A 54,439-nucleotide genomic window follows, 5' to 3' on the forward strand; every position below is an offset into this window, starting at 1 on the left:
GGAAGAAGCTGAACTCGGCGGCGGTGCGCCGCTCGACGCCGAGTGCCAGCGCCCCGAGGATCGTTGCGCCCGAGCGGCTGACGCCAGGGATCATCGCGAGGCACTGGAGCAGGCCGATCCCGACGACGGTGCGCAGCGGGATGTCAGCGACACCGCTTATGTCGCTGCGCGGTGCGAACCGCTCGACCGCTAGAATGGCGAAGCCGCCAACGACCAGCGCGATCGCGACCACCTCGGCATTGCCGAGCAGCGCCTCGATATAATGGTGCAGCGCCAGCCCGATCACCGCGGCAGGGATGAAGGCGACCACCAGATTGCGCAGAAACAGCCAGGATTTCGGCTCGCGGCGAATGAGGCCCATGCCCACCGCCCAGAAGGTCCGCCAGTACAGGACCACGATCGCAAGGATCGCGCCGAGCTGGATGACGACGTTGAACACCTCCCAGCGCCCCGCATCATAGCCGAGCAGCCGCGTCGCGAGGATGAGATGGCCTGTCGACGAGACCGGCAGGAATTCGGTGATCCCCTCGACGATGCCGAGAAGGATGACGGTAAGAAGTTCGGACACGCAAAAGCTCCCGCAGCGCGGTGAATCAGGACTGGTCGATCAGTGTCGATGGCGGCTGGACCCGCATCGGGATCAGACCACGTGGGTCGCCGAATGCGTGTCCACCTGGGTGTCGGCCCGAGTTGCGGCACGGCGACCGAACCGCCCAGCCTTGCGGAAACGGACGAGCCAGCCCGGCGCGACCGTCGACATCGGCGTCGCCTCGATCCCCATCGCCTTCAGCCCGTCGACCCCGGTGACGATATTGTCGCTCTGCAGCATCCGCCACTGATCCTGGGTGATCGGCGCGCCTGGAAGGAACCCGGCCTTGGCGATCAGTGCCCCGGCAAAATCGGGCAATTCGACGATCGACGGTTCGCGGCCGATCGCGGCGGCGATCCAGCGGATCAGGTTGCCCATGGTGATGACGTCCGGCCCGCCAATCTCCAGCGTCTTGCCGCCGAACGTCTCGGGAGCCGAGGCCGCGGCGACGATCGCGTCCGCGACGTTGCCGACGAACACGGGCTGGAACTTGGCTCCAGCGCGCAGCACGGGCACGACCGGCGCCTTGGCGATCATTCCGGCGAAGCGGTTCACGAACTGATCCTCCTGCCCGAAGATGATCGACGGCCGCAGGATCGTCGCGTTGGGGAAGGCCGCGCGGACCGCCGCCTCGCCCTCGCCCTTCGACTTGCCATAGGCCGAGTCCGATGCGGCGTCCGCACCGATCGCCGAGACATGGACCAGCGCGCCGACCCCCGCCTTGGCGGCTGCCTCCGCCACGGTCCGCGCGCCGAGCGCCTGGACGCCGTGGAAATCACCCGCCAGCACCCCGACCAGGTTCACGACGATGTCCGCACCCTGCACCGCCTGCGCGATCGTCGCGGGCTTGGTCACGTCGGCGCCGACAAATTGCGTCTGCCCGAGCCCGCCAAGTGGCTTGAGAAAAAACGCCTGCCGCGGATCGCGCTGTGCGATCCGGACCCGCGCACCCGACGCCAGCAGCGCCTGCGCGACATAGCGGCCGACGAAACCTCCGCCCCCGATCAGCGTCACCAGTCTGTCGTTCATCGCCCGTCCGTCCAATTCTTTATGCCTGCCCGCCCTTTGCCCCAGCAAGAGGGTTGTTGACAAGCATCGCAACCCTCCACTAGAGGCGCCCTCCTACCCCGTGCCCGGATGGCGGAATTGGTAGACGCACCAGCTTCAGGTGCTGGCGATCGCAAGGTCGTGGAGGTTCGAGTCCTCTTCCGGGCACCATTCTCACCAGGTGGGTGAGACGACGGTCAGCGCCTAAGGCGATCCGTCGGGCGGCCGATCGGCAATGCCCCAAGCAATCAGATCTTAGCTCACACACTACCGACCACCTCGGCAACCGAAGCCCGGTCCGCCCCCGTCAGATCAGCGCTCCAGCGCTAGGCCTGCTGCCCGGGTTCGATGCACTGCGGCACACGCGTCCGGCTTCAGCCGGCCGACCTCAGCCACACGCCGCCCCAGACTTCGGAAGGACCGTCAAAGACAGTGACGGGTTCGGGTCGACCGTCCTTCCTCCGCAGTAGCATTCAGGTCCATGGTATCGGTCCCATATTCATTCCACGGATCAATCAGGCCTGATCTGCATCATAGTTAATGAAGATATCAGACATTATCCCCTATAGTAAGTGTCTGCCCAGACCACTTCCCGATCTTCCTCGAGACTGCATCCAAGCCGGGAAAATTGCGTCTTGATACCGTGCGGCACGGCTTTTGGAAGAAAATGCATAGCAAATGGCATAATAGGTTCAAATCGGATGTTGATTATAGGGTGCTATAGGCGTAGGCGTCGATCAAAGACTGGAGCATATCATGTCCGAAGACATTATTGAGCTGAACGCTGTTGAATTGGCGACCGAACTGACGATCGCGTGGCTGACAAACCCCAATACGCGCACGTCCGCCGAAGAGGTTCCGTCGTTCCTCGGCAAGATGCACGACACCGTGTCTGCATTGCTGGGCACGTCGACGGAGGAGCCCGTGGTCGAGCCCGTCGCCGAATACACCCCGGCAGTCTCGGTCCGGAAATCGCTGGCATCGAAAGATCACATCATCTCGATGATCGACGGCAAGCCGTACAAGACACTGCGCCGTCACCTGGCGACGCACGGCATGACGCCGATCGAATATCGCGAACGCTACGGGCTGAAGCCGGACTATCCAATGGTCGCCGAGACCTATTCGGAAAGCCGCCGTGCCATGGCCAAGAAGATCGGTCTCGGTCGCAAGCCCGGCGCCCGCAAGACCGAAGCCCCGGCTGCCGCGCCGCAGCGCAAGCGCAAGGTCGAGGCTGTCGCCGAATAAGCGACGCGGGTCGACCGATCTGAGCGACTACAGGGGTCGGTGGTTCGCCACCGGCCCCTTTTCGCATTAGGCAGGGCGCACGCGCCGTTGCCGCCCCTCACCACCCCGGCGGACACCGGCCGGGTCGTCGCGCCGGGCTAGCTGCCGAAACGACCCCGACGGTAGAGCAAGGTGATCGCGACGCGCCGGTTGCGCGGATCGCTCGGGTTCTTGACGATCAGCGGCTCGCGGTCCGCGACACCCTCGATCCGTTCGAAGCGCGCCTCGGGCGTGCCGCCGGCGAGCAGCCGCCGTCGTGTCGCCTCGGCGCGCCCCGACGAGAGCATCCAGTTGTTCATCGCGCGCGGATCGCCATAGGGCACGCTGTCGGTGTGCCCGCGGATCATGATCGGGTTCGCCGACCCTGCAATGGATCCCGCGATCATCCCGATCAGATCGCCTGCCCTGGCGTCGAGCGCCGTCGTGCCCAGCGCGAACATCGAATAATCGGCATCGTCGATCAGGTCGATGCGCATCCCGTCCTGCGTCGGCACGAAGCGGATGTGGCTCGCCAGACGCGACAGGTTCTTCGACTGTTCGATCTGGCGGAGCACCTTGCGGCGCATCGCGTCGAAATTGCGGCGATCCTCCGCATTCAGCGCGTCGAGCCCCTTCTTGTTGCCCTTGGGCCCGGTGCCGGTGTCCGCGCCGCCCGCGCCCGCATTCGGAATGGCGATCTGCGGCAGGCTGGTCTGCCCCGCTTGCGGACCGATCTTGTTCTTCGACAGGATCGACTCGCCACCCAGCAGCGCCCCGCCGCCGATCCCCAGCGTGTGCGTGTCGATCAGCGTCGGCGCGAAATAGTCGGCAATGCCCTTGCGCTGTTTCTCGGTCGTCGCGCCGAGGATCCACAGCAGCAGGAAGAACGCCATCATCGCGGTCACGAAATCGGCATAGGCGACCTTCCAGGCACCGCCATGATGGCCGCCATGGCCCTCGATATAGACCTTCTTGACGATGATCTTGGGCGGCTGGTTCGCCCCGTGCGGCGCGCGTGCCATCCTACTTCCCGCGCAGCCCGTCAAAGACTTCGGCGAAGCCCGGCTGGTTGCGATGCGCGATCCCCGAGCGCGCCGCCTCGATCACCAGCGGCTGCGGATGGCCGTGGAGCGAGGCGATGATGATCTGCTTCACCACGCCGTAGATCGAGGCATCGGCGTCGAGCACCTGCTTCAGCCGGTTCGCCAGCGGCGCGACCATGCCATAGGCCAGCAGCACGCCCATGAACGTGCCGACCAGCGCCGACCCGATCATCGAGCCGAGCACCGACGGCGGCTTGTCGATCGATCCCATCGTCTTCACCACGCCGAGCACCGCCGCGACGATGCCGAGCGCAGGCAGCGCGTCGGCGAGGCTGGTCAGCGTGCCGTGCGCGCTTTCCTCCTCGTGATGATGCGTCTTGATCGACTGGTCCATCACCTCCTCGACCGCATGCACGTCGAGCGTACCGCTCGACACCACGACGAGGCGCAGCGTGTCGGCGATCAGGTTGATCAGCGCATGGTCCTTCAGCAGCTTGGGGTATTCGGCGAAGACCGCGGAGGAATTGGGGTCCTCGACATGCGGCTCGAGCGCGATCGGCCCGTCGACGCGCAGCATCTTCATCAGCTTGCTGACGAGGAAAATGACGTCGAGATAATCCTGCTTCTTATATTTCGGGCCCTTGAAGACCTTCATCAGCCCGCCGCCGAGGCCTTTGAGCTCCTTGCCCGAATTGCCGATGATCAGCGCGCCGGCGGCCGCACCGCCGATGATGAGCATCTCGTGCGGGATCGCCTCGAGCACGGGGCCGAGCGCCCCGCCGGTAAACGCGAAGCCGCCGAATACCATGACGAGCAGGACGACGATGCCGATAATCGGAAACATGGTGTTGGAAATTCCCCCAAAGCCCGGAATGCCGGCCCTGTCACCGGAGGATTAACCGGATTTCGTAGCCATCCGGTTACCGGACCCGCTCGATCCGTTCTATAAATGCGCTCAGCGAAGATAATCGAACAGCGACAGCGCGCTGAGCTTCGAGAAGCTCGCCTGAGTCGCCGACAGGATCGTCATCGTCTTCTGCAACTCGGTGATCGCCGTCGTGATGTCGGTGCCCTCGATCGACTGGCGGGTATCCTCGCGGTCGACCGCGACGTCCTTCAGCCGGGCGGTTTCTAGATCGACCCGCGACGCGCGCGCGCCGAGCGACGCCTGGATCGACGACACCTGTTCCGACGCCGCCGACAGATCGTCGAGTGCGGTATCGAGCGCGGCGGGATCATAGCTTTCGGCCTGGAGCGCGGTCGCGATCGCGCCTAATACCGCCAGCGTGTCCTTGCCGTCGGCGCGCAGCACGCGCGACGCCGATTCGTTCGCCTGGACGCTCGCGCCGTCGCCGACCGGGATCGGCGAGACACTGGTCGTCGCCAGCGCATAGCTGCCATCGGCCTGCTTCACCGCCGCGGGCCCGCCGTCCGCGCCGCCGAAGATCGGCTGGCCGCGCAGGTCCTTGACGTTCGCGAGACTCGCGATTGTATCGACGATGCCCGCGATTTCGACGCCGATCGCCTTGCGCGCATCGCCGCTCTGCGTGCCGTTGCGCGCCTGCACCGTGAGTTCGGACACGCGCTGCAACTGCGCGGTGATCGCACTGAGCGTGGTGTCCGACTGTTTCAGCACCGATGCGGCGGTCGTCAGGTTCGCGGCATAGGCCTTGTCGTCGACGGCATCGCGCGCGAGCCCCGCCAGCCGCTGATAGGCGGCGCTGTCGGACGAGGGCGCGGTGAATTTGATGCCGGACGAGATCTGCGTCTGCAAAGCGTCCGCCTGCTTCGACAGCGCATTCATCGCCTTCGCCGAGCGGTCGTAGAACAGGCTGGTCGCGATCTGCATAAGGCCTACCGGATCTCGAGGATGGTCTGGAGGATGTCGCGCGCGGTCTGGATGACGCGGCTCGACGCCTGATAGGCCTGCTGGAAGCGGAGCAGGTCGACCGCCTCGCTGTCGAGGTCGACACCGCTGCCCGAATCGCGTGCGGTCACCGCGCCGTCGCGGATCGCGCCCTGCGCATCGCCGACCAGCTTGCGCTGCTCGAACGACGCCGCGTTGCTCGTGATCATGTTGGTCAGCCGCTGTTCGCTGCCCGTCGTCGGGTCGCGCGTCGCGAGCAGCGCGGCCAGGTTCGACGCATCGCGCGCGCCGCCGGTCGCGCCCGCCGCGGCGATGCCGCGCGGGTCGGTCAGTGCAACGGCGATGCTTGTCGGCGTGTCGCCGGTCTTGAACAGCGGCACACCCGGATTGCCGTCGAGATCGCGCCCCTGCGCCTGGATGGCGTTGACCTGCGTGGTGAAGTCGGTCGCGATGCCGTTCAGCGTGTCGCGCGCCGCGACGATCTTCTGCGCGCCCTCGGCATAGCCGGCCAGCGCGCCGCCCGACGGCGTCACCGCCGATGTCGTGCCCGTCCGCTGCACGACGAACCCGACCGCGCCCTCGTCATTCTTCAGATAGCTGACATTGCCTGCATCGGGGCCCGCCACGAATACCGGGCCGCTCGCGCCGCCCAGCCGCACCGTCGCACGGCCGAGATCGTCGAACTCCGTACTGATATCGGTGATCGTGCTCATCTGCTCGAGCAACTGGTCGCGCTGGTCGCCGAGCTGCGCGGCGTTGGTCGACCCCTTCTGGCTACGCGCGATGCCGTCATTGACCTTGGCCAGCGCGGTGCCGAACGAATTGAGCGTCTGCGTCGCCTGGCGCGTCGCGGTGTCGAGATCGGCCGCTGCGGTGTCGAGCGCCTTGCCCGTCGCGGTGAATGCCGCGGCCGCGCTGGTCGCGGATTCGAGCATCACCGACCGCGCCGGGACCGAGGTCGGGTCCGCCGACAGGGTCTGCGCGGCGGAAAAGAAGCTGGTGAGACGATCGCCGAGCTTGTTGTCGGTCAGCGACGTCTCGATCCGCCCGAGCCAGGCCGCCGCGGTCTCCGTCCTGGCAAGATCCGACCCGGCGTTGCGGACCGCGAGCGAACGGAACGTGTCGGCCGAGCGCGAGATGCCGGTGACGGTGACGCCGTTGCTGCCGGTCGCGACGCTCGCATTGATGCCACTGCCGATCGAGGTCACCTGGCCGAGATTCGTCGTCCGCCGGGTATAACCCGCGGTGCCGGTGTTCGCGATGTTCTCGGACACGGTGTTCAGCGCGGTCTGGTACGCCCGCACGCCCGACGCGCCGATCGACAGGAGGTCGCTCATGGCGACGGCTCTGCCGCGTCCGGGTTAAGATCGGATTGCGATTTGGCGAGGAAATCGGTCATCGCCTTGCCGATGCCGAGCGGCGTGTGCTCGGCCATGGTCTGCGCGACGCGGGCGTCCTGCATCTCGGTAAAGGTGTCGAGCGCCTTGGATTCGAACAGCGAATCACTCAATTTCGCCTGGCGCATGCTCTTCAGCATCATGCCGGTGAAGACCGCCTCGAACTTCTTGCCCGCCTTGTCGAGATTGTCGTTCGACTTCAGCCGGCTCGTATCGGTCGAGATGCCGCCCGCATCGATCGGGCCGGGGGCTGCGATCGGGCTCACAGGACGATCAACTCGGCCTTGAGCGCGCCGGCTTCCTTCAGCGCCTCGAGGATTGCGACCAGATCGGCGGGCGACGCGCCGATCGCGTTCACCGCCTTGACGATGTCGGCGAGCCTGGGGCCGGGGTTCAGCAGGAACATCGGGCGACGTTCCTCCTCGACCGCGACCGCGCTGTTCGGCGTGACGACGGTCTGGCCCTGGCTGAACGGCGCGGGCTGGCTCACCTGTGGCTTCTCGTCGATCCGCACCGTCAGCTTCCCATGCGTCACTGCGGCAGGCCCCACGCGCACCGCGGAGTTTATAACGACCGTACCGGTGCGCGCATTTACGATTACTTTTGCCGAGGGCTCGGCGGAGACCACGTCGAGATTCTCGATCGTCGACATCAGGGTCGCACGAACGTCCGCACCGACCGGCGCGCGGACCGCGACCGAAACCGCGTCGATCGCCTGCGCGCTGCCGAAGCCGAGCTTCGAATTGATCGCGCCCGCGACGTTCTGCGCGGTCGTGAAATCGGCACGCGCAAGGTTGAAGGTCAGCATCGGCGCGCTGTCGAACCCGGTCGCAACCGCCCGTTCGACCGTTGCGCCCTCGGGGATGCGCCCGGTCGAGGGGATGTTGACGACGATCTTCGACCCATCCGCACCTTCCGCGCCGAGCCCGCCGACCGCGAGATTGCCCTGCGCCATCGCATAGATCTGGTTATCCGCGCCGAGCAGCGGCGTCATGATCAGGCTGCCGCCGCGCAAGCTCTTGGCCTTGCCCATCGACGCGACGGTGATGTCGAGCCGCTGGCCGGGCTTGGCGAAGGGCGGCAGTTCGGCGGTGATCATCACCACCGCGGCGTTCTTCATCCCCGGATTGGCGTTGGGCGGCAGCTGCAGCCCGAAGCGCGACGCGACGGCTTTCAGCGACTGGACGGTATATTCCAGATTGTCGTCGCCCGTGCCGGGCAGCCCGACGACGATGCCGTAGCCGGTCAGCTGGTTCGACCGAATCCCCTGGAACCCGCCCAGGTCCTTGATCCGGTCTGCAGACGCCGGTGCTGCGATCAGGAGCGAGGCGAGGAGGGTGAGCAGGAAGCGCATGGTCACGGCCTCAGAAAGGGCTGACGACGGAGAAGAAGCGGCTGAGCCACCCCTGGCGGCCGGCGCGGGCGACGTCGCCCTTGCCGGTGTAAGAGATCTGCGCATCGGCGACCCGCGTCGACAGCACGCGGTTGTCGCGGTCGACATCGGCGGTGCGCACCAGCCCCTTGATCTTGAGGAACTCGTCGCCGCGGTTGAGCGTCACGCGCTTCTGCCCCTGCACGAGCATCGTGCCGTTGGGATAGACTTCGGCGACCGTCACGCTGACCTCGCCCGACAGCGAGTTCGCCTGGTCGGCGGCGCCCGCGCCGTTGAAGTTGCGCCCGCCGCTGATCGTCGCATCGGCGCGGTTGAACAGGTTGAGCGCGCCCGTCGTCGGCGGGGTGATGCTGGCCGAGCCGCTGCTGTCGAGCTTCGAGCCCGAGGATTTCGACGCGGCGGTGCGCTCGACCAGCACGATCGTCAGCGGATCGCCGACTTTCCGCGCACGCCAGCCCTCGTACAGCGCGGCATAGCCGTCCTGCGCCTGGAAGATCGATCCGGTCGCGGGCGACGCCAACGGCACGGGCAGCGGCCGTGCGACGGTGAAGTCCTCGGGCGGCGCCTTCTTGCCGAACAGCCTGGCCTGCGCCGACAGCGGCGCGAGCGTGCCGGCGGCAATCGCGAGGAGCGCGATCGGCGCGCGCGTGGGGATCGGAAGTGCCATGATGCGCCCTGCGATCAGATGTTCTGGTTGACGTATTTCAGCATGTCGTCGGTCGCCGAGATCATCTTTGAATTGACCTCATACGCACGCTGCGTCTCGATCATGTCGACCAGCTCCTCGACGACGTTGACGTTCGACGCTTCGAGCATCCCCTGCCGCACGCGACCGCGGCCATCCTGCCCGGCAACGCCCAGATTGGCGGCGCCCGACGCGGCGGTCTCGACCAGGTAATTGTCGCCCGTCGCCTGGAGCCCGGCACCATTGGCGAAGCTCGCGACCTGGATCTGGCCGATCTGCTGCGCTTCCGACTGGCCGGGGATCGTCGCCGAGACGGTACCGTCCTGGCCGATCGTGATGTTGGTCGTCCCCTCGGGCACGGTGATGCCGGGCATCACCTGATAACCCTCGCTGGTCACCATCAGCCCCTCGGGGCTGCGCGAGAAATTGCCCGCGCGCGTATAGCCGAGCGTGCCGCCGGGCATCTGCACCTGGAAATAGCCGTCGCCGTCGAGCGCGAGGTCGAGGCTGTTGCCCGTCGTCTGCATCGACCCCTGCGTATCGATCCGCGCGGTGCCCTGGATCCGGACGCCGGTGCCGAGGTTGAGCCCGGTCGCGTATTTGGTCTCCGCCGTCGACTGCGCGCCCGGCGCGGTCACGACCTGGTACGCCAGCGTCTCGAACGCGGCGCGATCCTTCTTGAACCCCGTCGTGTTGACGTTGGCGAGGTTGTTCGAAATGACCCGCATGCGCGTATCCTGGGCGTCGAGCCCGGTACGCGCGATATGCATGGCGGAACTGCTCATGGCCTAATCCTTCCTTAGCTCGGCAGGCGCATCAGTGATGCACCGCTTTCATCCATGTCCTTGGCGGACTTCAGCATGTTGGCCTGGACCTCGTAGCTGCGCTGATTCTCGATCATGTCGACCAGCGCCTGCGTCATGTTGACGTTCGATCCCTCGATCGCCCCGCCCTGCACCTTCGCATCGAGATCCTCGGGCAGCACGCCGCCACCGCGCACGCGCAGCAGATTGTCGAGCCCCTTGACCGTGTCCGACCCCTTGGTGTCGGCCAGCTTCAGCTTGTCGATCACCTGCGGCGCATTCGCATCGCCACCCTGCGGCACGATCGAAATCGTCCCGTCGCCCGCGATCGAGAGCGTGTCATAGGGCGGGATCGTGATCGGACCGCCCGATCCCATCACCGGAAAACCGTCGCCGGTCTGGAGCACGCCCGACGGAGCGATCTCCAGGTCGCCGCGCCGCGTATAGGCTTCGGAGCCGTCCGACGCCTGCACCGCGAGCCATGCGGTCGCGCCGGTGACCGCGACGTCGAGCGGCCGCCCCGTGGTCTGGATCGCCCCCGGCGCGCGGTCGGCGTCGGTCACTTCCTCCGACGTCGGCGCGCGCGCCTCGAACTGCTGGCCGCCACCCTTCAGGTCGATCCGGTCGAACACCACGCGGTCGGCACGGAATCCGGTGGTCGACGCGTTCGCCATGTTGTTGGCGATCGCCGACTGCGCCGCCATGTGCGCGCGCAGTCCCGTCGCCGCGGTGTAGACCAGCTTGTCCATTCAGGGTTCTCCGTCCGCGCCCTGGATCAGCTGCGGATGTTGAAGATGGTCTGCGAGATCTGGCTCGCGGTATCCAAGGCCTTCGAGTTCGCCTGGAAGTTGCGCTGTGCCGCGATCAGCGAGACGAGCTCTTCGGTGATGTCGACGTTCGAGCGCTCGATCGTTCCCGACATCAGCTTGCCGAAGCCGTTGACGTCGGCGATGCCGAGCTTGGCCTCGCCCGAAATGCCGGTCGCCGACCAGTAGCTGCTGCCGAGCTGGCGCAGACCCTCGGGGTTCGAGAAGTTGGCGAGCATCACCTGACCGAGCGCCTGGGTGTCGCCGTTCGAGAAGCTCGCCTTGACGATGCCGGACTCGTCGATCGTCACGCCCTGGATCTGGCCGACCGCCTTGCCGTCCTGCGCGCGCGCGGCGACGTTGAACGCCGATGCCAATTGCGTGGTGTCGAGCCCGAAGGTGAAGCCGAACTGCTGCGTCGTGCTGCTGCCTGCAGTGGTGAACGGGTCGAACGCGACCGCAGTCGTCGGCGCGGTCAGCTTGCCGGTGGTGTCGAAGTCCAGCTCGACGCTTGCCGCACCGTTGGTGGTCATCGGCTTGTCACCGACATAGCTGAACACTTCCCAGCTGCTCGTATTGCCGTTGGCGGCATCGGGCGTCGTCGTGCGCTTGAAATAATTGGTCAGCGTCTGCGCATTGCCGCTCGCATCATAGATCGTCGTCTGCGCCGACTGGTTGTAGCTGGTCGGGTCGAACCGGTCGAACGTCGTCGTCGATGGGATCGCGGCATTGGCGCTGAGGTTCAGCGACATCGACACGTTCGCGGTCGGGACGGCCTTGCCGCTGGTCGCGGGAAGCTGAAGACTGACCGCGGAATCGAGCCCCGATGCGACGACCTTGCCCGAGCCGTCGACCGGATAGACCTGCAAATGGCTGCCGTTCGAATCGACCACATAGCGATCGGCATCGACCAGAAAGCCGCCATTGCGCGTATAGTTGACGTTGAGCGACGTCGTGCTCGGCTTCACCACGAAGAAGCCGTCGCCCGACACGGCGAGATCGAGCGCGTTGGCCGACTGGATGAGGTTGCCCTGGCTGAACTGCTGCCGATTGCCCTGCACCACGGTGCCCGAGCCGATCTGCTGCGCGGGGTTCAGCGACACGCTAGACGCGATCACGTCGGCGAATTCGGTGCGGCTCTTCTTGAACCCGTTGGTCGAGACGTTCGCGAGGTTGTGCGAGATCGTCGACATTTCGGTCTGCGAGGCCTGGAGGCCGGAAAGCGAGGTATAGAAGGACATCGGGTTACTCCTGGAATTCTGGCAATCAGCGGGCGATCAGCCGATCTGGCGAACCGCGGTGACGGGGACCTCACCAAGGCCCGGTAGCGTGAGGATGGCGGCACCGGTCGTCGTCGAAACCGACTGGACCGGCGCCCAGACAAGGTTCTGTGATGCAACGGTCGTGCCATTATTCTGGGCGTTGACGATGACCTTGAACGGTCCCGTCCCGGCATCCTCGCCGGTCGCGGTCTTGCCGTCCCAGTCGTAGTTCACGGTGCCCTTGTCGGCGCTGCCGAGCGACATGGTCTTCAGCACGCCGCCATTGGCATCGGTGATCGTGACGTTGACGTTGCTCGCCGCGGCGCCAAGCTCGATCCCGCCGGCCAGCCCGCCGCTGGTCCGCCCATAGGCCGTGTCACCCGCGGTCAGCACGGTCTTGCCGACATAGGCCATCGCATCGCTGGCGCTGGTCACGTTCAGCTTGTCGGCGATCGACTTCATCGTCGTGCTCATCTCGGAAATACCGGCGAGGCTCGAGAACTGCGCCATCTGTGCGACCATCTGGGTGTTGTCGACCGGGTTGAACGGGTCCTGGTTCTGCATCTGCGCGGTCATCAGCTTCAGGAAATCCGACTGGTTGAGCGTCGTCGAATTGGATGCCGTGGTCGTCGTCGCGGCGGTCGTCGCGCGCGTGATGCCGAGGTTCGAAAGCGTCGAGTCGAAGGAACTTGCCATGATCAGCGGCCTAGCTTGAGGGTATCGATGATCAGCGACTTCGCAGTCTGCATCACCTCGACATTGTTCTGGTAGCTGCGCGCGGTCTCCATCATGTCGACCAGCTCGCGGGTTTCATCGACCGCCGCCTCGAAGATGTTGCCATCCTTGTCGGCCATCGGATTGTTCGGATCGTAGCGCTTGGCGGGTGCCTCGCCGGCGGTGACGACCTTCTCGACATCGACCGTCGACATCCCGCTGGCGGCGTCGAAGCTGGTGCGGAACACCGGCTTCATCGTCTTGTACGCAGCCTCCGCGGAGCCGGCGACGCCGCCCGCATTGGCGAGGTTCGACGCGGTGGTGTTCATCCGCAACAGCTGCGCGGACATCGCGCGGCCAGCGACCTGGAAAATCGTCATCGGCGCATTGGCCATCGCTTAGTCCCCCTTCAGCGCGCGGGTGACCTGGCTGATCCGCCCGTTCAGGAAGGACAGCGTGGTCTGGTACTGCACCGCATTCTCGGCGAACGCGGTCTGCTCCTGGTTCAGCTCGACGGTGTTGCCGTCCATCGAGGTCTGCGTCGGCACGCGATACTTGGTCGCCGCGTCGATCCCGCCCGCGCCATCCGTCTCGAGCGACGCGAGCGCCGACTTGAAGTCGATGTCGCGCGCCTTGAAGCCGGGGGTCGAGGCATTGGCGATGTTCGACGCGAGCACCCCCATGCGCTGCGATCGCACCTCGAGGGCCGCACCATGAACGCCAAACAGCGAGTCACCTGACACTGGACCGAACTCCCGCGCTGGATTGCGCAAGCCTTCCAAAGCAATGCCCGTGCCAGTTGACGCTCACTGACCGGATGACGCCGCTTTGCCGCCCGTCGGCAAGCGCGCGGCAACCCGGCCGGCAACGCCTTGCCGCCCCGGCAGACGTGGCGGCAATCGCACCGGCAGGCGTGGTGCCGACCCGTCGCGCAGCGTGCAAACCGCCGGCCCGCGCGAGTCCCGCTCACCGGGGGATCGCGAACTGGCCCGGCCCTTGCAAAGACTTACGGGACATGATTACGCTCGCCCATCTGCTCGACCCCGCCGCGCTCGCCATCGTCGGCGGCGGCACGGTCCTCGGCGTCGCCTTGCGGACACCGCTGCGCGATCTGGTCCGCGCGATCGCGGCGCTGAAGACGCTCGGCCGCGCCCGGCTCGACGGCGATGCACTGCTCCAGCAGATCGTCGCGCTCGGCCGTATCGCCCAGCGCCACGGTGCGATGGCGCTCGACCGTACGGTCATCGCCGATCCCGACATCGCCGCCGGTATCGCGGCGATCGTCGACGGCGCGACCGCCAGCGACGTGGCACTGCTGATCCGGCATCGCCGCCATGCGCGGATCGAACGCCACGTCGCCGCCGCCGAGGTCTGGGCAGGCGCCGCCGAACTCGCGCCCGCGATGGGCATGGTCGGCACGCTGATCGGGCTCGCCCAAATGTTCGCGACGATGAGCGATCCGACCGCGATCGGCGGCGCGATGGCTATCGCGCTGCTCGCGACGCTCTATGGCGCGCTGCTCGCCAACCTCGTCTTCATGCCGGTCGCCAACCGCCTGCGCGCACAGGGCCGCAACGAGGCGTTCGAACGTGCCCGGATCGAGGCGCCACTCGTCGCGCTCGCCGCGCGCGAGGCCCCGCGCGCACCGTTGATGAGCGTCGCATGACGGTCGGTGATTATCCCGAGCCGCAGCCCGGGCGTCCGCTCTGGCTGATTACGCTCGCCGATCTCGCCTTGCTGCTCGTCGGCTTCTTCGTACTCCTGCAGGCTACGCAGACCGCCAGCGACCGTCCCCTCGCGCCCCGGGCGCTGGCAGCCGGATTGCGCGAGGGCTTCGGTTCACCCGCGACGGCACCGGCCGACACCGCACGGTCGAGATCGCTCGCCGCTTCCGCGCCACGTGCAGTGGCCAAGCCCACGGCCTTGCCCGTTGCCGCTGCCGGGATGCTCGACTTCGCGGTCGGTTCGGCTGTGCTGCCTACGTCACCCGATACGCTGGCGGCCTGGGCGCGTGACGCGGTGCAGGACCCGCGCGTCCAGATCACCGTCACCGGATCGGTCGACGGCTCGCGCGGCGATGTCGACCCTGTCACGCGCAGCGCGGCGATCCTCGCCTCGGACCGTGCGCGCGCGGTCGCGGCCGCGATCGCCCATGTCGCCCGCGGCCGCGTGACGCTCGCGACGTCGCCGACCACCGGCCGCCGCGCCGCCATCGTCACCCAAGCCTTTGTCGGCGAACCGCCAAGGACCCCCTCATGATGCTCGCCCTGTTGATGATCGCTGCCGGTGCGCCGTCCGCCGGCTTCCAGGATATCGCCGCGCTCGATCGCGCGGTCTCGGCATTCACCGGCCGGCCGATCGGCGCCGAGGGTGGCGCGCGGACGACGGTCGATTCGCGGTTGCGGCTCGCGACGTGCCCGACCGTCGCGATGTCGTGGCGGACCGAAGCGCATGACGCGGTGGTCGTCGCCTGTGCCGGCCCCGCCTGGCGCATTTTCGTCCCCGTCATACGCCCGGCCTCGGCCCCCGGCGCGACGCCCGCCACGACCCGTGCGGCCTATGCCCCGGTCGTGAAGGCCGCCCCCGTCATCCGCCGCGGCGATCCGATCGTGATCGAGGCTGGCACCGACGGCTTTTCGATCAGTCGCGAGGGCGTCGCGCTGGCCGATGCCGCCCCCGGCGCACGCTTCATGGTCAAGGTCGACGACACCCGCACCCCGGTCCAGGCGATCGCGGTCGCCAGCGGCCGCGCGACCCTGCCCGGCTGGACGAATTAATTTTGTTAAAGCTTTTCGCACGCCGGCCGTTTCTCCCTCTGTCAGCAAGAACCAGAGGGTGCAGACATGGTGGAATCGATCGGCTCGAAGCCGTTGACGGGAGGCGAGCGCAGCGTCGCGCGCATCGCCGCGACGACGCCCGCCCAGCCGGTCGCCCAGCCCCTGGCGCAGACGCCCGACCGTGCGGTCGAGGCCGAACCCTCGGCAACCTCGTCGATCGCGCTCGCGCGGACGATGGCCGCCGCAGCCCCGATCAACGAAGCGCGCGTGGCCGCGGTCAAGAAGGCGGTCGCCAACGGCACCTTCCCGATCCTGCCCGCGACGATCGCCGACCGGCTCCTCGCCTTCAAACTGGAATGGGCACCGAATGACCCGGCGTGACGCCCTAGTGCGCGTGATCGACGCGCTGCATGCCGAGATCGCGGCGCTGAAATCCAACGACGTGGCCGGGCTGGAACGCGCGACGACGCAAAAGCTCGACGGCATCAATGCGGTCGCAACGCTCGGTACCGGCCCTGCCGGTCCCGAATTGCGCGAGCTGGCGGACGAGGCGAACCGCCTCAACGAAACCTGCCGCATCTATACCAACCTGATGGCGGCAAATGTCCGCCGCCGCCTGCAAACCTTGACCGGCGAGGGCGGCATTGCCGGCTATCGCCCGCGCATGGGTGCGGCCTACGCCTGATCCGCGCGGCCGGGCAAGATCTGGCACGCCCCTTGCTGTGTAGTGTCCTGAAACAGGGACATTACTCGCGGGATGACCGTCAATCCTATCACTACCGGCCGGATCCAGTCCGCGATCGCGCTTGCGAGCAGCAAGACGGGCGTGGATTTCGACTATCTGCTCGGCCAGGCGAAGCTCGAAAGCGGGCTTAACGCTAATGCCAAGGCGGGCACGTCAAGCGCGTCGGGTCTGTACCAGTTCATCGAACAGAGCTGGCTCGCGGTCGTCAAGAAGCACGGCGCTGAGCACGGGCTCGGCTGGGCAGCCGACAGCATCGGCCAGTCGTCGGGCGGGCATCTGGGCGTCGCGGATGCGGGCACGCGTCAGGCGATCCTCGCGCTGCGCAACGATCCCGCCGCCGCCTCGATGATGGCGGCCGAACATGCGTCGGACAACAAGGACGCGCTCGAGGGCAAGCTTGGCCGCACCGCGACCGGCACCGATCTGTATATGGCGCATTTCCTGGGGCTCGGCGGCGCGTCGAAGTTCCTGACGACGATGCAGGCCAATCCCGACGCGAGCGGTGCCGCGCTGTTCCCCTCCGCCGCGCGCGCCAATCGCGGCGTCTTCTACGAGTCCAACGGTACGCCGCGCTCGCTGTCGGCAATCTACGAGCGATTCTCGACAAAGCTCGGCGCCGCCGCCGCGGGCGCGACCGGCTCGGCCACGACCGGCTCGGTCCAGTTCGCCGCGCAGGCGCTCGACATGGACGGCAGCACGGTCGTCACCGGCAACAATGAAAGCGCCGAGGACGCGCTCGCCTGGGCGACGTCGACGATGGGCCGGTTCGGCACCCGGAACGCCGGTTTCAATGGGGGCCAGACCTCGGCAAGCCTGTTGCGGCCGACGCCCGACACCGCGCGGCTCGCCTATCTGATGCTCGCGAAGATGGGTGGCTGAACCCATGAACCGCCTGCTCTCCAACGCCCGTGCATCGGTCCTGCCGCTCGCGATCCTGATGCTCGTGCTCGTCATGGTCGTGCCGATCCCGGCATTCATGCTCGACATCTTCTTCGTCGCGAACATCGCGATCAGCCTTGCCGTGCTGATGGTCGCCCTGAACGCGCAGAAGCCGCTCGATTTCTCCGCCTTCCCGACCGTGCTGCTGTTCGCCACGCTGTTCCGCCTCGGCCTCAACGTCGCCTCGACGCGGATCGTGCTCGTTCACGGCCATGAGGGCGAGAGCGCGGCGGGTCACGTCATCGAGGCGTTCGGCACGTTCCTGATCGGCGGCGACTACGTCGTCGGCATCTTCGTCTTCGCGATCCTGATGATCATCAACATGATCGTCGTCACCAAGGGTGCGGGCCGCGTCTCCGAAGTCAGCGCGCGCTTCACGCTCGACGCGCTGCCCGGCAAGCAGATGGCGATCGACGCCGACCTGAACGCCGGGCTCATCACCCCCGACGAGGCGAAGGCGCGCCGCATCGAGGTGTCCACCGAGGCCGATTTCTACGGCTCGATGGATGGCTCGTCGAAGTTCGTGAAGGGCGATGCGGTCGCCGCGATGCTGATCCTCGCCGCAAACATCATTGGCGGGCTGATCCTGGGGCCCGTCAGCCACGGCATGTCGATCGCCGACGCCGCGCACAACTACATCCTGCTCGCGATCGGCGACGCGCTCGTCGCACAGCTTCCCTCGCTGATGCTGTCGATCGCCGCAGCGTCGATCGTCACGCGCGTCACCTCGGACAAGGATCTCGCCGGCCAGATCGGCGGCCAGTTCGGATCCCCGCGCACCTGGACGCCGGTCGCGGTCATCCTCGCGCTGCTCGGCGTCCTGCCCGGTATGCCGCACATGGTCATCCTGCCCGCCGCCGCGATCGCCGGGTTCGCGGCCTGGAAGCTGCGCCAGATCGAGCGTCGCCCCGCCCCCGTCGTCATCGCCCCCGTCGAGGCGATCGACCAGTCGAAGATCGGCTGGGACGAGGTCACCGACGGCATGCAGGTCAATCTCGACATCGGCTACGGCCTGGTCCCGCTGGTCGACGACCGCCGCGGATCGCCGTTGATGGGCCGCATTACCGGCGTCCGTCGCCAGCTGTCGAAGGAACTGGGCTTCGTCGTGCCGCAGGTCCGCGTCCGCGACGACATCAACCTTGCCCCCTATGTCTACCGCATCATCGTCAACGGCGTCGTCGTCGGGGAGGACACCGTGTCGCCCGACGACATGCTCGCGCTCGACACCGGCCAGGCGTTCGGCTCGCTGATCGGCAAGACCACCAAGGATCCGACTTTCGGGCTCGACGCGACCTGGATCTCGACCGCGGACGCGGATGCGGCGACCGGCGCGGGCTATCTCGTCGTCGATCCCGGCACCGTGGTCGCGACTCATCTCAATCACCTGCTCGGCCAGACTGCGTCCGAGCTGCTCGGCCCCGACGAGGTCCAGGCGCTGCTCGACGGGCTGAAGGAGCGCGCGGCGCAACTCGTCACCGCGCTCGCGCCGATCCCGATCACCACGTTGACCCAGGTCCTCAAGGGCCTGCTCGCCGAGAACATCCCGCTGAAGGAATTCCGCAGCATCGCCGCCGCGATCGCGGTCGCCGCCCAGCGCAGCCAGGATGCCGAGGAGATCATCGAACTGATCCGCCCGCGTCTCGGCGCGCTGATCATCCAGAAGCTGTGCGGGATGCGGGAGCCGCTCCGCGTGATGACGCTCGAGGGGCATCTCGAAGGGCTGCTCGGCCAGGCGATGCGCGCCGACCAGTCGCGCCGCCACGTCATCGAACCCGATCTCGGCCGCCGCATCGTCGAAGCGCTGCAAAATGCCGCGCAGCCGCTGATCGCCGAGGCCAAGCCGTTCGCGCTGGTCGTCCAGCCCGCGATCCGCCTCGCAATCCGCAAGCTGGTCCGCACCTGCCTGCCCGACACCCCGGTCATGTCGTTCTTCGAAGTACCCGAGGACAAGGCGGTCGAGGTCGTCGCGGTCATCGGCGCACCACAGCAGGCGCTGGCCGCATGAGCGCCGAACCGATGATGGCGGCGTTCGACAAGGCCCGCCCCGCGCGCGCCGGCGAAATCCCGACGGGGCCCCTCACCTATCGTCCCCAGCAACGCCCCAGCGGCGACCCCGACCAGCTCGTCAAACAGCATCTCGCGATGGTCCGCCGGATCGCTTGGCACGTCCACGGCAGCATGAGCAGCATCGTCGAGGTCGAGGATCTGGTGCAGGTCGGGCTCGTCGCGCTGGTCGAGGCCGCGGCCGGGTTCGAGGAGCGTGGTACGCCGTTCAAGGCCTATGTCGCGACCCGCCTGCGCGGCGCGATGATCGACGAACTGCGGCGCCAGGCGACGACGACGCGCGGTGCGATGCGCCGCCGCCGGCAATATGCCGACGCCATTTCCACGCTCACCGCCCAGACGGGCAAGGCCCCCGGAGACGCCATGATCGCCCAGCATATCGGCGTCAGCATCGACAAGCTGCGCAGCGACTATGTGACCGCGGACGCGATCCGGTTCGATTCGATCGACGAGGTCTATGCCGACGACATGCCGTGGTTCGCCGACGACACCCCCGACGCGTTCGAACAGCTCGCCGACAGCGACCTGCGGGACGCGCTGATCGCCGCGATCACCGCGCTGCCGGAACGCGAGGCGCAGGTGATCCAGCTTTATTATGTCGAGGAGATGAACCTCGAGGAGATCGGCGCGGTCTTCGACATCGGCGCCGCCCGCGTCTGCCAGATCAAGGCATCCGCGCACGCGAAACTGAAACGCGCGCTCGCCCGCAAGGTCTGACGTACCCCTCATCCTCCCCCGCCAAGGGGGAGGTGGCAGGCGCAGCCTGACGGAGGGGGCGGAAAGGGAAAACCGCTGTTGCGTGTCCTCCCCGCTCCGTCGCCTTTGGCGCCACCTTCCTCTGGCGGGGGAGGATAGAGCGTATGAACATTGCCGATGATGTGTTGCCCGCGAATCATCCCGCCGCCGCGCGGATGCGCGCCGCCTCTCCGATCGCCATTGCGAAAATAGCGCAAGGCAACCCTCGCTCAGCCGACCCGCTGCCATCCCAATGCACAAAACCCCGGCGGCCTTGAGGCCACCGGGGTTCGCTGCGCCCCGTTTACCGGGAGGCGATCCGACTGGCGCCGGCACCCGATCGGGGGCCGGTGCCGGCGCCGGGATCGGATTACTGAAGCAGCTTCAGCACGCCCTGCTGGCTCTGGTTCGCCTGGGCGAGCATCGCGGTCGACGCCTGGCTCAGGATCTGCGCCTTGGCGAGCGCCTGCGTCTCGGCCGAAAAATCGGCATCCTCGATGCGGCTCTTGGCGTCCGACAGGTTCGTCGAGTTTGACGTCAGGTTGTTGACGACCGACTCGAGGCGGCTCTGGCCTGCACCAAGCGATGCACGGGTTGTCGACACCGCGCCGAGTGCCGTGTCGATGAGGCCGATGGCTGCAGTGGCACCAGCGGCAGTGGAAATGTCTGCGTCTGTTGCAGTGCTGAGGTCAAGTCCAGTGATCGTCAGGGCAACTTGATCGGTGCTTCCCGCTCCGGTCTGGATATTGATTACCGTGTCCCCGGTACCAAACAATGCGACCTTATTAAACTTCGTATTGTCAGTGATGCTGGTGATCTGCGCCGAAAGCTCGGCAACTTCAGCCTGAAGATTTGCGCGATCGGTGTTGTCATAGGTCCCCGACGCCGACTGAACCGACAGCTCACGCATGCGCTGCAGCATGTTCGTGACCTCGCCGAGGGCGCCGTCAGCAGTCTGCGCAAGTGCAATGCCATCGTTCGAGTTGCGGACAGCCTGATTCATCCCCTTGATCTGCGCCGTCATCGACGATGCGATGGCGAGGCCTGCAGCATCGTCCTTGGCCGAGTTGATTCGCTTGCCGGTGGACAGACGCTCCATGGCCGTCGACAGCGCAGCGTTTGCGGTGGTCGATGCGCTAGCTGCGCGCAGCGACGAGATGTTGGTCCCGATAACAGTCATGATTAAGCTCCTTCATGCCGGCTACCCCGCCGCCCCCGTGGCGAAGGACCGAGCCGTCAGGATGGGTAACGGCCGCGCTTCTCCGGGCTTTAGGAAAAAAAATCCGCCCCTCGCGCACCGGCGTGGCGCGCTCCCGTACACGCGCGCGCGAACGCGCCCGGAAATAGTTTGCCGCGACGCGGCACGATTTAACCGCGCCTTTACCCTCAAGGCCGCATTCCCGAATCGTCACAGGGGGACTTCATGCGCTCGATCTTTCCATCCGCTGCCGTCACGGCGCGCAAATATGCGCTCGTCTCGTCCCTGCGTGCACAGGGCTTCGGGATCGGATCGCTCGACACCGCACAGCCGGGCGCGAACGACCTGTTCCTCGTCGCCGAGGGCGAGCCCGTCGCCTACCCCGCGCGCACCGTCGTGATCGGCTCCGAAGGCCGCAGCGTCACCCCGTCGCGCAGCGGCGCGCCCGCGCGGATCGGCTTTGCCGCCGAGGATACTGCGGTCGGCAACGGCTTTGCCCGCGCGCTGATCGGCGGGCCCGACATGCCGACCGCCGCCGACCCCGAATCGCTCGCGCTGCTCGCACTCGCCGAGCGCGTCGCCGCCGCCGACATCACCGTGCTGATCAACGGTCCGACCGGCACCGGCAAGGAAGTGCTGGCCCGCGCGATCCACAATGGTTCGCCGCGCAAGACCGGCCCGTTCATCGCAATCAACTGCGCAGCACTCCCCGAATCGATGCTTGAGGCGATGCTGTTCGGCCACCAGAAGGGCGCGTTCACCGGCGCGTCATCGGGCGGTGAGGGCTTTTTCCGCGCCGCCAACGGCGGCACGATCCTGCTCGACGAGATTGCCGAGATGCCGCTGACGCTTCAAGCCAAGCTGCTCCGCGTGCTCCAGGAGCGCGAGGTCGTCCCGCTCGGCGCGACCGTGCCGCAGCCGATCGACGTCCGCGTCATCGCCTGCGCCAATCGCGACCTGCAGGGCGAGGTCGCCGCCGGCCGGTTCCGCGCCGATCTCTATTACCGGCTCGCGGTGTTCCCGCTGACCACCAAGTCGCTCGCCGAGCGGCCGCAGGATATCCCTGCGCTCGCCGCGACGATGATCCTGCGTCATGCCGGCAACCGCAACGTCATTCCCTGGCCGTCGCGCGCGGCGATCGAGGCGCTGATGCTGCACGACTGGCCGGGCAATGTCCGCGAGCTCGAGAACGTGATCCAGCGCGCGCTGCTGTTCTGCGGCGGCGACACGATCGAGGCGAGTCACATCCTGTTCGATCGCCCGGTGACGATGACCTTCGCCCCGCGCCCCGCGCCGGTCGTCGCGCCCATCGCCGAACCGCTCGTGCCCGTTGCCGCGACGCCCGCCGAACCGCAGACCGATACGTTGGGCACCATTGTCCAGATGAGCGAGTTCGCGGCGATCCGCGAGACGCTGAAGGCATGCGGCGGCAGCCGGATCGAGACCGCGCGCCGGCTGGGCATTTCGGAGCGCACGCTGCGCTATCGCCTCGCCAAGGCACGCGAACAGGGTGAGGACTTCGCCCGGGTGATGTCGGCATGAGCGGCGTCAGCGGAATCGGCGGCGGCGCGATGAGCGTCGACCGCGTCATGGCGCTGCGCTCGCAGATCCTCGAGCGCAACCAGGCACTCGCGCGTGCCAGCCAGACCGCCCCGACCATCGCGCCGACCGAGACGAAACCCGTCAGCTTCGGCGACACGATGGAAACCGCGCTGAAGAGCGTGAACGAGGGCCAGACCCAGGCCGCCAAGCTCAGCGAAAGCTATGAGCGCGGCGAGACCGTCGACATCGCCAAAGTGATGCTAGCGCGCCAGCAGGCGTCGGTCGGGTTCGAGGCGACGCTGCAGGTCCGCAACAAACTCCTGTCCGCCTACAAGGACATCATGAGCATGCCGGTGTAATGATATGAGCACTGCCCTCATCCCCGCTTCGTCGGCCAATGGCCTCCCCGAGAAATTCGCTAACCCGCTCAAACAGATAAAGTCCGCCTTCGCGCAGCCCGCGGTACGCCGCTCGCTGCCGATGGTGCTGATGATCGGCCTGATCGCCGCCGCCGCGCTCGCGTGGATGACGCTGTCCTCGCCGACGCAGAAGACGCTGTTCACCAACCTGCCCGATGCCGACAAGGCCGCGGTCACTTCCGCGCTGACGACCGCGAACATCAAGAGCCGGATCGACGATTCGACGGGTTCGCTGACGGTCGCCGAGGAGGATTACTCGCGCGCGCGGATGCTGCTCGCCGGCCAGGGCCTGCCCAAGGCGGCACCCGGTGGTTACGCGATCCTCGACCAGCTGCCGATGGGCGTCAGCCGCGCGGTGGAAGGCGAACGCCTGCGTCAGGCGCGCGAATCCGAGCTCGCCCGGTCGATCGAGGAGATCGACGCGGTCGCCGAGGCGCGCGTGCATCTCGCGACGCCCGAAGCCTCGGTGTTCGTCCGCGACAATGCCGCGCCCTCGGCCTCGGTGATCCTGAAACTGCAGGGCGGCCGGTCGTTGAGCGACGCACAGGTCGCCTCGATCATCAACCTCGTCGCATCGTCGGTACCCGGCATGAAGCCCGATTCGGTGACGATCGTCGACCAGATGGGCGCGCTGCTGACCAAGCCGGGCGGCGTCGACGGCGTCGGCGCGGCGGGCGACAAGCGGATCGAGATCCAGCGTCGCGTCGAGGACAAGTACCGCACCCAGCTGATCCAGCTGCTGACCCCGCTGGTGGGGGCCGGCAACTTCACCGCCGAGGTCCAGGCCGACGTCAATCTCGACGAGACCCAGGCGACGCGCGAAAGCTATGACAAGCAGGGCGTGCTGCGCGCCGAAACGGGCAACTGGACCGGCAACCAGAAGGACGGCGCCGCGACCCCGGGGGGCATCCCCGGCGCGCTCAGCAACACGCCGCCCGCCGCCAGCACGCTCCAGGCACCGCAGCCCGCGACCGGCAATCCCGGCATGCCGCAGCCCGTCGCCGGCGGCCCCGCCCCCGACGCGATGAAGCAGTCCGACCAGTATCAGCGCGCCTATGACCTGGGCCGCGAAGTGTCGGTGACCCGCGCCACCCCGGGCAGCGTCAAGCGTCTGTCGGTCGCGGTGCTGCTCCGCGATCCCGACAAGACGCGCCGCACCGCGATGGAGATCAACCAGATCACCGACCTGGTGAAGAGCGCGGTCGGCTTCGATCAGACGCGCAACGACAATGTGACGGTGATCAGCCGCAAGTTCGCCGGCGCCGATGCCGCCGCCGATACCGGCCCCGCCTGGTACGACAATGCGTGGCTGCCGGTACTCGCGCGCAACGGCACCGCGATCGTCATCGCGCTGCTCGTCCTGCTCCTCGGCGTTCGCCCGATCGCCAAGGCGCTGATGACGAAGCGCGAGGACGCGACGCCGCGGCCCGCCTTCGGCCAGACGATCGAAGGCGCCGAGAGCGAGGATGCCGAGGCCCTGACCGGTCCGGTCGTCATCCCCCCGGTCAGCCTCGACCAGCTCGAAAGCTCACGCGGCTATGACGAGCGGGTCGGCGCGGTCCGCGGCTTCACCCGCGACAATCCGACCCGCGCCGCGCTCGCCGTGCGCGACATGATCAAGGCGGACGCACGCTGATGGAGGGCTTGCGCACCTATACCGGCGTGGAACGTGCCGCCGTGCTGATGATGCTGGTGGGCGAGGACGAAGCCGCCGCGATCCTTCAGAAGCTCGACCCGGAGGAGGTCCGTCAGCTCGGCGCGGCGATGTTCAAGGTCGCCGATGTCTCCGAGCAGGAGGTCGAGACGGTGCTCGACGATTTCGTCGACCGCGCACGCGAGCGCACGACGATCGGCTTCGACCCCCGTCCCAAGATCGAGGCGGTGATGAACCGCGCGCTCGGCCGCGAAAAGGCCGAGAGCGTGCTCGCACGGATCACCCCGGCCGAGGCGGCGTGCGAGCTCGAACTGCTCGACTGGCTCGATGCGAGCGAGATCGCCGCGATGATCGAGAAGGAGCATCCGCAGATCGCCGCGGTGCTAATCGCCAATCTCGACGCGTCAGTCGGCGGCCAGGTGCTCGAACTGATGCCCGATGCGGTCCAGCCCGATATCCTCCACCGCATCGCCCGGCTCGGGCCGATCACGCCCGAGGCGGTCGACACGCTGCGCACGCTGCTCGCCAACCGCACCGGCACCGGGTCGAGCGGCCAGGGCGTGACGCTGGGCGGCACGCGCGAGGCGGCCAAGATCCTGTCGGGCGCGCGCAAGGCGACCGAACAGCGCGTCATGCCCAAATTGTTCAAGATCGACCGCGACGTCGCCAAGGCGATCGAGGAGGCGATGTTCGTGTTCGACAACCTGCTCGAGCTCGACGACAAGAATCTAGGCACGCTGATCCGCAACGTCGATGGCGAGATCCTCACCAAGGCGCTCAAGGGCGTCGACGAGGCGGTGCGCAACCGCTTCCTCGGCTGCATGTCGGCGCGCGCCGCCGACGGCATTCGCGACGAGATGGAGTCGCGCGGACCGATGCGGCTCGCCGAGGTGCTCGAGGCGCAGAAGGCGATGATCGCGACCGCACGCGGGCTCGCCAAGGACGGCACGATCATGATGGGCGGAGGCGAGGACGACTATGTCTAAGTTTGTCGGGGCATCCGGTTTCGTCGCGGGCTTCGCCGCGCGCCACGACACCGCGGCGCAGCTGCTCGCGCACGCCTTCGCGCCGCCAATGGGCTTTGCCGCTGCCGATATCCGCGATCGTGTCTCCGCCGCGCCGCGCCGGGCGACCGGGTTCGCGCCGCAGGGCGCCGCACCCACACCGACGCCCACCCCGAGCGCGCCGGCCACTGGGCCAAAGCATTTCAGTCCCGCCGACAAGGACAGCAATCCGACCGAGGGCTGGGATCCGCTCGATCCCGCCAGCGAGACCGAGAGCTTTCTCGATCCGCTCGCCGCCGCGCATGCCGCCGGCTATGCCGAGGGCCTCGCCGCCGCAGCCGCGGTGGCACAGGGGAATGCCGCGCGCGACCAGGCGCTGCTCGCCTCGCTCGCCGCCGCGCTCGCCACCGACCGGCTCGACCGCGACCGGGTCGCGACGCAGCTTCGTCAGACCGTCCTGCTGCTGGTCGGCAAGCTGGTCGGCGAGATCGGCATCTCGCCAGAGCTGCTCGCCGGACGGATCGAATCCGCGACCGAACTGCTCGCTGATTCCGCCGAGGCCGCGTTGCTGCGCCTGCATCCCGACGACGTCGCACTGATCGAGGGCACGCTGCCCAAGTCGATCTTTGCCGCTGGTGACCCCAATGTCGCCCGCGGCAGCTTCGTGCTCGAAAGCGCGTCGACTATCGTCGAGGACGGCCCCGCCATGTGGCTCGACCAGCTCGCCAGCGCGATCGACCGCGTCGCGGTGCCCGCGAAAGCCGCCTGAGTGCTGAATCGCTTCACCGCCGATTATCTCGAAACGCTCGCCAACGCCGATTTCGTCGCGGCCCCCAGGGTGTCGGGTCGACTCGCCTCGTTCGACGGGCTGCTGATGGAAGCGGTCGGGCTGACCCTGCCCGTCGGCACCGTGTGCAAGGTCGGCGAGGGCAGCGCGAGCGTCGAGGCGGAGGTGATCGGCTTTCGTAACGGGCGTACGCTGATGATGAATCTCGGTGGTCCCGCCGCGCTCCTGCCGCGCGCGCCGGTCAAACCGATCGGCCCTCCGGGCGAGGCCGAGGTCGGCGCAGCGCTGCTCGGTCGCGTCGTCGACGGCGCGGGCAAGCCGATCGACGGCCTCGGTCCGATCCGCGGGGCCGGCCGCTGGCCGCTCGCGGGCAAGCTCCAGTCGCCGCTCGACCGTGGCCGCGTGCTTCAGCCGATGGACGTGGGCGTGCGCGCGATCAACGGCCTGCTGACGATCGGCCAGGGTCAGCGCGTCGGCATCATGGCGGGGTCGGGCGTCGGCAAGTCGGTGCTGCTCGGCATGATCGTCCGCGCCGCGCAGGCCGACGTGATCGTCATCGGGCTGATCGGCGAGCGCAGCCGCGAGGTCGCCGACTTTCTTGAGACCAAGGTCGCCGGCGCCGCCCGCGCACGCTCGGTCGTCGTCGCGGTGCCCGCCAATCACTCGCCCGTGCTCCGCATCCGCGGCGCGCTGCGCGCCACCGCGATCGCCGAAGGGTTTCGCGACGAGGGCAAGAAGGTCCTGCTGATCATGGATTCGCTGACCCGCGTCGCGCATGCCGGCCGCGAGATCGGCCTCGCGCTCGGCGAACCCGCCTCCGCACGGGGCTATCCGCCGTCCGCCATCGCGATGCTGCCGAACCTGATCGAGCGCGCGGGCGTCGACGTCCATACCGGCGGGTCGATCACCGCGATCTATACCGTGCTGGCGGACGGCGATGACGGCAACGACCCGGTCGTCGATTCGGCGCGCTCGATCCTCGACGGGCATATCGTGCTGAGCCGCCAGCTGGCCGAGCGCGGCGTCTATCCGGCGATCGACATCGGCCCCTCGGTCAGCCGCGTGATGACCGACATCGCCGACGCGCCGCATGTCAGGGCCGCGCGCGTACTGCGCCGCAATCTGGCGACCTATGAGGAGAATCGCGACCTCGTGCTGATGGGCGCCTATCGTGCGGGTGCCGACTCGGCGATCGACAATGCGATCGCCTGCCACGGCGCGATCATGGAGTATATCCGCCAGGATTCGGACGAGAAGGTGTCGCTGGGCGATGCCGTTGCCGAGCTGGTTGGTGTCTTCGGTGGCTGACGCCCGCGCCAAGACGCTGGCACGGATCCACCGCGTCCGGACCTTGCAGCTCGGCCTGACCCGTGCCGACGAAGCCCGCGCGCACGACAAAGCCGCGAGCGAACAGGCGCTGTCCACCCGGATTACAGGCCTGGCCACCGCCGTCGCTCCCGTGGAACAGACCGCGGTCGCGGTCTCGCTGGGGGCGTCGGCGCATTACCGCGAACGCCTGCAACACTCCGCCGACGCCGCGGTCGAGCGCGTCCGGTCGGCGGAATATCAGGTCGCGCGTGCCACCGACGCGACCCGCGCCGCACAGCGCGACCAGAGTGCGGTCGAAAAGCTCATCGCGCGCGCACAGGCCGATGCAGTCATCCGGGAGCTGCGCGCGCTCGAGGAGGCACCGGCCGTCAGGAAGATCCGGCACGATCCTTGCTGAGTACGGGCTGACACCGCCCTATTCGAGAGATTGCATGATTCTGCCCGCGCTTGCCTCCCCTCCTGGCCTCGCCCTTACGGCCGCGCCACGCGTAGCGGGCGGTGAGTCCGCGGGTGATTTCGGCGACACGCTGGCTGCGCTGCTCGACACCGGGCTGGTGGCCGACGTCGCACCGGCCGATAGCATCACCCGGCAACCGGCGGTCAGCGGCGGCAAGCCCTTGCCGGATGCCGCCGCCGAGACCGAAACACTGCCGTTCTGGTCGCCGGGCGTCGCCTTTGTTCAAGTGCCGGTCGCGGCGCCCCCGCCGCTAGTCGCGGCAACAGTGGAAATTACCGCCGAGGTACCGGCGTCCGTAGCGGCGGCCGCGCTCCCGCCGGCCGCATTGGGCACGTCCGCGCTCACGCCGGTGAAATCGCCGCTTGCGTCGTCGCTGGTCGGCGGCGGTGGCGACGTGCCGATCGAAGGCCCGGACCCGGTCGAAAACCGGCTTCCGCCGCCGCCGGAGCGCGTCATCCGGATCAGCCTGCGCGGCACCGAACGCCCGACCACGACGAAACGTCCGCGCGATTTCGACGCCACCGACGATACACCGACAGAGCACGCGACCATCCCGGAGGCAACCCCGATCGCCGTGCCGGTCGTGATCGATGCCCCCCAACCACTAACGCCCGCCGCACCGCAGGCAACGCTGCCCGAAGATGGGATCGGCACGGCAACGTTGGCGGGAGACGCGTTCGCCAGGTCGAACATGCCCGGCGGGCGACAGGCTCCCCTTTTCTCGACTGTGTCAGAGCCGCTACCCGCCGCGTTTGCGCCCGACGCCGCAATGAAGCCTCCTGCCCTTCAGTCCGGGATCACCGCGCCAGCGACGGCGGATGCGACCGTCGTCGATGAGACGCCAAGCAGCAGTTCCCCGCCGACGCCTCCCGGCGCACGCCCGACGTTTGCCGCGGCTTCCGATTTCCAGGTCGCCGCCGCAATCCTGTCGGGCACCCGCCCGGTCGCGCTTCCCGACACCCCCAGCCGGCCAGCAGGGGAAGCCTTGCCGCCGCCCGCCGCTTTCAATGGCACGGTCATGCCATCGCCGGCGCCAGGCGCGCCGGCTCAGGCTCCGGCACTGCCGCCCGCCGTCACCGTGCCCGCACAAACGCCGGCGTCAGCAACGCCAGTACAGGGAGAAGCAATCGCCCAAGGCCTCGCACCCCTAGTTACCGCGGACTCCGCGAGCATCGACACACTGCCACCGCGATGGTCGTCACGCGACGGCGCACCACCCGTGACCCTCGTCGTGCAGCAGCCGCCCGCCGCCGCCACACAGCCGCAACCCGGCACCGTTGCCTCCGCCGCGCAGGTCTTCGGCGCCGCGATCCAGGCGGCGGCGCAGCGCCGTGACGAGCCCCGCCTACGGGACGACACGACGCTGCTCGCCCCGCTCACCGCCGCCGGCACCGTTCACGCGCTCGCCCCGACCACGAACGCACAGCCGCCGCTCGACATGCGGCAGGAGCGCTGGCCGAGCGCGATGATCGAGCGGATCGATATCCTGCGCGACGCGGCGAATGCGACCGATACGCGGATCCGCCTGATCCCCGATGCGCTCGGCACGATCGACGTCTCGGTCCGCAAGGACGGCGATACGCTGCATGTGCATTTCGCCGCCGAACAGGCCGCCACGCGCAGCCTGTTGCAGGAGGCGCAACCCCGGCTCGCCGAACTCGCCGATGCCCGTGGGCTGAAGCTGTCGCAGAGCAACGTCGATACCGGCGCCGGCCAGCAGCAGCAGCGAGCTGCGACGCCGCACCAGCCTTCGGCGCCTTCGCGCGCCCGCGCCGGAATCGCGACCGCTGCCGATACCGATTCCACCGACACCCGACTCGCCTGACCCGAAGGACTGCGTAGATGAGCGACAAGAGCGAAGCCCCCGTGCCCAAGAAGAAGGGGAAGATGGGCAAGATGATCATCGGCGGCGTCGCGCTGCTCGTCCTGGTGGGCGGCGGCGTCGGGGCGGGCGTCTATGCCTCGAGCGCGGGGCTGATCGGCGGCGGCCATGCCGCGGCCGATGACGGCAAGCCCAAGCTCATTCCGAAAAGCGAGCAGAAGTCCGCCGGGGCCGAAGGGGACGGCGAAGGCGGCGGACATGGCGGCGGCGAGGATGCCGCACCCGAGAATCACGGCATGGCGCCGCCTGCGGGCGAGGGCGGCGACCGCTATGCGTCGACCTATTATGCGCTGGAGAAGGAATTTACCGCCAACCTCCAGGACAGCGCGCATTTCATCCAGGTCGGCGTCGCCGTCTCGACGCCCTATGACAACAGCGTCATCGACCATCTCAAGACCAACGAGATCGCGGTCCGCTCCGCGATCCTGATGGCGCTCGGCGAGGCGACCGAAGACGAGGTCTTCACCGCGCAGGGCAAGCGCAAATTGCAGGGTGAACTGGCCAAGGCAATCAATGCCACGCTCAAGCAGAAGGAAGGTTTCGGGGGGATCGGTAACGTTTACTTTACCAGTTTCGTCGTTCAGTGAGGCATGGTTAACGCCCCCCCAGACACGACGATGCGCGAGCGGCGCGAGCGCGATCGTCCCCAGGCGGCCCATTCGGGCATGCTGGGGTCGGCCAAGCTCAATCCCTTCGGTGATTTGCACACGCTGCAGCATCTGTCCGCCCGGTTCGCGCGGACGTTGCGCGGCGTGTTCGAGCCGATGCTGCGCCAGGAAGTGCGCAGCTGGGCCGAGCCGCTCGTCGTCCAGCGCTTTGCCGATTATCGGGCGGAGCGCGGCGACGGGCTGATCGCCTGGCTGCCGATGGTGATGACGCCGGGCGCCGCGCAGGCGCTGTGCGTGATGGACGGGCGGTTCATCCTCGAGCTGCTCGACCTGTTCTTCGGCGGGACGGGCGCGGTGCCACCGGTGCTGCCAGCCGAATTCTCGCCCGCGGGCGAGGCGATGATCGCGCGGATCGGCCAGCTGATCGCGACCCCGCTCAAGACCGCGTGGGAGCCGATGGCACGGTTCGAGTTCCAGCCGACCCGTGTCGAGGTGAACCCGGCGATGATCGCCGAGCTCGACGGCGAGGATGCGATGATCGTCACCCGCTTCGGGCTGGCGACGGGGGCGGGCAAGCCGGTCTTTCTCGACCTCGTCTACCCGGTCACCGCGCTCAAGCCGCACGCGCCGTCGCTCACCACCAAGGTGCTCGGCAAGACCGCCGAGCCCGATCCGGCCTGGCGCAACGAGCTGACACGCGCGGCGATGAACATCCGCTTCCCGATCCGCTCGGTGCTCGCCGAACCCGTCGTGTCGCTGCAGATGCTGATGGACCTGAAACCCGGCGACGTGATCCCGATCACGATCTCGGGCGACGTCCCCGTGATGGTCGGCAACGACCGGCTTGGCTGCGGCACGGTCGGCACGTCCAACGGCTTCGCGGCCATCCAGCTCACCTCCATTACCCGTATCGACGAAGGATTCGCAGCATGACCGACATGGCCGGTACTTTTCCGGTCGACGCCGCCGTGGCCGCCAATTTCAGGCTGCTCCAGGACGTCGACGTCAAGCTGACCGTCGAGATCGGCTCGACCAGCCTGACGCTGCGCGAACTGCTCGCGCTGAGCGAGAGCAGCGTGATCGAGCTCGATCGCCAGGCCAACGAGCTGCTCGACGTGTTCGTCAACGGCACGCTGATCGGTCGTGGCGAGGTCGTCACCGTCGGGGAGCGGTTCGGGGTGCGGATGACCGAGCTGGTCAGCCCCGACAAGTCGCTCGCGGCGCGCGGCTGATCCGATGCTCTGGTCCTATATCCTGAAACTCGTCATCCTCCTGCCGCTCGTCTGCGGGCTGATGGTCGGCTGTCTGCTGCTGTGGCGCAAGTTCGAGAGCCGCATGCCAGGCAAGCCCACGTCGCGGCTGATCGGCGTCAAGGAAACGATGATGATCTCGCCGGGCCTGCGCCTCGCGGTGATCGATTTCGAGGGCCGCCGGCTGCTCGTCTCGGTCGGTCGCGGCGGCGTGCACCTGATCGACAAGGTCGACGCATGAGCCTGATCGTTACGCGCAAGGGGTCGGGCCCGGCGCTGATTACCGCTGTAGAGGCCAGGACGCAGTCGCGTGGCGCTGCGTGGCTGTGGGTCGGCCTCGCGCTGCTGGTCGCCCTGTTCCTCGCCATGCCCGCCTTCGCGCAGGCCGTCCCCGCCCCCGCCAGCCCCGCGGTCGGCGATGCGGTCGACCGCGCGCTCGGCCAGCTCGGCGGCCAGGCGGCGGGCAATAGCGGGCAGAGCGGCTCGCTGTCGCTGTCGCTGCAGGTCCTCATCATCATGGGGCTGCTCACGGTCCTGCCGGGCATCCTGCTGATGATGACCAGCTTCACGCGGATCATCATCGTGCTGGCGATCCTGCGCCAGGCGCTCGGCCTGCAGCAGACGCCGCCCAACCAGGTGCTGCTCGGCCTGTCGCTGTTCCTCAGCTTCTTCATCATGGCGCCGACGATCACCCAGATCAACACGACCGCGATCCAGCCCTATGCCGCGGGCCAGCTCGCGGGCACGCAGATGATCACGACCGCGGGCGTCCCGCTCCACGCGTTCATGGTCAAGCAGACGCGGATCAAGGACGTCACGATGTTTGCCGAAATGGCGAAGTCGGGCCCCTATGCGTCGCCGCGCGACATCCCCTTCTCGGTGCTCCTCCCGGCGTTCGTCACCTCGGAACTCAAGACCGCGTTCCAGATCGGGTTCCTGATCTTCCTGCCGTTCATCGTCATCGACCTCGTCGTCGCGACCGTGCTGATGTCGCTGGGCATGGCGATGCTGTCGCCGACGATCATCTCGATGCCGTTCAAGCTGCTGCTGTTCGTGCTCGTCGACGGCTGGGCGCTGACGATGGGCAGCCTCGCCAACTCGTTCGCGACCTGACCCGGTGAGCGCCCCCACACTCCCGTTCGTGCTGAGCGCAGTCGAAGCACATGAGTCCCAGGCCCTTCGACTTTGCTCAGGGCGAACGGAAGCATTATAAGCCATGGACGCGCAATATTTCCTGACCATCGCCAACCAGACGATGTGGGTGCTGGCGCTCGCCAGCGCGCCGATCCTGATCCCGGCGCTGCTGGCGGGGCTGATTCTCGGCATGATCCAGGCGGCGACGTCGATCAACGAACAGACCTTGTCGTTCGTGCCCAAGCTGCTCGTCGTCGCGGTGTCGATCATGATCTTCGGCAGCCTGATCCTCGGGCTGCTGAGCGACTTCACCGTCAGCATCTTCGAACGCATTCCCGATCTGGTGAAATAGGCAGGTGCTGGGCTTCGGCCTCTCGATCGAGCCGCAGCTCTGGGCGCTGATCTTCGTGATGGTGCGGATCGGCGCAACGTTCATCGCCGCGCCGGTGTTCGGCAACGTGTCGGTGCCCGTCACGGTCCGCGTCACGCTGTCGGGCGCGATCGGCTTCCTCGTGCTCGCCGCGCACCCGGTCCAGCCACCCGCGCAGATCTTCGCGACGGCGACCGTACTTGCGGTCGCCGCCGAAGCGCTGGTCGGGCTCGCGCTCGGCTTCGTGCTGCAGATCGCGTTCGCCGCGCCGGTGATCGCCGCCGAAATCATCGGCGGGTCGATGGGCCTCGGCTTCGCCTCGTCGGTCGATCCGCAGAACGGCCGGTCGAGCCCCGCGCTCGGCCAGTTCTTCTCGATCATGCTGACCTTGCTGTTCCTGTCGATGGACGGCCACCTCGTGCTCGTCGAGATGCTCGTTAAAAGCTATGACGTGATGCCGCCCGGCGCCGCATGGCTGGGCGTCGACCGGTTGCGGGGAATCGCGTTCTTCGGCGGCTATGCGTTTCTCGCCGGGCTGCTGCTCGCGCTGCCGGTCGGCTTCCTGCTGCTGTGCCTCAACATCGTCGTCGGCATGATCAGCCGCGCCGCACCCGCGCTCAACCTGTTCTCGGTCGGCCTGCCCGCGAGCCTCGCGGTCGGCGTCGTCGCGCTCGCGGTCGGCTTCCCGGCGATGGGCGACTATATGGTCGTGATCATCCGCGAAGGCCTCGAAGCCACGCAGAGCCTGGTGCTCGGCTGATGGCGGACGAATTCGGCGAAAAGACAGAAGCCCCGACCGACAAGCGCAAGAAGGATGCGGTCGAGAAGGGCGACATCCTCCGCTCGCGCGACTTTGCCACCGCGCTCAGCATGCTCGCGGGCGTCGCCTGGCTGATATATGCCGGCCCCTCGCTGATCGCCGCGTGCAAGGCGGTGATGGCGTCGAGCTTCCAGTTCGGGCGCGCGGACGTCGAGGATTTCTCGCCCTGGCGCCCGCTCCAGGAGGCGGGGTGGAAGCTCGCGCCCTCGCTCGTCACCCTGTTCGTGGTCAGCCTAGTCGCCGCGGTGCTCAGCCAGGCAGGGCTCGGCTCGCTCGGCTTCAACGGCAAGCTGCTCGCGCCCAAATTCACGCGCATCAACCCCGCCTCGGGGCTCAAGCGGATCTTCGGCCCGACCGGCTGGATCGAGCTCGGCAAGTCGCTGCTCAAGGTCGCACTGCTCGGCACGATCGGCGGCTGGATGCTGTGGCAGGCATCGCATACGACGATGGGGCTCGCCTCGTCCGCCGATCTCAACCAGGCGCTGACGACGCTCGGCGGGACCTTCTCGTCGATCCTGATCGCGATGGCATTCGGGCTCGTCGCGATCGCCGGGATCGACGTGCCGATCCAGATCATCCGCCGCCTCGGCAAGATGCGCATGTCGAAACAGGAGGTGAAGGACGAGCACAAGGACAATGAGGGCAATGCCGAGGCCAAGGGTCAGCAGCGTGCCAAGATGCGCGCGATGGCCAGCGGAAATATGCGCAAGGCGGTCGGCGAGGCGCACGTCATCCTGACCAACCCGACGCATTTCGCGGTCGCGCTGCGCTATGATCGCGGCAAGGACCAGGTGCCCGTCGTCGTCGCCAAGGGCCGCGGCGCGACCGCGCTGGCGATCCGCGAACTCGCCGCGGAGACCCGCGTACCCGTGCTCGAATATCCGCTGCTCGCGCGCGCCGTCTATTATACGAGCAAGGAGAACCAGGAGGTTCGCGATGACCTGTACATGGCGATCGCGACCGTCCTCGCCTTCGTCTTCGGGCTGAACGCGGCGGCGGGCGGCACGCCGATGCCGCAGCCCGCGATCACCGTGCCGGTCGATGCGCGGTTCGACGAAAACGGCGTGAAACTTCCCTAAAGATCCGGCGGCCGCGGTCGTTATTCCATTCGAGCGCGCAAGGATTCCGGCATGGCAATTTCGACGACGAGCAGCACCGCGACGCCGACCCCGGCGGCCACGCCGACGCCGACCGCGGCGAGCGTGACGAAGAACGCGGCGCAGTCGCTGCTGACCTCGCTCAATGCCGGCTCGGGGATCGACACCGCAAGCCTGGTGCCCTCGCTGGTCGAGGCGCAGTTCGCGGCCAAGACCGCGCAGCTGACCGCCAAGTCGAAGACGATCACCACGCAGATCTCGGGGCTCGCAACGCTCAAGAGCGCGATCTCGGGCTTCTCGACCGCCTATGCCGCGCTGGTGAAGGGCGGCACGCTGACCAGCCAGCCGACCAGCTCCAATACCGCCGCGCTCGGCGTCAGCGCGCTGGCGGGCGCGAAGGTCTCGGGGCTGTCGTCGACCATCTCTGTGAACCAGCTCGCCGGCGCGCAGACCATCCGCACCACCGCCGCGGTCGCCGATCGCACCGCGGTGATCGGCTCGGGCAGCTTCACGCTCAATTTCGGCACCGCCACCTATGACGCGGCAGGCACCAAGATGACCGGCTTCACCGCGGGCGGCGGCACGGCGGTGACCATCGACGTCACCGACGCCAGCCTCGACGGGATCGCCGCGGCGATCAACGCGAAAGGCGCAGGGATCACAGCCTCGGTCGTGACCGATTCGAACGGCAGCGCTTATCTGTCGATGAAGGGCGCGACAGGCGCGTCGCAGGCGTTCACGCTGAACGCGACGACGGATACGAGCGGCAAGCTGGCCGCCTATAATGTCGGTCCCGGCGCGACCAACACCAGCGTCACGGCGGCTGCACAGAATGCCAAGCTGACCGTCGACGGGATCGCGGTCGAGCGCGCGAGCAACACGATCAACAACCTGGTGACGGGCGTCAAACTGCAGCTCAACGCCGTGTCGACCGGCCCCGTCACGCTAGGCAGCACGACGCCGACCAGCGCGCTGTCGCAGGCGGTATCCGACGTCGTCGAGACCTATAACCAGGTCATGGCGACGCTGACCGAGCAGACCGACCCGGTGACCGGCGTGCTGCGCGCGGACCCGGCGGCGAAGACGCTGTTGTCGTCGCTCAAGGCGCTGACGCTGGCGCCGCTGTCGGGCGACACCGGTGGCGGCAGCCCGACGACGCTCGCGCAGATCGGCGTCGCGACCAATCGTGACGGCACGTTGCGCGTCGATGCCGCCGCGCTGTCGAACGCGATGTTGACCAATTCGACCGCGATCGAGACGATGCTGAACGGCTCGGCGGACGGCAAGGCCGGGCTTGGCGCGGTGCTGAACGCGATCACGACCAGCGCGACCAACACGACGATCGGGCTCGGCGCCTCGCAGACGCGCTACACCGCGGCACAGTCCGCGATCGCCGATGCCGAGGCCAAGATCGCGGATCAATCCGCGGCGATGACCACCCGCCTGACGCAGCAATTCTCGAGCATGAATTCGCGCGTGTCGTCGTACAAGTCGATCCAGAGCTTCCTCACCAACCAGATCGCCGCCTGGAACAAGAGCGACTCGTGATGTACGCAACCACCCTCACACGCGACCCGTTCGCCACCTATCGCCAGATCGACGCGGTCGGCCGCACCACGACCGATGGCCCGGGCCTCGTCCAGCTGCTCTACAAGGAACTCGTCGCGGCGCTGCGTGCCGCCGCCTGGGCCTCCGACAACCGCCAATATGCGACCAAGAGCGACCGCGTGACGCGCGCGACCGCGATCCTGTTCGCGCTCGAAGCGGGGCTCGATTTCGACCGCGGCGGCGCGGTGTCGGAAACGCTCGCGCGGCTCTATGCAGGCGCGCGCCGGACGATCGTCGACGCCTCGGTCGGCCAGGACGGCTCGGTCTTCCGCACCACCGCGGACACGCTCGACGAGATCGCGCAGGCCTGGCGCACCGCCAGCGCGGCCTGAGCCGCTACCGTTCGAACCAGTGCCGCTGGACGAAGTAGATCACGATACCCAGCGCGATCACCAGGCAGCCGCCCGCGATCGCATCGAACGCCCAGGGCTCTTCGGCAAAGGGCAGCCCCTTCACGTTCATCCCATACAGCCCGGTCAGGAACGTCAGCGGCAGGAACACCATCGCCGCGACCGAGATGATCAGCGAGCGATTGTCGATCTGTTCCGCGCGCAGGTCGGTCAGCGCCTCGTGCGTCAGCGCGGATCGCTCGCGGATCGATTCGAGCTCCTCGGCCATCCGCGCCGCGCGGTCCGCCGCCGCCGCCAGGTGCAGCCGGTCGTCGTCGCGCAGCCAGTCGCCGGGCAACGCAGCCAATTTCTCGAGCGCGGCACGCTGCGGATTGAGAAACCGGCGATAGCTGATCGCCGCCACGCGGACCTCACTGACGGTGCGGCGCAGGGCGAAGACATGCTTGGCGTCGAGCCGCTCCTCGCAATCGTCGAGCTCGTCGCCCAGCGCCGCCACCTCGGGGTCGAGATCGGTGGTGATGGCGGTCGCGAACGCGGTGATCAGGTCGCCGGGATCGCGCACCCGCCCCGCCTCAACCTCTTTTTCAACCAGCGGGATCGCGACCAGCGGCTTGCGCGTCAGCGAATAGACGCGTCCCTTGACCACCCAGATGCGCAGCGACGCGAGCAGGTCGGACGAATCCATCTCCTCGTTCGTCCGCCCGCGCAGGTTGAGGAACGCCCCCTCGCCGACCGCCTCGCAACGCGGCCGCGTCTCGGTCGCGGTCAGTGCGTCGATCACATAGGATTCGAGCCCGGCCTCGTTGCGAAGCCAGGCCTGCGCCTCGTCCTCGGTGGTCGACAGATGGACCCAGACCAGGTCACCGCTCGCGGCGGGCGCCGCCTCGACCGCGAGCCGCGACGCGACTCCGTCAGCGACCTTGAACCCGAACCCGCTCACGCGCGCATCGCCACATCGACGACCAGCCCCGAACCCTGCGCATCAGGCGGCGCATCGCACGGGATCCGGGCGGCATCCGCGCGCGCGCGATCGAGGATCGCCGGCGGCACGTCGCTGCGGTGATAGACGCGGTCCGCGCTGGCGAGCGCCCGCGCCTGTCGCAATGTCAGATCATCGGGATCACGCGATGCGAGTGTCATCCGGACGATCGTCCCGTCCTGTACCGATCCCCCTGCCAGCCAGCCGGCCACGTCGCGCGACGATCCGAGCGGATCGAGCACGCCCCCCGGCGCGAGCGCATCGGCCAGCGCACGCCGTCTGGCGCCGCTATTGGGGAAGCGCGTGCGCATCGCCCCGCGTGCGCGCTGCAGTGCGCTTGCCAGCCCGCCCAGATCCGCCGGCACCAGCGCCTCGAGCCGCTGCCGCAGTGCCGCCGCCAGCCCGGCCGACGCGCCGCCGGTCCCGATCGCGATCAGCACCGGCTCGCGGTCGACGATCGCGGGCAGCGTGAAGTCGCAATGCTCGGACCGGTCGACCGCGTTGACGAGCACACCGCGCGCCTTCAGCCGCGCGACCGCCGCGAGCGCCTCCGCCTCGTCGTCGATCGCGACGATCGCCAGCGCGGCCATGGCGGCCTCATCGGTGACGACGTGAGCGCCGGCGCGGTCGAGCAGCCGGCGTTTCGCGTCCGCCGCCTCGCCCTCGCCCAGCAGGATGACCGGGCGGCCCGCCAGCCGCACGAACAGCGGCAGGCTGTGCAGGCTCACCGCTTGAGCCATTCGGGCACGCGCTCGGCCGCCAGAATCGTCTCGGGCTCGATCCGGTCGGCGACCACCGCGAACCGGTCGCCATCGACCAGCACCTCGGGCACTAGGGCGCGGCTGTTATAGGTCGACGCCATCGTCGCGCCGTACGCGCCTGCGGTGCGGAACACGCCCAGATCGCCCGACTTCACGACGTCGATGTCGCGCCCCATCGCGAAGGTGTCGCCGGTCTCGCAGACCGGCCCGGCGATGTTCGCGGTCATCCGCTCGCCGCCCGGCTCCACCGCGACGAAGTCGTGATAGGCGTCGTACATCGCGACACGCGCGAGGTCGTTCATCGCCGCATCGACGATCACATAGGGGTTGGTCACGCCGGGCTTCACCCAGATGACCTTGGTCAGCAGAACGCCGGCGTTCCCTGCGATCACGCGCCCCGGCTCGAACATCAGCTCGACGTCCCAGCCCGCGGTCGCACGCGCGACCATCGCGCCATAGTCGGCCGGGCTCGGCAGCACGTCGTCGGGCTTGTACGGTACGCCGAGACCGCCGCCCAGATCGACCCGGCTGATGACGTGCCCCGCCGCGCGTAGTTCGGCGACGAGTTCGCCGATCCGCGCATAGGCCGCCTCGAGCGGGGCGAGATCCGCGAGCTGGCTGCCGATATGGATCGCCACCCCGCGCAGATCGAGCCCCTCATGCTCCGACAACCGGTCGAACATCGCCGGCGCCTGGTCGATCGGCACGCCGAACTTGTTCTCCTTACGCCCGGTCGAAATCTTGGCGTGTGTGCCGGCATCGACATCGGGGTTCACGCGCAGCACCGCCGGTGCACGAATGCCGCGATCGCGGGCGAGTGCGGCGAGCACCTCGCCCTCCTCCTCGAGCTCGAGGTTGAACTGGCCGATCCCGGCATCAAGCGCGCGGGCGAGCTCGTCGCGGGTCTTGCCGACGCCCGAAAACACGATGTCCGACGCGGGGATACCCGCCGCCAGCGCGCGCGCCATCTCGCCCGCCGACACCACGTCCGCGCCGTAGCCCTCATCGGCCAGGACGCGCAGCACCGCGACGTTCGGATTGGCCTTGATCGCATAGGCCAGATGCACACGCCCCGCGCCTTTCAGCGCGTCGCGGAACACCTGCGCGTGACGGCGGAACGTCGCGGTCGAATAGACATAGACGGGCGTCCCGACCGCCTCGGCGATCGCGGAAAGCGCGACGTCCTCGACATGAAGGACGCCGTCGCGATAGTGGAAATGGTCCATGCTGGCCTGTGATCAGTTGGAAGGCGGCAGGTTGAATTCGTCGCTCCGCCGCTCGCGCGAGCTGGTGAGCAATTCATCACTGCGTTCGGGGCGCTGCTGCGGCGTCGGCGTCAGCAGCGCGGTCGGCGTCGGTGTCGTCTTCGCCCCGTAAGGCGCGACCGGCAGCGATTTGCCGGGCGCGGGTTCGAGCCCGTCAGCCGCCCCGCAGGCGGTCAGCGACAGACCCGACAGGGTCAGCCCGGCGAGAAGGATCAGGCGTGTCATTCGCTCGTCTCCCGTGCGGCGCGGATCGCGGCGCGAACATTGTCGGGCGCGGTGCCGCCGAAGCTGGTCCGGCTGGCGACCGACGCATCGACCGACAAGACGCCGTACACCCGGTCGTCGATCCGCGCATCGATCGCTTTCAGATCCCCGATCGACAAAGCGTCGAGCGTGATGCCCAGATCCTCCGCGCGTTTCACCGCACGCCCGGTCACGTGATGCGCCTCGCGGAACGGCAGCCCCGCCTCGCGCACCAGCCAGTCGGCAAGGTCCGTCGCGGTCGCAAAGCCCGCCTCGGCCACCGCGCGCATCCGCTCGGTCCGGAACGTCGCGCTCTCGACCATCCCGGTCATCGCCGCGATCGACAGCGCGAGCAGGTCATGCGCCTCGAACACGGGCGGCTTGTCGTCCTGCATGTCCTTCGAATAGGCGAGCGGCAGGCCCTTCATCGTCACCATCAGCGCGGTCATGCAGCCCATGATCCGCCCAGAATGCCCGCGCACGAGCTCGGCGGCATCGGGATTGCGCTTCTGCGGCATGATCGAGCTGCCCGTCGACCACTGGTCACTGAGCGCGACGAAGCCGAAGGGCTGCGACGCCCAGAGCACGAACTCCTCCGCCAGCCGCGACAGATGCAACGCGCACTGCGTGGCCGCGACGAGGTAATCGAGCGCGAAGTCGCGGTCGCTGACCCCGTCGAGCGAGTTGGTCATCGGCCCGTCGAAGCCGAGCGCATGCGCGGTCATTTCGCGGTCGATCGGGAACCCCGTCCCCGCCAGCGCCGCCGAGCCAAGCGGCGAGCGGTTCATCCGCACGCGTGCATCGGCGAACCGGCTGACGTCGCGCGCGATCATCGCGTGATACGCCATCAGGTGATGGCCGAGCGTCACCGGCTGCGCGGATTGCAGATGCGTGAACCCCGGCATGACGCTCGCGGCATGCTCCTCGGCCCGCACGAGCAGCGCCGCCTGGAATCCGCCGAGCGCCGCCAGCACCTGGTCGATCGCATCGCGGACCCAGAGCCGGAAATCGGTCGCGACCTGGTCGTTGCGCGACCGCGCGGTGTGCAGACGCCCCGCGACCGGACCGATCGCCTCGGCCAGCCGCGCCTCGGTCTGCATATGGATATCCTCGAGGACGAGGTCCTCGGCGACGCCATTGGCGGCATAGTGCGCCGCAACCCGGTCGAGACCCGCGGCGATCGTCGCGGCGTCGTCGGGCGAGACGATACCCTGCGCGCCGAGCATCGCGACATGCGCCTTGGAGCCGGCGATGTCCTGCTTCCACAGTCGCTTGTCGAAGGGGATCGAGGCGTTTATCTCCCGCATGACCGCGGCCGGACCCTCGGCGAAGCGTCCACCCCACATCGCATTGGAGCCGTCCATGTCCTCCCCTTCTCTGCTCTCAAGGGCGTCGATCGTCTGTCTCCTGGGTAGCGCAATGCTGATTGCGGGCTGCGATAGGAAATCGCCGGCTCCGGAGCAAGCAAACGCGGCAGGCGCCGCGATGGGCAATGGCGCCGCATCGGACGAAGTCGCGGCCTCGCCCGACGAAGCGACCGGCACCCCCGTCGCCCCGGTCGACAAGATCGACCGCAGCCACAAGGGCGAGACGGGGCCGACGTCAAGCTTCACCGCCCCCGATGGAAAGTCCGTCACGCTCGCCAGCTTCGAGGGCAAGCCGCTGCTGCTCAACCTGTGGGCGACCTGGTGCGCGCCCTGCGTCGCCGAGATGCCAACGCTCGATGCGGTCGCGGGCAGCCTGAAGGACAAGGTCCAGGTCATCGCGGTCAGCCAGGACCTTCAGGGTGCCGAGAAGGTCACGCCGTTCTTCGCGCAAAAGGCGTTCACGACGCTGAAACCCTATCTCGACTCCAAGGCCTCGCTCAGCATCGCCTATCAGGCGAACCTGCCGACCACGATCCTCTACGATTCGGACGGGCGCGAAGTCTGGCGAATGCTGGGCGGCTATGAATGGAACACCCCCGCCGCCGCAAAGCTGATCGCCGAAGCCCGCTGAACGCCCCGCACGACGACGCACCGCTTTGCCGCGAAAGCTGGACGGGCGCGTCGTCGGCATGCAGGGCAAGCGTACCCCGTATCACGCGTGTACCTTGTTCTGCATCTCGTCCGTGCGCCTCATCTCGCCATCGGGATCTTGCTGAACATCCGACGCCAGATACAAAACTCCTGCTGGCTGCTTGCTGACTAGCCCGAGTATCGCGCGGATGCGATCGGCCATATCGGGATCGACCGGGTTGTAGACGATCTTCCCCAGGTCCGGACGACCATCGACCGCAAAGCCCGAATATTCTAACTCCATCGCGCCCAGAACGGGGTGGTGCAGCCGCTTGGTGCCCTCGCCGTGGAAGCGCACGTCATTGTCCGCCCATAAAGCCGCGAATTCGGGACTGGTCGCGCACAGCTCGGTGACGAACTGGCCGACCTCGAACAGCGATTCCCTACCGCGCGATTGCCGAGACGATCGGCGAAACCTTCGGCCTGCCCGTGACGTCGGTAAGCGCAGACGAAGCCGGCGCGCATTTCGGCTGGCTCGCTGCCTTCGTGTCGAAGGACATGTCGGCGTCGAGCGCGCTGACCCGCGAGCGGCTGGGCTGGAACCCCGACGGGCCGACGCTGCACGCCGACATCCGCGCGATGACGGGCAGGACGTGACACCACGGGCGGCGAGGAAGCGGTCATCCCAGGATCCGCAACGCTTCGGCATGGAGTGCCGGAGTCGCGGCGACCAGCACCGCGCCGCCTTCCTCGGCCCTGCCGCCGTCCAGGCGCGTGACGACACCGCCCGCGCGCTCGATGATCGGGATCAGCGCGACGATGTCATAGGGCTGGAGCGAGGGCTCGATCGCGAGGTCGATCCGGCCCGCGGCGATCATCGCCATCGCATAGCATTCGCCACCATAACGGATCATCCGCACCGCCGCCTTCAATCGTGCGAAACCGGGCGCGAGGTCGTCGCCGAAATGCTCGGGCGAGGTGGTGTGCAGGATCGCGCGATCAAGGCTGCCGACGTCGCGCGTCGCCAGCGGGCGGCGCACACCGTCCCGCTCGGTCCAGGCACCGTCGCGATCCGCCCAGAAGCGTTCGCGCGTGAAGGGCTGGCTCATCATCCCCAGCTCGGCCCGGCCGTCGACCGTCAGCCCGATCAACGTCCCCCAGACGGGCAGGCCACAGATGAACGGGCGGGTGCCGTCGACCGGATCGAGCACCCATCGAACACGCCCGTTGCCCGTCAGCCCGAATTCCTCGCCGAGGATGGCATGGTCGGGGAAATGCGCACCGATCTCGGCGCGGATCGCGACTTCCGCCTCCCGGTCCGCCTCGGTCACGGGGTCGAAGCTGTACCCCTCCTTCACCTTGGTATCGACCGCGATGTCGGTGCGGTAGCGGGGCATCGTCTCGGCATCGGCAAGGTCGGCAAGGCGATGCAGGAAGGCGGTGTCGGGAAGGATCATGATCTACGCCCGTTGGCGGTGGCGGCCTTCGCGCACAGCGGCACGAGACAAAGAAGGGCTGTGAGCAGCCAGAAGGCGGCGGGCAGGCCGATGCCCTGCGCGACAAAGCCGATCACGGCGGGACCGGCGAGGATTCCCGCGTAACCGATCGTCGTGACCGCGGCGACCGCGAGACCCGCGGGCATGACGGTCTGCGTGCCGGCCTGGCGGAACAGGATCGGCACGACGTTCGACGCGCCAAGACCGATCAGCAGGAACCCCAGGAGCGCGACCGGTGCGACCGGCGCGAGCAGCATGACGCCGTAGCCGAGCAGCGAGAGCAGCCCGCCCCACAGCATCGTCCGCCGATCCCCGAGCCTCGCGACGATCGCGTCGCCGGTCAGGCGGCCGGCGGTCATCGCGACCGCGAAGACGCTGTAGCCCAGTCCCGCCTGCGTGACCGGTAGCAGGCCCTTGCCGCTCAGGAGCAACGCCCCCCAGTCGAGCATCGCGCCTTCAGTCAGGAAGGTGATCGCCGCGAGCGCCGCGAGCAGGATCACGATCCCGCGCGGGATCACGACCAGCGGGGCCTCCTCGGTCCTGGGGGTCGGGATCAGCCGGGGCGCGGCCAATGCGAGCGTCGCGATCATCAGGACCGATGCTGCGACGACCCCGGCGACCGGACTGATCTTCAACGACAGGACGGCAGTCAACAGCGCCGATCCGACGAAGCCGCCGACGCTGAACAACCCGTGAAACCCGGACATCAGCGGCGTGCCGGCCTGCTTTTCCACTTCGACCGCATGCACGTTCATGCCGACTTCGATCACGCCGAGGAACGCGCCGAACAGCAGCAGCGCGACCGCCATGGTCGGCACCGTGGGCGCAAAGGCGAGGAAGGGCAGCAGGATCGCCTGCCCGATGCCGCCGACGAGGATCGCCGGTCGCGCGCCGAGCTTCGAGGTCAGCGGCCCCGCAAGCTGCATCGCGCCCACCGAGCCGAGACCGAGACACAGCAGCAGCAGCCCGAGCGATCCGTCCCCGATCGCCAGCCTCTGCTTGGCAAGTGGAACGAGCGGCGCCCAACAGGCGAGCCCGAAGCCGGACACGAGGAAGGCCAGGCGCGTCGCAAGGCGCGCCCTGGAATTTTGAATCGTCACTGGCGGGTATCCTTGGATCAGCGCTGGCCGCGCGGGTCTTGCGGGTCGGCACGCGCGATGGTGGCGCCCGCCTTCGTCAGATCGCGCACAAGGTCGGCATCGGCGTCGTGCTCGACGACGATCTGCGTAAGGGCATCGACGCCGAGGACCCGGTGCGGGGCGTGCTGGCCGAGCTTGTCGTTCGTCGCGAGGACGATCGTGCTGCGACTGCGCGCGGTCAGCGCACGTTTGAAATTGGCGTCGGCCGGGTCATAGGCACTGACGCCCCCCTCGGCGGAAACCGCGCACGCGCCGAGGACACACAGGTCGATATTGAGCCGCGCGATCGCCTCGAGCGCCGTACCATCGACGGCGCCGCCGACCATCCGGTCGATCATGCCCCCCACCACCAGCAGATCGATGTCGTCGCGATGCTGGAGTGCCGCGGCGATCGTCACCGAACTCGTTGCGATGGTCAGATTGCGATAGGACGGCAGCGTCTGGACAAGGGCGAGATTGGAACTGCCATTGTCCATGAAAACAAGGCTGCTCGGTTCGATGACCCGAACGGCGGCGTCAGCCAGCGCCCGCTTGCTGTGCACATCCTCGCCGACACGCTCGGCCATCGGCCTCGCCCCTTCGACGACGGGCAAGGCGCCGCCATAGACGCGGCGACACAGGCCCTCCGCGGCAAGACCCCGCAGATCCCGCCGGATCGCATCCTCGGAAACGCCGAACTCCTTGGCAAGCGCACCAGCATGAACCGGTTCGCCCAGGGATAGACGGGCAAGGATCGTATCGCGACGGCTGGACGGGATGTCATTGGGCATCCGCTGTTCCTAGCCCTCACACCGTGCATAAACAAGATAGTTATCGATCAATCATGCATGATCGGGCATCGTGTCCACATCGGTGAGACTGACGACTGCCCATGTCCCATCTCGCGGATGGCAGATCGGGAAGCGTACAAGCCTGCCGGCTCTCGGGCGAAGCCGCTGTCCTGTTAGGGGCTTCCGATCGGGACGGGGTAAGCGCCTCAGGTCACCCCTCTCGACTCCCGGTACACAGCCTCAATATTGTTTCCGTCGGGATCATACATGAAGGCTGCATAGTAACCCTCGGGATAGCCATCCGAACGCAGACCGGGTGCGCCGTTATCCACCCCTCCCGCAGCCAGCCCATGGCTGTAAAAGTCTTCGACAGCTTCGCGCGATGTAGCGCGGAACGCTGTGTGTTGCCTCGCGCCGGTTGGATGGAAAACATCGAGCCAGAACGCGGGATATTCGGTACCGAAAGCGACGCCTGCCAGGTCGGCGTCCCCATCGTTGGCCAGCCCCATAGTCGCGTTGATCCGCATGACGATTTTAGCCCCGAGGGGGCGAAGTGCTGCTTCGTAGAACCGCGCAGATCGAACGATGTCAGTGACACCGATGCCGGTATGATCAAGGAGCCAATTGGAAGCGTCTGCCATCGGATCTCTCCACCAGATTGCTGCTCGTTGTCTTATCAGATCATGCCCGGCAAAATCGTCGCTCCGCAAGCTTGACTGGGTTCGTCGCGCTTCCCAAAGTGCCTTGATCGTCGGCAAGGACGCCGCATTCGGTGTGACTAGCTACGCCCCCTCAGATGCTGCCGTTCCGCTTGCCGCACCGCCTCGAATATTCCGCGTCGTCCCCATTGCGAATGGTCGGCCGATATGAAATTCTCGAGCGATGATGACCAGCACTGGGGGATGTCAGTGTGGCGCGGTGCGGTTCCGGATTGACGCCGATCTGGAAGACGCCTCCATCTGCCATTGTCGAATGTGCCAGAAGGCAACGGGCGGACTGTTCGGGCCTTATGTCGGCGCGCCCTTGTCTGCCGTGACCTGGACCCGCGGTCAGCCGGGTCATTTTCAGAGTTCGAACAAGGCTCGTCGTGGGTTTTGCCGGGATTGTGGCACGCCGCTCACCTTCGAATATGGTGAGGGAAGCATCAGTTTCACGCTTGGTGCCATGGACGAACCGCGCCTGGTCCATCTGACTGAACAGCTCGCGTCGTCCGAGCGCATCGCCGACTTTCAGGCATTGGCGAATCTCCCCGAACACCCGCTAGATGAGCCACGAGCGGCGGCGCATCTGGCAGGAATTGTGTCTCTCCAGCATCCTGACCATGATACCGTTGCGTGGCCACCGAAGACATAGACCGCAGTCCGCTTTCTTGCGGCTCCGATCCGTCGCTTGACGCAGCAGCGCATGCGCCTGCAATCTGCCGACACTTCCCGAGACGTAAGGACACGACGATGGTTCTCATGTTGGCGCTCTTGCTCGCATCACCGCAAGGATGCATCGATACACGCCGCGAATGCCGCGCTTGCACGACGACCGATGGGAAGCAGCGTTGCTCGAACCCGGGCATAGCGTGCCAGCCTCTGACCCGCCTGTGCCGCCCGAACACCGACAAAGCCGCCACGGAACGCCCCAAGACTGCAAAGCCAGACCACCGCTGAGTCCGCAGCGATGGTCCAAACCCACAAATGGGGCATCAGCAACTATGCGGCAGAACTGCACCCGGCCGATCCCAAAGGACGGCACGCCGTCGCATACCTCTGTCATAGAGGTTCGGTCTCGGCGTCGAAGGGTGAAGCGTGTCCTTTGACACGAAAACTTGTCCTCTCAGGTCAGAACATATCGTGATCTGTCAAAACCAAGTGACAAAGCTTTTGACCGATCAGCGAGAAATTTGACACCGATTTGTCCGGCGCGGTTGAGTTAGGATTCCATCTTACAGGTCGGTTGTGGGAAGGTCGGCATTATGCCGCCACCGTCAAGCCGTCAGGGCCCGGTAGAGGGGGGCACGGTGGCCCTCGAAAAGCTTAGCTATTCGTGCACCGACTTGCCGGCGCTCGCCCAACGCGATCGGATGAGATTTGAGCTTGGGCGGCCGTCCGAATCGGACTCCCTTCGCCTCAGCCGTCAACATACCGAATGACGCAAATTCCATCGTTGCTTTGACCAATGGCCTCGCCGCGCGGTTCGATGTCCGCCTGCGAGCGAGCACCACCTACAATTTGCTGCAACCGATCCATACCTGACAGTCCCGCAATTGAGGCCGTGCTATTGGCAAGGACTGTGCGTCGATGCTCGTTGCGGGATCCGCGTCATTCCGGACCGAGATACTCCAGCAGCATTGTGATTAGTGAACGCAGCTCCCCCCGGAGCTTCTCGCTCTTCGCTGCGTGCTGAATCTCATACCGGTCCGCGAGTTCGAGAACGGCTAGCATGACCGCATCCGAATGGCGCATCAGCACCACCAGCCCCGCTCCGCTCGGACCGTTCCTCCCATAGAGCCAGTTTTGCACCGTCCGCGCGTTCGCTCCCGTAAGACGGGCGATATGCTTCACCTTCGCCGGGGATGTGCCGAAATCCCGACGCAGCGCGTCGGCGATGACACTGGCGAATGACGCCACCGTGTCTGCGGCCGGATCAATGGGAAACTTGTTTCCGTCTCCCGCGCGAAGTTTTCGGTCCTTATCCGACAACGACATTCCATCCTCCCGCGAATAGAAAGACGTCAGTCGGACACGGGAGCGACACGCCCGTGACAAGCGTCAGGAAAAGCGGTGCGGGAAGAACCTCCGGACATGAAGCTGGTGCGGGCCGCTCAGTACGTGCGGATGTCGACCGACCTTCAAAAGTACTCGACCGAGAACCAGGCCGAAGCGATCGCGGCATATGCCGCCAGGCGGGGCATCGAAATTGTCCGCACCTATGCGGACGAAGGTCGCAGCGGACTGAACATCGCCGGGCGCGATGCGCTCAGACGTCTGATCGACGACGTGCAGAGCGGCAATGCCGACTACCACGCAATTTTAGTCTACGACATCAGTCGCTGGGGGCGCTTCCAGGACGCCGACGAGAGCGCCTACTACGAATTCATCTGCCGGGAACGCGGCATACACGTCCACTACTGCGCGGAGCAGTTCGACAACGACGGCAGCTTCCAGGCGAACGTGATCAAGACCGTCAAACGGATGATGGCCGGCGAATACAGCCGTGAACTGTCCACGAAGGTCTTCGCGGGGCAGTGCCGCCTGATTGCTATGGGCTATCGGCAGGGCGGCCCAGCAGGATACGGCCTGCGTCGATATCTTGTGAACGAGCGCAACGAACCCAAGACGCTCCTCGCGGCCGGCGAACAGAAGAGCCTCCAGACGGACCGCGTCATCCTTGTGCCGGGACCGGACGTCGAGATCGAAACGGTGCGCCGGATATACCGATGGTTTGTACTCGAGCATAGGTCGGAGCGCGAGATCGCGACCGCCCTCAACGGCGAAGGCTTCGTCACCGATCTGAGCAAGCCATGGACCCGCTCGGTCGTCAGGCAGATTCTGAGCAACGAGAAGTACATCGGGAACAACGTCTACAACCGCGTCTCCTTTAAACTGAAGAAACAGCGCGTGGTGAACCCACCGGACATGTGGATCCGGCGGACCGGTGCGTTCGAGGCGATCGTCGATCCGGGGCTCTTCGAAGCCGCGCAGACGATCCTCGCTGAGCGCGCCCGGCGCTTCTCGGATTCCGATCTCCTGACCATGCTGTCGGACCTTCTCTCCACCAAAGGCGTCCTGTCGGGCATGATCATCGACGAGGTCGAGTCGATGCCATCAACGGCCGCCTATCGACATCGGTTCGGCAGCCTGCTGAGGGCATACCAGCTGATAGGCTACACCCCCGACCGCGACTTCCGCTACGTCGAGACCAATCGCCAGCTTCGCCTGATGCACCCCGAGGTGGTCGCGAGCACCGTCTTGGGCATCGAAGCGGTCGGCGGCCATGTCTCGGTCGACGGAACGACCGATCTGCTCGTCGTCAACCACGAGGTAACGATCGCGCTCGTTATCGCTCGATGCCGGACGACCGCCGCCGGATCGCTACGCTGGCGGGTCCGCCTCGACGCTGGTCTGCGGCCCGACATCACAGTCATCGTTCGCCTCGCGCCGGACAACAGGACGGTGCGGGACCACTATCTCCTTCCGTGGATCGATCTCGGTGCCGAGCCCCGTTTCGGCATGGGAGAGGACAACGGCATCATGCTCGATGCTTATCGCGCCGAAGACCTCTCGCCGCTGTACCACCTGCTGCGCCGTCACGCCGTGGAGTACGCGCTGTGACGCCCGACATCATCGACATTCCCATCGCCTCCATCGAAGTGCTGAACCCCCGGGTACGCAACCGGAAGGTCTTCGAAGATCTCGTCGAAAGCATACGCGCGGTCGGACTCAAGCGCCCCATCATGGTCAGGCGTTCACCAAACGGCCAGGGCTTCGAACTGATCTGCGGACAAGGTCGCATGGAGGCATTCGTCAAGTTAGGCGCGACCGCGATCCCGGCCATCGTCATCGAAGCCACTCGCGACGAATGCTACGTGATGAGTCTCGTCGAGAACATGGCGCGCCGCAACCTGTCCCCGCTCGAGCTGATCCGCGAAGTGGGCGTGCTACGGCAGCGCGGCTACAGCCATACGGAGATAGCGCGGAAGGTCGGCTTCAGCCCCGAGTACGTCTGGACGATCAACTTCCTGCTTGAGAAAGGCGAGGAACGGCTGCTGGACTCCGTTGAACGTGGTGTCATTCCACACACCATTGCGGCCGAGATCGCCCGTGCCGACGACGCGCAGGTGCAACGGTCCCTTACGGAGGCGTACGAAGCGGGGTCGTTACCGGGCGCTCAGGTTCTCGCGATCCGGAGGATCGTCGATCAGCGGAACCTGATCGGCAAAGGCATCAAGTCCGTTCGAACCGGACCGAAACGCAGCCAGCCCACAACCGCCGCTGCGCTCGTCCGCGCCTACCAAAAGGAGGTCGAGCGCCAGCGACTTCTGGTGAAGAAGGCAACGCTGACGGAAGGACGCCTCACGTTCATCGTCGGCGCGATGGGCAAGCTGCTGGCGGACGAGCATTTCGTCACGCTTCTTCGAGCCGAAGGGCTGGCCAGTCTCCCTCATCCTGTCGCTCAGCGCCTGGGCATCGCCGGAGACCCGACGTGAAAGATCCGATCCGGATATCGTTCGCTCGCGAGGTGTTGGACCTTCGTCTCGACGCGATCCTGCCGGTCCGCCCAATGACGGTCCGCATAGTCGAATCAAAGCGCTATGTCCGCATCGCGACCTCGGTGCGTGAGATCGGCATCGTCGAGCCACTGGCCGTCACGGTCGCCGATAGGAACGGACGGCACATGCTGCTCGATGGCCATCTTCGTCTGCATGCGCTGCGCGAAGCGTCTGTGGAGTCGGCTCCGTGCATCGTCGCTGACGACGACGAAGCCTTCACCTACAATAAGCGGGTGAACCGTCTGGCTACGGTGCAGGAGCACTACATGATTACGCGTGCCCTCGATCGTGGCGTGCCGGCCGCCATGATTGCCGCGGCGCTGGGCATGGACGAAACGCTGGTCGCCCGCCGACGGACCATGCTCGACAGAATATCCTCCGATACCGTCGAGATACTCAAGGACAAGCACGTTAACGCGGTCGTCTTCGACATCCTCCGCAAGCTGAAGCCGGAGAAGCAGTTTGCGGCGGCTGAGATGATGGCGGCGATGAACAACTTCACCGCCAGCTACGCTCGAGCGATCCTGGCCGCGACCCGTCAGTGCGATCTCGCCAAACCCGATCAGCCTAAGAAGATACTCGGCGTCACGCCGGAACAGATGGCGCGAATGGAACGTGAACTCGAAACGCTCAATGCCGATTTCCGCGCTCGGGACTCCAATTTCGGCGACGACGTCCTCGAACTCGTGCTTTCGTCGCGCTACCTGAAGCGGTTGATCGGCAACGACAAAGTCGCGAGCTACATCACGTCAAGGCATCCTGAAATCATGAGCCAGTTCCAAGCCATAGTTGACGCGACCTCTCTGGATGCCAGCTAAGGCATTGCTCGGACGTCGCCTAAGCCGTTTTCAACATCTGCACTGATAAACGATCCCCGTTGGGCCGAAGCTAAAGATGTAAGACCTGGTTGCCCCGGTTCTGGCAGCGGTAAAGGTCGGGTCGCTGCGTTCGGTTAAATCTTGGCCGGCGCTATCCAGCCGATCCGCGCAAGCGTGCCGAGCAAGGTCGAGCGCGGCACCTTGAAGGTTCGGCAGACAGACGCCTTGCTGGCCCCTCCCTCCAGTGCGGCAGTAATCCGTTCGAGCGTTTTGGCCTCGATCATCGGCGGTCGGCCACCTTGGCGTCCTCGACGTTTGGCTGCAGCCAGTCCTGCCATTACCCGCTCGCGGGTCTCCCTTACGGCGCGTCGGTTGCGGGAAGGTCGGCTTTATGCTGTCAATGCCGCAGCAGTCAGTGCCCGGTAGAGCGTGGCATGGTGGCACTTGAGCAGCTTGGCTGCTTCGCGCACCGAGGTGCCCTCACTCACCAAGCGCTCGCCTAGAGCGACCTGATCAGGTGTGAGCTTGGGCGGGCGCCCGAAGCGGACTCCCCTCGCCTTGGCCGCCACCCGCCCACTGCTAGTACGTTGGCCGATTAGCTCGCGCTCGAACTCGGCGATGCCGGCGAACACGGTCAGTACCATGCGACCAGCTGGCGAAGTCGTATCTGCCCAGGGTTCGGCCAGCGAGCGCAGGCCGGCTCCCACATCCTTCAACGTCTCGGCGATGTCGAGCAGGTCACGGGTGGAGCGTGCCAGCCGATCAAGCCGCGTTACAACGACCGTGTCTTCGTCGCGCAGCTGGTCGATCATCTTGGCCAGTTCGGGCCGGTCACGCTTCGCGCCCGAAATCTTCTCCTCGAACGTCCTCTTGCATCCAGCTTCCTCCAACGCGGCGCGTTGCTGCCGGAGGTCTTGGTCATCGGTGGACACACGGGCGTAGCCAATCAGCATGTCGCATAACTGCATCGAAATGAAAGAGTTATGCAACACACTTTTGCGACATTTACGGACTAGGGAACAGGTGCATTGGGAGCGCTGTCGCGAAACTTAGCATATTTGCGACACGAGGGCGCCGAGCTTTGGGGATCTGCCGCATGCATGCCATTGGTGGTACGATGATCGTATGCTGAAAATACGGATGAAGCGGGACGCGGAGCAGAACGCGGGCGCGATGAAGCGTCTCACGCAGATCGAGATGTCGATCATAGAACTCGGAAACGAGGACCTACTCGATCTTGCCGACATTTTTAGGGGGAAGCCCAAGACGGCTATCGCGCAGTATGCCTTCGCTGAGATGGCCCGGCGCAAAATCAGCCTTTAAGCCGCCTGGACAATCCGGCCGGTATGACGGCTTTCGCCCATTTTCCGACATTCCGATCTAATCTATCACCTCTCGTATGGTACGAACTCAAAGATGCGTCACCGCAATCACAACGGCTTGGTTGATCCTATCAAGCGTGGCCTTGGACGCCCGACTTCCAAGTTTTGACCAAAGGTCAGTGCCATCCGCGCCCCCGGCTGAATACGACCCTATATCCGGTCCGTTTTGGGCTAGAGTAAGCGAGAAGGGCGAACTCGACGATCCGGGGGTGATTGCTAATGCTACCGCGTCTTGGGCCGGACCGAATTTGTCTTCCTTTATATTATGCTTCCAACCGGGAGCTGATCGTGACGGCTGGCAGATTGCGGCTAATGCCTTTCACAACGTTTCGGTTAAACTCAAAGAACAGGGCGCGGTGACAGTTGTTATAGACGGAAAGCGCATCTGTGGCGCCGCTCCTTCGCCCTCAATGGGAAGCAAGCCGCACGTTGAAATCCACGGCGTAATTCGCAGTTAGCGCCGTGGGTTTATGTCCGCTTACCTCTCCATCCCGGACATTCCTGATGCAAAAGTCAAAAGTTTTGCATCAACAGGGCACCATAAATTACCTGTCGACTGATGCTCATTTGGGGGCGGAATAAACCACGTCGATCGCGCGGACATGGTAGCGTCCAGGCGGCAACAGCAAGCCGATGTCCTCACCTGGGCGGATTGCTACTCGATCGATCGGGACCGAGGTATCCGGTT

Annotated in this window: 64 protein-coding genes and 1 tRNA gene (2 of these 65 only partly in view); 35 read left to right on the forward strand and 30 right to left on the reverse strand. The window is 66.7% G+C overall.

Features of this window, described 5'->3' with window-relative positions; translation table 11 throughout:
* Positions 1–568 carry the 5' portion of an undecaprenyl-diphosphate phosphatase gene (locus IFT87_RS04710; protein WP_031441542.1) on the reverse strand. The gene continues 242 nt to the left of window position 1, outside the view, so the window shows 568 of its 810 coding nt (coding positions 1–568); the start codon lies at positions 566–568; its stop codon lies off the left edge, out of view.
* Positions 569–640: 72 nt separating this feature from the next.
* Positions 641–1,618: a complex I NDUFA9 subunit family protein gene (locus IFT87_RS04715; protein WP_042467568.1), complete on the reverse strand. Its 978-nt coding sequence runs from the start codon at positions 1,616–1,618 to the stop codon at positions 641–643.
* Between the two features lie 102 nt (positions 1,619–1,720).
* On the opposite strand from IFT87_RS04715, the gene IFT87_RS04720 reads away from it, so the two are divergent.
* Together IFT87_RS04720 and IFT87_RS04725 are read left to right on the forward strand one after the other, a co-directional pair.
* Positions 1,721–1,807: transfer RNA gene (locus IFT87_RS04720), tRNA-Leu, on the forward strand.
* A 585-nt stretch (positions 1,808–2,392) separates the two neighbouring features.
* Positions 2,393–2,884, forward strand: a complete 492-nt coding sequence (locus IFT87_RS04725) for a MucR family transcriptional regulator (RefSeq protein WP_031394198.1) — start codon at positions 2,393–2,395, stop codon at positions 2,882–2,884.
* A 137-nt stretch (positions 2,885–3,021) separates the two neighbouring features.
* Here the strand turns inward: IFT87_RS04725 and IFT87_RS04730 are convergent, their stop codons facing one another.
* The 13 genes from IFT87_RS04730 to IFT87_RS04790 all read right to left on the reverse strand — a co-directional run bounded on the left by IFT87_RS04730 (position 3,022) and on the right by IFT87_RS04790 (position 13,615).
* On the reverse strand, positions 3,022–3,924 hold the full coding sequence (locus IFT87_RS04730) for a flagellar motor protein MotB (RefSeq protein ID WP_031441540.1): 903 nt from the start codon (positions 3,922–3,924) through the stop codon (positions 3,022–3,024).
* Between the two features lies 1 nt (position 3,925).
* The gene (gene motA, locus IFT87_RS04735; protein ID WP_031394196.1) at positions 3,926–4,789 is read right to left on the reverse strand and encodes a flagellar motor stator protein MotA; all 864 of its coding nucleotides are present in this window, start codon (positions 4,787–4,789) and stop codon (positions 3,926–3,928) included.
* A gap of 111 nt (positions 4,790–4,900) precedes the next feature.
* Positions 4,901–5,794, reverse strand: a complete 894-nt coding sequence (locus IFT87_RS04740; protein WP_192007770.1) for a flagellin N-terminal helical domain-containing protein — start codon at positions 5,792–5,794, stop codon at positions 4,901–4,903.
* A 5-nt stretch (positions 5,795–5,799) separates the two neighbouring features.
* On the reverse strand, positions 5,800–7,149 hold the full coding sequence (flgK, locus tag IFT87_RS04745; protein ID WP_192007771.1) for a flagellar hook-associated protein FlgK: 1,350 nt from the start codon (positions 7,147–7,149) through the stop codon (positions 5,800–5,802).
* Complete coding sequence (locus IFT87_RS04750) at positions 7,146–7,475, reverse strand: rod-binding protein (RefSeq protein ID WP_037530507.1); 330 nt, start codon at positions 7,473–7,475, stop codon at positions 7,146–7,148. Before IFT87_RS04750 ends, flgK begins: the two co-directional genes overlap by 4 nt.
* A complete protein-coding gene (locus IFT87_RS04755; RefSeq protein ID WP_031440260.1) occupies positions 7,472–8,563 on the reverse strand; it encodes a flagellar basal body P-ring protein FlgI in 1,092 nt (363 codons plus the stop codon). Before IFT87_RS04755 ends, IFT87_RS04750 begins: the two co-directional genes overlap by 4 nt.
* Positions 8,564–8,573: 10 nt before the next feature.
* Positions 8,574–9,269, reverse strand: coding sequence for a flagellar basal body L-ring protein FlgH (locus tag IFT87_RS04760; protein WP_192007772.1), 696 nt, complete (start codon positions 9,267–9,269; stop codon positions 8,574–8,576).
* Between the two features lie 14 nt (positions 9,270–9,283).
* Positions 9,284–10,072, reverse strand: a complete 789-nt coding sequence (gene flgG, locus IFT87_RS04765; RefSeq protein WP_031440258.1) for a flagellar basal-body rod protein FlgG — start codon at positions 10,070–10,072, stop codon at positions 9,284–9,286.
* Between the two features lie 14 nt (positions 10,073–10,086).
* Entirely contained in the window at positions 10,087–10,839 is a 753-nt protein-coding gene (locus IFT87_RS04770; RefSeq protein ID WP_031394683.1) for a flagellar basal body rod protein FlgF, read from the reverse strand.
* 26 nt (positions 10,840–10,865) lie between these two features.
* The gene (locus IFT87_RS04775) at positions 10,866–12,137 is read right to left on the reverse strand and encodes a flagellar hook protein FlgE (protein WP_031440257.1); all 1,272 of its coding nucleotides are present in this window, start codon (positions 12,135–12,137) and stop codon (positions 10,866–10,868) included.
* A 36-nt stretch (positions 12,138–12,173) separates the two neighbouring features.
* On the reverse strand, positions 12,174–12,854 hold the full coding sequence (locus IFT87_RS04780) for a flagellar hook assembly protein FlgD (RefSeq protein ID WP_031394681.1): 681 nt from the start codon (positions 12,852–12,854) through the stop codon (positions 12,174–12,176).
* Positions 12,855–12,856: 2 nt separating this feature from the next.
* A complete protein-coding gene (gene flgC, locus IFT87_RS04785) occupies positions 12,857–13,267 on the reverse strand; it encodes a flagellar basal body rod protein FlgC (RefSeq protein WP_031394680.1) in 411 nt (136 codons plus the stop codon).
* 3 nt (positions 13,268–13,270) lie between these two features.
* Positions 13,271–13,615, reverse strand: coding sequence for a flagellar basal body rod protein FlgB (locus IFT87_RS04790; protein ID WP_031440256.1), 345 nt, complete (start codon positions 13,613–13,615; stop codon positions 13,271–13,273).
* 272 nt (positions 13,616–13,887) lie between these two features.
* Between IFT87_RS04790 and IFT87_RS04795 the strand changes: the two genes are divergently transcribed.
* The 8 genes from IFT87_RS04795 to IFT87_RS04830 all read left to right on the forward strand — a co-directional run bounded on the left by IFT87_RS04795 (position 13,888) and on the right by IFT87_RS04830 (position 20,114).
* Positions 13,888–14,538, forward strand: a complete 651-nt coding sequence (locus tag IFT87_RS04795; protein WP_031440255.1) for a motility protein A — start codon at positions 13,888–13,890, stop codon at positions 14,536–14,538.
* Positions 14,535–15,131, forward strand: coding sequence for a flagellar motor protein MotB (locus IFT87_RS04800; protein ID WP_192007773.1), 597 nt, complete (start codon positions 14,535–14,537; stop codon positions 15,129–15,131). Before IFT87_RS04795 ends, IFT87_RS04800 begins: the two co-directional genes overlap by 4 nt.
* Positions 15,128–15,649 (forward strand): flagella basal body P-ring formation protein FlgA, encoded by a 522-nt coding sequence (locus IFT87_RS04805; RefSeq protein ID WP_320481756.1) that lies wholly within the window; start codon positions 15,128–15,130, stop codon positions 15,647–15,649. The genes IFT87_RS04800 and IFT87_RS04805 overlap by 4 nt, the downstream gene beginning before the upstream one ends.
* A 66-nt stretch (positions 15,650–15,715) precedes the next feature.
* Complete coding sequence (gene flgM, locus IFT87_RS04810) at positions 15,716–16,030, forward strand: flagellar biosynthesis anti-sigma factor FlgM (protein WP_031439844.1); 315 nt, start codon at positions 15,716–15,718, stop codon at positions 16,028–16,030.
* Positions 16,017–16,334 carry a hypothetical protein gene (locus IFT87_RS04815; protein ID WP_031394268.1) on the forward strand — a complete coding sequence of 106 codons (318 nt, stop codon included), beginning with the start codon at positions 16,017–16,019 and terminating at the stop codon, positions 16,332–16,334. Before flgM ends, IFT87_RS04815 begins: the two co-directional genes overlap by 14 nt.
* Before the next feature lie 72 nt (positions 16,335–16,406).
* On the forward strand, positions 16,407–17,273 hold the full coding sequence (locus IFT87_RS04820) for a hypothetical protein (protein WP_031439845.1): 867 nt from the start codon (positions 16,407–16,409) through the stop codon (positions 17,271–17,273).
* Positions 17,274–17,277: 4 nt separating this feature from the next.
* Positions 17,278–19,338 carry a flagellar biosynthesis protein FlhA gene (gene flhA / locus IFT87_RS04825; RefSeq protein WP_031439846.1) on the forward strand — a complete coding sequence of 687 codons (2,061 nt, stop codon included), beginning with the start codon at positions 17,278–17,280 and terminating at the stop codon, positions 19,336–19,338.
* Positions 19,335–20,114, forward strand: coding sequence for a FliA/WhiG family RNA polymerase sigma factor (locus IFT87_RS04830; RefSeq protein WP_031439847.1), 780 nt, complete (start codon positions 19,335–19,337; stop codon positions 20,112–20,114). Before flhA ends, IFT87_RS04830 begins: the two co-directional genes overlap by 4 nt.
* A gap of 388 nt (positions 20,115–20,502) precedes the next feature.
* On the opposite strand, the gene IFT87_RS04835 is transcribed toward IFT87_RS04830, so the two are convergent.
* Entirely contained in the window at positions 20,503–21,312 is an 810-nt protein-coding gene (locus tag IFT87_RS04835; protein ID WP_037530810.1) for a flagellin N-terminal helical domain-containing protein, read from the reverse strand.
* Between the two features lie 243 nt (positions 21,313–21,555).
* On the opposite strand from IFT87_RS04835, the gene IFT87_RS04840 reads away from it, so the two are divergent.
* The 18 genes from IFT87_RS04840 (at position 21,556) to IFT87_RS04925 (ending at position 37,623) form a co-directional block, all read left to right on the forward strand.
* Positions 21,556–22,872 (forward strand): sigma-54 interaction domain-containing protein, encoded by a 1,317-nt coding sequence (locus tag IFT87_RS04840; protein ID WP_037530808.1) that lies wholly within the window; start codon positions 21,556–21,558, stop codon positions 22,870–22,872.
* On the forward strand, positions 22,869–23,231 hold the full coding sequence (gene fliE / locus IFT87_RS04845; protein WP_037530804.1) for a flagellar hook-basal body complex protein FliE: 363 nt from the start codon (positions 22,869–22,871) through the stop codon (positions 23,229–23,231). The genes IFT87_RS04840 and fliE overlap by 4 nt, the downstream gene beginning before the upstream one ends.
* A 4-nt stretch (positions 23,232–23,235) precedes the next feature.
* A complete protein-coding gene (gene fliF / locus IFT87_RS04850) occupies positions 23,236–24,927 on the forward strand; it encodes a flagellar basal-body MS-ring/collar protein FliF (protein ID WP_192007775.1) in 1,692 nt (563 codons plus the stop codon).
* The gene (fliG, locus tag IFT87_RS04855) at positions 24,927–25,931 is read left to right on the forward strand and encodes a flagellar motor switch protein FliG (RefSeq protein WP_031394705.1); all 1,005 of its coding nucleotides are present in this window, start codon (positions 24,927–24,929) and stop codon (positions 25,929–25,931) included. Before fliF ends, fliG begins: the two co-directional genes overlap by 1 nt.
* Positions 25,924–26,718, forward strand: a complete 795-nt coding sequence (locus IFT87_RS04860) for a FliH/SctL family protein (protein ID WP_192007776.1) — start codon at positions 25,924–25,926, stop codon at positions 26,716–26,718. The genes fliG and IFT87_RS04860 overlap by 8 nt, the downstream gene beginning before the upstream one ends.
* Positions 26,719–28,044 carry a FliI/YscN family ATPase gene (locus tag IFT87_RS04865; RefSeq protein ID WP_192007777.1) on the forward strand — a complete coding sequence of 442 codons (1,326 nt, stop codon included), beginning with the start codon at positions 26,719–26,721 and terminating at the stop codon, positions 28,042–28,044.
* A complete protein-coding gene (locus IFT87_RS04870) occupies positions 28,037–28,462 on the forward strand; it encodes a hypothetical protein (RefSeq protein WP_342211130.1) in 426 nt (141 codons plus the stop codon). Before IFT87_RS04865 ends, IFT87_RS04870 begins: the two co-directional genes overlap by 8 nt.
* Before the next feature lie 34 nt (positions 28,463–28,496).
* Entirely contained in the window at positions 28,497–30,347 is a 1,851-nt protein-coding gene (locus tag IFT87_RS04875) for a flagellar hook-length control protein FliK (RefSeq protein ID WP_192007780.1), read from the forward strand.
* Between the two features lie 17 nt (positions 30,348–30,364).
* Complete coding sequence (locus IFT87_RS04880) at positions 30,365–30,991, forward strand: flagellar basal body-associated FliL family protein (RefSeq protein WP_037528685.1); 627 nt, start codon at positions 30,365–30,367, stop codon at positions 30,989–30,991.
* A 3-nt stretch (positions 30,992–30,994) separates the two neighbouring features.
* The gene (locus IFT87_RS04885) at positions 30,995–31,945 is read left to right on the forward strand and encodes a flagellar motor switch protein FliM (protein WP_031441299.1); all 951 of its coding nucleotides are present in this window, start codon (positions 30,995–30,997) and stop codon (positions 31,943–31,945) included.
* The gene (gene fliN, locus IFT87_RS04890) at positions 31,942–32,244 is read left to right on the forward strand and encodes a flagellar motor switch protein FliN (RefSeq protein WP_031394024.1); all 303 of its coding nucleotides are present in this window, start codon (positions 31,942–31,944) and stop codon (positions 32,242–32,244) included. Before IFT87_RS04885 ends, fliN begins: the two co-directional genes overlap by 4 nt.
* Before the next feature lie 4 nt (positions 32,245–32,248).
* Positions 32,249–32,503, forward strand: coding sequence for a flagellar biosynthetic protein FliO (locus IFT87_RS04895; protein WP_031394023.1), 255 nt, complete (start codon positions 32,249–32,251; stop codon positions 32,501–32,503).
* A complete protein-coding gene (gene fliP / locus IFT87_RS04900; protein WP_037528688.1) occupies positions 32,500–33,375 on the forward strand; it encodes a flagellar type III secretion system pore protein FliP in 876 nt (291 codons plus the stop codon). Before IFT87_RS04895 ends, fliP begins: the two co-directional genes overlap by 4 nt.
* Before the next feature lie 103 nt (positions 33,376–33,478).
* Positions 33,479–33,748, forward strand: coding sequence for a flagellar biosynthesis protein FliQ (fliQ, locus tag IFT87_RS04905; protein WP_031395965.1), 270 nt, complete (start codon positions 33,479–33,481; stop codon positions 33,746–33,748).
* Between the two features lie 4 nt (positions 33,749–33,752).
* Complete coding sequence (gene fliR / locus IFT87_RS04910; RefSeq protein WP_037528690.1) at positions 33,753–34,526, forward strand: flagellar biosynthetic protein FliR; 774 nt, start codon at positions 33,753–33,755, stop codon at positions 34,524–34,526.
* Positions 34,526–35,665 carry a flagellar type III secretion system protein FlhB gene (gene flhB / locus IFT87_RS04915; protein ID WP_037528692.1) on the forward strand — a complete coding sequence of 380 codons (1,140 nt, stop codon included), beginning with the start codon at positions 34,526–34,528 and terminating at the stop codon, positions 35,663–35,665. Before fliR ends, flhB begins: the two co-directional genes overlap by 1 nt.
* Positions 35,666–35,716: 51 nt before the next feature.
* On the forward strand, positions 35,717–37,231 hold the full coding sequence (gene fliD, locus IFT87_RS04920) for a flagellar filament capping protein FliD (protein ID WP_037528694.1): 1,515 nt from the start codon (positions 35,717–35,719) through the stop codon (positions 37,229–37,231).
* Entirely contained in the window at positions 37,231–37,623 is a 393-nt protein-coding gene (locus tag IFT87_RS04925) for a flagellar export chaperone FliS (RefSeq protein ID WP_037528697.1), read from the forward strand. Before fliD ends, IFT87_RS04925 begins: the two co-directional genes overlap by 1 nt.
* Positions 37,624–37,627: 4 nt before the next feature.
* Here the strand turns inward: IFT87_RS04925 and IFT87_RS04930 are convergent, their stop codons facing one another.
* Genes IFT87_RS04930 through argH form a run of 5 tightly spaced genes read right to left on the reverse strand, consistent with a single transcriptional unit; the run spans position 37,628 to position 42,235 of the window.
* The gene (locus tag IFT87_RS04930) at positions 37,628–38,581 is read right to left on the reverse strand and encodes a zinc transporter ZntB (protein ID WP_107931217.1); all 954 of its coding nucleotides are present in this window, start codon (positions 38,579–38,581) and stop codon (positions 37,628–37,630) included.
* On the reverse strand, positions 38,578–39,348 hold the full coding sequence (locus IFT87_RS04935; protein WP_192007781.1) for an NAD(P)-dependent oxidoreductase: 771 nt from the start codon (positions 39,346–39,348) through the stop codon (positions 38,578–38,580). The genes IFT87_RS04930 and IFT87_RS04935 overlap by 4 nt, the downstream gene beginning before the upstream one ends.
* Positions 39,345–40,607, reverse strand: coding sequence for a diaminopimelate decarboxylase (gene lysA, locus IFT87_RS04940; RefSeq protein WP_031439737.1), 1,263 nt, complete (start codon positions 40,605–40,607; stop codon positions 39,345–39,347). Before lysA ends, IFT87_RS04935 begins: the two co-directional genes overlap by 4 nt.
* Positions 40,608–40,619: 12 nt before the next feature.
* Positions 40,620–40,871 carry a hypothetical protein gene (locus IFT87_RS04945; RefSeq protein ID WP_031394336.1) on the reverse strand — a complete coding sequence of 84 codons (252 nt, stop codon included), beginning with the start codon at positions 40,869–40,871 and terminating at the stop codon, positions 40,620–40,622.
* Complete coding sequence (argH, locus tag IFT87_RS04950; protein WP_031439736.1) at positions 40,868–42,235, reverse strand: argininosuccinate lyase; 1,368 nt, start codon at positions 42,233–42,235, stop codon at positions 40,868–40,870. The genes IFT87_RS04945 and argH overlap by 4 nt, the downstream gene beginning before the upstream one ends.
* Before the next feature lie 139 nt (positions 42,236–42,374).
* Here argH and IFT87_RS04955 point away from each other — a divergent pair, with 139 nt between their 5' ends.
* Positions 42,375–42,887 carry a TlpA family protein disulfide reductase gene (locus IFT87_RS04955; protein ID WP_320481761.1) on the forward strand — a complete coding sequence of 171 codons (513 nt, stop codon included), beginning with the start codon at positions 42,375–42,377 and terminating at the stop codon, positions 42,885–42,887.
* Between the two features lie 81 nt (positions 42,888–42,968).
* Here the strand turns inward: IFT87_RS04955 and IFT87_RS04960 are convergent, their stop codons facing one another.
* The gene (locus tag IFT87_RS04960; RefSeq protein WP_157840490.1) at positions 42,969–43,394 is read right to left on the reverse strand and encodes an MmyB family transcriptional regulator; all 426 of its coding nucleotides are present in this window, start codon (positions 43,392–43,394) and stop codon (positions 42,969–42,971) included.
* Between IFT87_RS04960 and IFT87_RS20830 the strand changes: the two genes are divergently transcribed.
* The gene (locus tag IFT87_RS20830) at positions 43,376–43,543 is read left to right on the forward strand and encodes a hypothetical protein (protein ID WP_192008215.1); all 168 of its coding nucleotides are present in this window, start codon (positions 43,376–43,378) and stop codon (positions 43,541–43,543) included. The two genes, IFT87_RS04960 and IFT87_RS20830, sit on opposite strands and share 19 nt — an antisense overlap.
* Before the next feature lie 23 nt (positions 43,544–43,566).
* Here IFT87_RS20830 and hisN read toward each other — a convergent pair whose 3' ends face one another.
* The 4 genes from hisN to IFT87_RS04985 all read right to left on the reverse strand — a co-directional run bounded on the left by hisN (position 43,567) and on the right by IFT87_RS04985 (position 46,932).
* On the reverse strand, positions 43,567–44,343 hold the full coding sequence (hisN, locus tag IFT87_RS04970) for a histidinol-phosphatase (protein ID WP_037528617.1): 777 nt from the start codon (positions 44,341–44,343) through the stop codon (positions 43,567–43,569).
* Complete coding sequence (locus tag IFT87_RS04975) at positions 44,340–45,482, reverse strand: MFS transporter (RefSeq protein WP_192007782.1); 1,143 nt, start codon at positions 45,480–45,482, stop codon at positions 44,340–44,342. The genes hisN and IFT87_RS04975 overlap by 4 nt, the downstream gene beginning before the upstream one ends.
* 17 nt (positions 45,483–45,499) lie before the next feature.
* Complete coding sequence (locus IFT87_RS04980; protein ID WP_037528619.1) at positions 45,500–46,291, reverse strand: DeoR/GlpR family DNA-binding transcription regulator; 792 nt, start codon at positions 46,289–46,291, stop codon at positions 45,500–45,502.
* 206 nt (positions 46,292–46,497) lie between these two features.
* Entirely contained in the window at positions 46,498–46,932 is a 435-nt protein-coding gene (locus IFT87_RS04985) for a VOC family protein (RefSeq protein ID WP_031439730.1), read from the reverse strand.
* Positions 46,933–47,173: 241 nt separating this feature from the next.
* On the opposite strand from IFT87_RS04985, the gene IFT87_RS04990 reads away from it, so the two are divergent.
* Complete coding sequence (locus IFT87_RS04990) at positions 47,174–47,644, forward strand: GFA family protein (protein WP_081874163.1); 471 nt, start codon at positions 47,174–47,176, stop codon at positions 47,642–47,644.
* Between the two features lie 956 nt (positions 47,645–48,600).
* On the opposite strand, the gene IFT87_RS04995 is transcribed toward IFT87_RS04990, so the two are convergent.
* Entirely contained in the window at positions 48,601–48,987 is a 387-nt protein-coding gene (locus IFT87_RS04995; RefSeq protein WP_132897473.1) for a hypothetical protein, read from the reverse strand.
* A 96-nt stretch (positions 48,988–49,083) separates the two neighbouring features.
* Between IFT87_RS04995 and IFT87_RS05000 the strand changes: the two genes are divergently transcribed.
* Genes IFT87_RS05000 through IFT87_RS05010 form a run of 3 tightly spaced genes read left to right on the forward strand, consistent with a single transcriptional unit; the run spans position 49,084 to position 52,369 of the window.
* A complete protein-coding gene (locus tag IFT87_RS05000; RefSeq protein WP_249403219.1) occupies positions 49,084–50,613 on the forward strand; it encodes a recombinase family protein in 1,530 nt (509 codons plus the stop codon).
* Positions 50,610–51,488 (forward strand): plasmid partitioning protein RepB C-terminal domain-containing protein, encoded by an 879-nt coding sequence (locus IFT87_RS05005; RefSeq protein ID WP_192007783.1) that lies wholly within the window; start codon positions 50,610–50,612, stop codon positions 51,486–51,488. The genes IFT87_RS05000 and IFT87_RS05005 overlap by 4 nt, the downstream gene beginning before the upstream one ends.
* Positions 51,485–52,369 carry a plasmid partitioning protein RepB C-terminal domain-containing protein gene (locus IFT87_RS05010; RefSeq protein WP_197975158.1) on the forward strand — a complete coding sequence of 295 codons (885 nt, stop codon included), beginning with the start codon at positions 51,485–51,487 and terminating at the stop codon, positions 52,367–52,369. The genes IFT87_RS05005 and IFT87_RS05010 overlap by 4 nt, the downstream gene beginning before the upstream one ends.
* A 134-nt stretch (positions 52,370–52,503) precedes the next feature.
* On the opposite strand, the gene IFT87_RS21000 is transcribed toward IFT87_RS05010, so the two are convergent.
* Both IFT87_RS21000 and IFT87_RS05020 read right to left on the reverse strand, forming a co-directional pair.
* On the reverse strand, positions 52,504–52,653 hold the full coding sequence (locus tag IFT87_RS21000) for a hypothetical protein (RefSeq protein ID WP_446740628.1): 150 nt from the start codon (positions 52,651–52,653) through the stop codon (positions 52,504–52,506).
* Positions 52,654–52,758: 105 nt separating this feature from the next.
* Positions 52,759–53,322, reverse strand: coding sequence for a recombinase family protein (locus IFT87_RS05020; protein ID WP_192007784.1), 564 nt, complete (start codon positions 53,320–53,322; stop codon positions 52,759–52,761).
* 172 nt (positions 53,323–53,494) lie between these two features.
* On the opposite strand from IFT87_RS05020, the gene IFT87_RS05025 reads away from it, so the two are divergent.
* The gene (locus IFT87_RS05025; RefSeq protein WP_056677650.1) at positions 53,495–53,692 is read left to right on the forward strand and encodes a hypothetical protein; all 198 of its coding nucleotides are present in this window, start codon (positions 53,495–53,497) and stop codon (positions 53,690–53,692) included.
* A 622-nt stretch (positions 53,693–54,314) separates the two neighbouring features.
* Here the strand turns inward: IFT87_RS05025 and IFT87_RS05030 are convergent.
* A protein-coding gene (locus IFT87_RS05030) for a hypothetical protein (protein ID WP_192007785.1) crosses the window boundary here: on the reverse strand, positions 54,315–54,439 show its end. 1,093 nt of this gene lie beyond the right edge of the window; only the last 125 of its 1,218 coding nucleotides appear in the window; the start codon falls outside the window, past its right edge; it ends in the stop codon at positions 54,315–54,317.

Source organism: Sphingomonas sp. CFBP 8765 (assembly GCF_014841445.1).
Lineage (GTDB): Bacteria > Pseudomonadota > Alphaproteobacteria > Sphingomonadales > Sphingomonadaceae > Sphingomonas > Sphingomonas aerolata.

Bases quoted from the DNA above. Each gene is read 5' to 3' on its own strand.
- IFT87_RS04715 (WP_042467568.1), bottom strand. From the start codon at position 1,618: ATGAACGACAGACTGGTGACGCTGATCGGGGGCGGAGGTTTCGTCGGC.
- IFT87_RS04725 (WP_031394198.1), top strand. From the start codon at position 2,393: ATGTCCGAAGACATTATTGAGCTGAACGCTGTTGAATTGGCGACCGAA.
- IFT87_RS04730 (WP_031441540.1), bottom strand. From the start codon at position 3,924: ATGGCACGCGCGCCGCACGGGGCGAACCAGCCGCCCAAGATCATCGTC.
- motA (WP_031394196.1), bottom strand. From the start codon at position 4,789: ATGTTTCCGATTATCGGCATCGTCGTCCTGCTCGTCATGGTATTCGGC.
- IFT87_RS04740 (WP_192007770.1), bottom strand. From the start codon at position 5,794: ATGCAGATCGCGACCAGCCTGTTCTACGACCGCTCGGCGAAGGCGATG.
- flgK (WP_192007771.1), bottom strand. From the start codon at position 7,149: ATGAGCGACCTCCTGTCGATCGGCGCGTCGGGCGTGCGGGCGTACCAG.
- IFT87_RS04755 (WP_031440260.1), bottom strand. From the start codon at position 8,563: ATGCGCTTCCTGCTCACCCTCCTCGCCTCGCTCCTGATCGCAGCACCG.
- IFT87_RS04760 (WP_192007772.1), bottom strand. From the start codon at position 9,269: ATGGCACTTCCGATCCCCACGCGCGCGCCGATCGCGCTCCTCGCGATT.
- flgG (WP_031440258.1), bottom strand. From the start codon at position 10,072: ATGAGCAGTTCCGCCATGCATATCGCGCGTACCGGGCTCGACGCCCAG.
- IFT87_RS04770 (WP_031394683.1), bottom strand. From the start codon at position 10,839: ATGGACAAGCTGGTCTACACCGCGGCGACGGGACTGCGCGCGCACATG.
- IFT87_RS04775 (WP_031440257.1), bottom strand. From the start codon at position 12,137: ATGTCCTTCTATACCTCGCTTTCCGGCCTCCAGGCCTCGCAGACCGAA.
- IFT87_RS04780 (WP_031394681.1), bottom strand. From the start codon at position 12,854: ATGGCAAGTTCCTTCGACTCGACGCTTTCGAACCTCGGCATCACGCGC.
- flgC (WP_031394680.1), bottom strand. From the start codon at position 13,267: ATGGCCAATGCGCCGATGACGATTTTCCAGGTCGCTGGCCGCGCGATG.
- IFT87_RS04795 (WP_031440255.1), top strand. From the start codon at position 13,888: ATGATTACGCTCGCCCATCTGCTCGACCCCGCCGCGCTCGCCATCGTC.
- IFT87_RS04800 (WP_192007773.1), top strand. From the start codon at position 14,535: ATGACGGTCGGTGATTATCCCGAGCCGCAGCCCGGGCGTCCGCTCTGG.
- IFT87_RS04805 (WP_320481756.1), top strand. From the start codon at position 15,128: ATGATGCTCGCCCTGTTGATGATCGCTGCCGGTGCGCCGTCCGCCGGC.
- flgM (WP_031439844.1), top strand. From the start codon at position 15,716: ATGGTGGAATCGATCGGCTCGAAGCCGTTGACGGGAGGCGAGCGCAGC.
- IFT87_RS04815 (WP_031394268.1), top strand. From the start codon at position 16,017: ATGACCCGGCGTGACGCCCTAGTGCGCGTGATCGACGCGCTGCATGCC.
- IFT87_RS04820 (WP_031439845.1), top strand. From the start codon at position 16,407: ATGACCGTCAATCCTATCACTACCGGCCGGATCCAGTCCGCGATCGCG.
- flhA (WP_031439846.1), top strand. From the start codon at position 17,278: ATGAACCGCCTGCTCTCCAACGCCCGTGCATCGGTCCTGCCGCTCGCG.
- IFT87_RS04830 (WP_031439847.1), top strand. From the start codon at position 19,335: ATGAGCGCCGAACCGATGATGGCGGCGTTCGACAAGGCCCGCCCCGCG.
- IFT87_RS04835 (WP_037530810.1), bottom strand. From the start codon at position 21,312: ATGACTGTTATCGGGACCAACATCTCGTCGCTGCGCGCAGCTAGCGCA.
- IFT87_RS04840 (WP_037530808.1), top strand. From the start codon at position 21,556: ATGCGCTCGATCTTTCCATCCGCTGCCGTCACGGCGCGCAAATATGCG.
- fliE (WP_037530804.1), top strand. From the start codon at position 22,869: ATGAGCGGCGTCAGCGGAATCGGCGGCGGCGCGATGAGCGTCGACCGC.
- fliF (WP_192007775.1), top strand. From the start codon at position 23,236: ATGAGCACTGCCCTCATCCCCGCTTCGTCGGCCAATGGCCTCCCCGAG.
- fliG (WP_031394705.1), top strand. From the start codon at position 24,927: ATGGAGGGCTTGCGCACCTATACCGGCGTGGAACGTGCCGCCGTGCTG.
- IFT87_RS04860 (WP_192007776.1), top strand. From the start codon at position 25,924: ATGTCTAAGTTTGTCGGGGCATCCGGTTTCGTCGCGGGCTTCGCCGCG.
- IFT87_RS04875 (WP_192007780.1), top strand. From the start codon at position 28,497: ATGATTCTGCCCGCGCTTGCCTCCCCTCCTGGCCTCGCCCTTACGGCC.
- IFT87_RS04880 (WP_037528685.1), top strand. From the start codon at position 30,365: ATGAGCGACAAGAGCGAAGCCCCCGTGCCCAAGAAGAAGGGGAAGATG.
- IFT87_RS04885 (WP_031441299.1), top strand. From the start codon at position 30,995: ATGGTTAACGCCCCCCCAGACACGACGATGCGCGAGCGGCGCGAGCGC.
- fliN (WP_031394024.1), top strand. From the start codon at position 31,942: ATGACCGACATGGCCGGTACTTTTCCGGTCGACGCCGCCGTGGCCGCC.
- IFT87_RS04895 (WP_031394023.1), top strand. From the start codon at position 32,249: ATGCTCTGGTCCTATATCCTGAAACTCGTCATCCTCCTGCCGCTCGTC.
- fliP (WP_037528688.1), top strand. From the start codon at position 32,500: ATGAGCCTGATCGTTACGCGCAAGGGGTCGGGCCCGGCGCTGATTACC.
- fliQ (WP_031395965.1), top strand. From the start codon at position 33,479: ATGGACGCGCAATATTTCCTGACCATCGCCAACCAGACGATGTGGGTG.
- flhB (WP_037528692.1), top strand. From the start codon at position 34,526: ATGGCGGACGAATTCGGCGAAAAGACAGAAGCCCCGACCGACAAGCGC.
- fliD (WP_037528694.1), top strand. From the start codon at position 35,717: ATGGCAATTTCGACGACGAGCAGCACCGCGACGCCGACCCCGGCGGCC.
- IFT87_RS04925 (WP_037528697.1), top strand. From the start codon at position 37,231: ATGTACGCAACCACCCTCACACGCGACCCGTTCGCCACCTATCGCCAG.
- lysA (WP_031439737.1), bottom strand. From the start codon at position 40,607: ATGGACCATTTCCACTATCGCGACGGCGTCCTTCATGTCGAGGACGTC.
- IFT87_RS04945 (WP_031394336.1), bottom strand. From the start codon at position 40,871: ATGACACGCCTGATCCTTCTCGCCGGGCTGACCCTGTCGGGTCTGTCG.
- argH (WP_031439736.1), bottom strand. From the start codon at position 42,235: ATGTGGGGTGGACGCTTCGCCGAGGGTCCGGCCGCGGTCATGCGGGAG.
- IFT87_RS04955 (WP_320481761.1), top strand. From the start codon at position 42,375: ATGGGCAATGGCGCCGCATCGGACGAAGTCGCGGCCTCGCCCGACGAA.
- hisN (WP_037528617.1), bottom strand. From the start codon at position 44,343: ATGATCCTTCCCGACACCGCCTTCCTGCATCGCCTTGCCGACCTTGCC.
- IFT87_RS04980 (WP_037528619.1), bottom strand. From the start codon at position 46,291: ATGCCCAATGACATCCCGTCCAGCCGTCGCGATACGATCCTTGCCCGT.
- IFT87_RS04985 (WP_031439730.1), bottom strand. From the start codon at position 46,932: ATGGCAGACGCTTCCAATTGGCTCCTTGATCATACCGGCATCGGTGTC.
- IFT87_RS04990 (WP_081874163.1), top strand. From the start codon at position 47,174: ATGATGACCAGCACTGGGGGATGTCAGTGTGGCGCGGTGCGGTTCCGG.
- IFT87_RS04995 (WP_132897473.1), bottom strand. From the start codon at position 48,987: ATGTCGTTGTCGGATAAGGACCGAAAACTTCGCGCGGGAGACGGAAAC.
- IFT87_RS05000 (WP_249403219.1), top strand. From the start codon at position 49,084: ATGAAGCTGGTGCGGGCCGCTCAGTACGTGCGGATGTCGACCGACCTT.
- IFT87_RS21000 (WP_446740628.1), bottom strand. From the start codon at position 52,653: ATGATCGAGGCCAAAACGCTCGAACGGATTACTGCCGCACTGGAGGGA.
- IFT87_RS05020 (WP_192007784.1), bottom strand. From the start codon at position 53,322: ATGCTGATTGGCTACGCCCGTGTGTCCACCGATGACCAAGACCTCCGG.
- IFT87_RS05025 (WP_056677650.1), top strand. From the start codon at position 53,495: ATGCTGAAAATACGGATGAAGCGGGACGCGGAGCAGAACGCGGGCGCG.